Genomic DNA, 56,391 nt, shown 5'->3' with positions numbered 1-56,391 from the left:
GCCCACGCCGCTGGCGGCCACGCCCACGCCGTTGGCGGGGATACCGATCATCTCCGATATCGGCTCGGCGATCGGAGCGGCGTTCTGGTCGTTCGTCGGCCCACTGGTCAACAACTCTGTCGTAGGTCCGTTCTTCCTGGTCGGCGCAATCTTCTTCGGCATCTTCGTGGTGGCGCCGATCATGTACGTCGTCGAGAGCGTGCAGCAGTTCTTCGCGCCGCTGTTCGGCCTCTTCCCTGTGGCGGCGAGCCCGGCCGCCGCGAAAACCGTTGCGCCCGGTGCGGCTGCGCCAGGCCCGACCGCAATTGCGGCAGACGCAGTGCCCACCGGTCCCGACGTCGTGAACGCCCCCATCAAGGCGCCGCGGGGGTTCACGCCGAAGAATCAGAAACCGGCGGCCTCGCCATTGGCCGTCGCCGCAGCCGTTGACGGGGCGGGTGCCGGCGGGACTGACAACGGCAAGGCGAAGGGGCGTCCGACCCCGAATCAGGTGAGCGCTCCCGATATCCGGGTCGGCCGTGGCGGCAAAGCCGGCACTGGAAAGTCCGACCCTGGAAAGTCTGACCCTACAAAGTCGTTGTCGCACAACAAGAATTCTTCGCATGATGACTCGTCGGGCAACACCGGCCGGCCGGGCAATGGAAGTAAGGGCGGCTCCTAGCCGCTGGCTGTCGTTCCCCGCGCACGTGGCATCGGTGGCTCGCGACACCTCACGTCGCGTCCCCAGCGGGTGAGTCGTCGCGGCTCGTGCGGCACTGTCGTCGCGGCTTGGGGTGCCGTGGCGGGGTGCCGGATCAGCTTGCGGGACTGCCATTTTCGCCGTCGTCATCATCTCCGCTCTCCGCGGGATAGAGCGTGGGGTGGTGGTATTGGTTGGTTCGTGGTTGGCCGACGTTCAGTAGTGGTGGTGGGGTCCAGTGGGTGCGGCCGTCGGGGCCCATGGTGGTGGTCCAGCCGCCGGTGTCGGCGAGGCGGTTGTCGCAGCCGCAGGCCAGGGTGAGGTTGGTGATGTCGGTGCGGCCGCCGTGTTTCCAGGGGATCAGGTGGTGGGCCTGGGATCGGGAGGCGGGGGCGGTGCAGTTGGGTCGGGTGCAGCCCAGGTGGGCGGCGAACAACGCGAGGCGTTGGCCCGGTGTGGCGGTGCGGCGGGCCCGGGCCAGGTACAGCGGAATGCTGGAGTGTTGGTCGAACACCGTCAGATAGTGGTGGGCACCCTGGCCGGCCATGCGGATCAGGTCCCGGATCGGCAGTTTGGTGCCGGTGTGGGTGATGGCGAGGCCGGCGCCGCGTTGCAGGTCGGTGACCGTGGCGTTGGCGACCACGGTGACCGGGAGCCCGTTGAGTTCGCCGAGCATGCGCGATTGCAGGATCATGCGGCCCACCATCTTGTAGGCGTCATGGCGGCGCTGCGCGGCAGTCCTGGTGTCGTTCGCGATCTGTTCCTGGGTGGGTGTGCCGGAGATGCAGGGTTGTGGGTCGGCGGGGTTGCACATGCCGGGGGCGGCCCATTTGTCGTTGATGGCGTCCCAGTAGGCGCGGGTCTCGGCGTCGACGGTGCCGTTCACTTCGCTGGTGCCGTCGGCGCGTTGCTTGCCGTGATTGATGGCGCGTTTGGGGTGCGGCTCGTCGTCGTTGGGTTCGGGTCCGTCGGGATCGAGGGCGTCCATAAGCTTTTTCGCGGCGGCGCGTAGTTCCTCAGGCGTCTGGTGCTGCGCCCCGGCCACCAGCGACTGTTCGCACTGGCCGGTGGTGGTCAGGTCGACCCACAACGGCAGTGCGGCCAGCAGGCTGGCGATGACTTCGATGTGCTCGGTGTTGAGTGCCCCGGCGGCCTGGGCGCGGGCCACCTGCTCCCACAAGGGCGGCAAAACTTCTCCGCTCAGTCCGGTGCGCGGGCCCAGGTGTTCGCCGTGGCGGATCCGGCGCCGCGCATCTTGGCTGCTGATGTGCAGCCGGATGCGCAGCACGTCGGCCCAGTTTTTCCCGCCGATGTCTTTCGGGGTGCTTTGGGCTTGCAGGCCGGCCAGCAGGGCATGGTCGGCGACCGGGAACCGGCGCATCAGCTTCTCACGGCGGGAGAGCAGTTCGAGTTGGTCGGCGACCGACAGGCCGCTGTAATCGAAGCCGTTGAGCTCGGTCACTACATCCTTGGCCGCGGCGTAGGCGGCGAAGATGGTGGCCCGGTCCCTTCCCATGCATCGAACATTAGTTCGAACCTCCGACAAGTCGCTGTGACGAATGTGGCTCTAGTCACCTGCTGTGACCAGCGCAAACAAAGTGACCAAAGTTTTTTCGGGCGTGCGTATTGCCCCGCCGTGAGGTCGTGGGCGGCCGCGTGCACAGCCCGCGTCCGCAGCGTGAAACAATTGCAGCCCGTGAAGACCTTCGATGCGCTATTCGCCGAGCTCAGTGAGCGAGCGCAGACCCGGCCGGCCGGCAGCGGAACCGTCGCAGCGTTGGACGCCGGGGTGCATCATCTGGGCAAGAAGATCATCGAAGAGGCCGGCGAGGTGTGGATCGCCGCGGAACACGAGAGCGACGACGAGTTGGCCGGCGAGATCAGCCAGCTCCTGTACTGGACGCAGGTACTGATGATCAAGCGCGGACTGACCCTCGACGACGTGTACGGCAAGCTGTGACCGGCGCATCGTCCAACGGCCTCCTGCGCGTCGCCGTCCCGAACAAGGGCGCGCTCAGCGAGTCGGCCGCTCACATCCTGTCCGAAGCCGGATACCGCCGCCGCACCGATCCCAAGGATCTGACGGTCGTCGACCCGGTGAACAAGGTCGAGTTCTTCTTCCTGCGGCCCAAGGACATTGCCATCTACGTGGGGTCCGGGCAGCTGGACTTCGGTATCACCGGCCGCGACCTGGCCGCCGAATCGATGGCGCCCGTCAGTGAGCGGCTCGCCCTGGGCTTCGGATCGTCGACGTTCCGGTACGCCGCACCCGCGGGCCGGGACTGGACGGTCGCGGACCTCGCCGGCAAGCGGGTCGCCAGTGCCTACCCGAACCTGGTCCGGAAAGACCTGGCCGACAAGGGGATTGAGGCTACCGTGATCCGCCTGGACGGCGCGGTCGAGATCTCGATCCAACTCGGCGTCGCCGATGCGATTGCCGATGTCGTCGGCTCCGGGCGAACCCTGGCGCTGCACAACCTCGTGGCCTTCGGAGAGTCGCTGTGTGATTCGGAGGGAGTGTTGATCGAGCGCGCCGACGCGACGCCCGACCCGGCGCGCGATCAGCTTGCGGCCCGCATTCAAGGTGTGGTGTTCGGACAGCAGTACCTGATGCTCGACTACGACTGCCCGCGTAGCGTTTTGGAGCAGGCGACGGCCATCACGCCGGGCCTCGAATCGCCGACCATCGCGCCGCTGGCGGACGCCGACTGGGTTGCCGTGCGCGCGCTGGTGCCGCGCCGCCAGGTCAACGCCATCATGGACGAGCTGACCGGCATCGGGGCCAAGGCGATCCTGGCGTCCGATATCCGGTTCTGTCGCTTCTGACCGATAGCGGTGTTAGCGTCCCCGTAGGTTCTGCAATCTGCACTTCCTGACTGGAGGGTCACGTGACGCAAGCGCTGGTTCTGCTGTTCGCCTTACTCATCGGTGTGGTTGCGGGCCTGCGGGCGCTCACGCCGCCCGCGGTGGTGGCCTGGGGCGCCAAGCTCGGTTGGCTGCCGCTGGTGGGTACCTGGGCCGAATGGGTCGGCAACTGGATCACGGTGACGGTGCTGACGATCCTGCTGGTGGTCGAGTTGATCACCGATCAGTTGCCGAAGACTCCGGCGCGAACAGTGCCGTCGCAGTTCGGGGCCCGGTTGCTCACCGGTGCGTTCGCCGGCGCGGTCATCGGCGCCGGGTGGCACCACACGTTCATCGGTATGGGCGGCGGCATGATCGGCGCCGTCATCGGGACGCTGGCAGGCTTTCACGCGCGCCGAATCCTGGTGGCGCGCAACGGCGGACACGATCTACCGGTAGCGCTCGCCGAGGACGTCCTTGCGGTCGGCGGTGGCTTCGCGATAGCGGCCGTCGCACTGAGCGCCATCGGTCCGTATGTCGTCGTCTGAGGCCATCGCGTTCGACGCGGTGATCGTCGGCGCGGGACAAGCGGGACCGCCCTTGGCCGGCCGACTCGCCGAAGCCGGCCAGACCGTCGCCGTCATCGAGCGCAAGCTCGTCGGCGGCACCTGCGTGAACTACGGCTGCATCCCGACCAAGACGTTGGTCGCCAGTGCCCACGCCGCACACCTGGCCCGCCGCGGTGCCGAATACGGCATCGGTACCGGCGATGTCACCGTCGACATGGCAAAAGTCAAGGGCCGCAAGGACGGGATCGTCACTGCGGACCGCGAGGGCGTCGAAAGCTGGCTCGAAGGAATGGACGGCTGCACGCTGCTGCGCGGCCACGCACGTTTTCTGGACCCGCACACGCTGCAGGTGGGTGACCAACGGATCACCGGTGAGCAGATCTTCCTCAACACGGGCGGCCGCGCGACGGCCCCGGACATCCCCGGTCTGGCCGACGTCGACTACCTCACGAACGTCGGCATCCTCGAACTCGAGACGGTGCCAGAGCATCTGGTGATCATCGGCGGCAGCTACATCGGGCTGGAGTTCGCGCAGATGTTCCGCCGGTTCGGCGCCGAGGTCACGGTGGTCGAACGGGGACCACGGCTGGCCTCGCGCGAGGACGACGACGTCTGCGCCGCCATCAAGGACATCCTGGAGCGCGAGGGCATCGCAATACATCTGGGCGCCAGCGATATTCGGGTGGCCAAGGACGGCGACGGGGTGGCGGTCAGCACCGGCAGCGCCGTCGTGTCGGGCTCACATCTGCTGGTCGCCGTCGGCCGGGTACCCAACACCGACGATCTCGGCCTCGAAAAGGCCGGCGTGGCAACCGACTCCCGCGGATACATCACCGTCGACGATCAGCTCCGGACCACCGTCGACCACATCTGGGCCATGGGCGACTGTAACGGCAAGGGCGCGTTCACCCATACGTCGTACAACGACTTCGAGATCGTCGCGGCGAACCTGCTCGACAACGAACCGCGCCGGGTCAGTGACCGCATTCCCACCTATGCGCTGTACATCGATCCGCCGCTCGGGCGGGCCGGGATGACCGAGGCCCAGGTCCGGGCATCAGGACGAAAAGCGTTGGTGGGCAAGCGCCCGATGACCCGCGTCGGCCGGGCGGTCGAAAAGGGGGAGACGCAGGGCTTCATGAAGGTCCTGGTCGACGCCGAGACGAATCAGATTCTCGGCGCGTCCATCCTTGGTGTCGGTGGTGACGAGGTGGTCCACTGCATCCTCGATCTGATGGCCGCGAAAGCTCCGTACACCACCATGACGCACACCGTGCACATCCACCCGACCGTGTCCGAGCTGGTGCCCACGATGCTCGAGGGGCTCAAGCCCCTGCAGTAACGGGTTCCGTAACAGCCTGTGCCGCAGCGCGTCCGGCAATCAGCTGACGGGTGACTTCGGCAACACGCCGCCCCAGGTGCTCACACGTCGCGACATCGGACGGGTGCACCTCGTGCGGGTTGGCGTCGACGTCGGTCGCCGCCGCGGCGCCCAGCCAGAAGCCCAGCCGGTTCGGTTCGTCCTCGCTTGCGGTGGAGTGATTCCAGCCCGGGCCGAGGCCCAGGTTGACCCAGTGCATGTGATGCTGGGCGGCGAATACCGCCAGTGAGACAAGTGAATTGAGCTTGTCGCCGCTCTTGCAGCCGGAGTTGGTGAATCCGGCGGCGACCTTGTCGCGCCAGCTGCCCTCCTGGCAGCGGCGACCCGTCTGCTCGGCGAATGTCTGGAACGCCGCCGACACATTGCCCATGTAGGTGGCGGTGCCGAAGATGATCGCGTCGGCGATGTCCAGTGTCTGCCAGTCGTCTTCGGTGACATCACTCAATCGGACCAAGGTGACCGCTGCGCCCGCCGACCTGGCGCCGGCGGCGACGGCCTCGGCGAGGAACGCGGTGTGGCCGAACCCGGACTGGTAGGCGACGACCACGGCAGGGGCTGCGTGAAAGTTGTTGTCCGACATGAGTTCTCCTAGGTATTTGGGCTTGCGGGTGGGGCGTCGAGCGGGCTGTGGCCGGCGATCTCGGCGTATCGCTCCAGCCAGCCGGGCAGGGGAGTGCCGTCGAGCAGCGCTTGCAGCCGGTCGAGGAATGCCTGTGTGCCGGGCCGGAATCCGTTCGCGTTGGGCACGCCGAGGCCGCGATGGGTCATCCGGAGCAGGGTGCCGGTACCGTCGGCGGTGAGTTCGTAGCGGACGACGCCGGGTTCGACGATCTGCTGGTGCCATTCGTGCTCGAACACGTGCGGCGGATCCCAGACCAGGATGCGGCCCGTCATGCGCTTCATGTCCGGTGGCACGGGCGGTCCCGAGGCGACTGTCTCGATCGCGCCGCCCTCGCGGCCGTCGATGACGGTCTTGCCCATCCAGACGTCGCGATGTGCGGGTTCGGTGATCGCGGCCCACACCCGCTCGACGGGATGGCGCAGTCGCCGCTCGAATGTCAGCGTTGCGCGGTCACCGTCGACCGTGACGACGCCCTCGAGTTCATCGGTTGCCATGTTTCTCCTCGAATGTCGAATCCAGATGACGCTCAAGAGCATCCAGATGGTTGGTCCAGTAGCGGCGGTAGCGCTCGATCCACTGATCCATCGCGACCAGACCGTCGGCGCGCAGCGCATAGATGCGTCGTTGGGCGTCGGGCCGAACCTCGACCAGTCCGACCTCGCGCAACACCCGGAGGTGCCGGGACACTGTCGGCTGGGTCAGGCCGGGGAGGGTGGCGACCAGCTCACCCGCGGTGCGTTCGCCCTCGGCGAGTACGTCGAGCAGAGCGCGCCGGTTCGGTTCGGCGACCGCCTCGAAGACGTCCATGAGTACAGTATGTCTCACCATCTATATAGATGCAAGCGAATATAAACAGTACCGCGGTAGTAGCTCCAATCGACGTCGCTTCCCGGCGGAAATTGCTGCCGGATGCGGCCTTTGGGTGCTTGTAGCCTGTACATATTCGGCGCGTTGCGTCATCGAGTACTGCGCCGGCATGGGGGAAGCATGGCGAAACGTTCAACGGTGGAGCAGGCGTGGCAGGATGCGCTGCGACCGGCCTGCCGTGCCCGGGGGATGCGGTTCGTCGGTGGGTCCGGGTTCATCCTCGACGACATCTATCTCACCGAACAGTGCTATCCGCGGGCATTTCGCCCGGGCAAAGACTCAGACACGCTGCGCGTCATCTGGACCGTTGATATCAAGCCGCTGGCCGTCGACGAAATCCTCTGGGACGCTTTCCTTCCCGATGTTGCCATGGGTCCGCAGATGCGGATCAATCGTCGGGTCAACGGGGCGTTCAGGGTCCAGCCGCTGCGCATCGAAAACGGCTCGCTGGACCTCCCGGCCACTGACGAGCCGAATTGGGATCGGGTGTTCGACGCATTCGACTGCGCGCGAACCGAATTCATCACCGCGTACCCCACGGTGCGCGACTACGTGTCGGCACTCGAACAGCGCGCCGACGGCATCGCCCCGAACCGGGTGCTGACCCGCGCGGTTACCGCTCTGATCGCCGCCGGCCGCGCCGATGAGGCGGCACAGTTGGCGGACGACGCCATCGCCGCAGGCGAGGGTGGTGGCATGTCCTCTTCGGTCGATGTACTCAAGTACCTGTCCGCCTGGGCGAAAGGCCCGCAGGCGTACTACGACTTCAGGGTCGGTCTGAAACCCACTCATGATTACTGAGGTTCACGCCGGCAACCGAATCCATCATGCTTACCGCATCGGGCAGTTGTGGACCAGGACTGCCGCGGTGAGGGTGGCGACGTAAAAGGCGTGCGTGTTCGCGATCGTGAGATCCCACATGTCGGCCGAGCCGAAGACCGGTGTGCTGCCTGCGACATGCGCCACGCTGTCACGGAACGGGGTGGCCAATTGATCGCCGGGACGCAGGTCTCTGGCATCAACCCATTCGGCCCCCGGCCGACTCGCTGTGCCGGTGGTGGCCGCCAACTCGGAAACCTCAGACGATGCCGTGTGTGCGCGTGCCGTGCTGTAGAAGGGGTGCTTGGCGGTGGTGTGCACCACCGACGCGACATCGGCAGGGTTGGTGATCGTGACGTCGAGTAGTTCGGTGTCGTGGTCGATCAGGACCGCCTGCACCAGCTGACCGCTGGTGCGCCCGGTTTCCGGGTCAACTGACCACACCCGATCCCCGACCTTGAGCTCCGCGATGGGACGTTTGGTCCCGTCAGCCAGCAGAACCAGTGTCTCCGGGCTGAACGATTGACCGGCGCACGGAACCCGCTGTGCCAGTGGGGCTGCCGGCAGCTCGGTCGCGTTGACCGCTGCCGGAGACACCGCCGCTGTGTCGGCGAAAGGCTGTGCGAGTGACAGACCGGCGTGTTGTTCCGAGCGTGGACGATCGACGCCGGCCAGCCAAAATATCCCGCAGATCGACAGGATGATGGTGACCACCAAAGCCGCCGGCACCCGCCACCAACGGGTACGACTCCACCATGACCGCTCACCCGGTACAAAGTTCACCACGACGATTCCCCTGAATACACCAGTTCTGATATCCGTCGGCAATGTCGGACACGTTCTGCAGGTGTAGTCGGCAGCCGGTCCCGAAACCGAATGTCACCCGACGGTGATCTAGCGCACAGCAAATGACCGCGCCGACGCGGTCGCCGCTCTGAGTCGGGAGTTCTCGAATCTGCCGGCTCGACCGCTCGACGACGATTCGGGTCGCTCTTCGGCGTCCGGGATGTCAATGCGTGCAGGTCGGCCACGGAGAGCCTCTGGTAGTGGTAAGCGTTGCGTATGGCCGACGACCCCCTGCGTGCCAACTTCACGCCGGATGCTCTCGCGACGTTCCATGAGCTGGCGCAGCTGATCTACGAGGGCACGAGCATCGACGAGGTCTATCGCGCCGTTTGTGTGGCAGCCACGCTGATGGTGACAGGCTGCGACCATGCCAGCGTGTTGATGCGTGGCCGAGATGGCAAGTACGCCACGGTCGCGGCGAGCGATCACGTCGCTGCCGACGTGGACACGCTCGAATGTGCGGTTGGTGACGGGCCGTGCCTGGACGCGATCGAAACCGAAGCCGTGCAAATCGATGCCGACCTGGCGTCGCGCAGTCAGTGGCCATCGTTGGCCGCTTGTGTCCTGGCCTCCACGCCCGTGCGCGGTGCGATGGGTTTTCGGATGCTGGTCGACGGCCACAAAGTCGGCGCCCTGAACTTGTTCTCGGACACGCGTGGCGCCTTCGACACCAACTCGGCCGCGCAGGGCGTCGTCCTGGCATCGTTCGCGTCGGTAGCCGTCAGTGCCGCCGCGGGCGGCCAGGAGGTCGCCGGCCTGCGCCGGGCGTTGCAGTCGAATCGCGAAATCGGCAAAGCCATCGGCATGCTGATGGTGCTGTTCGATATCACCGACGCCGAAGCCTTCGACCGGCTCCGGCAAACGTCGCAAGACATGAACATCAAGCTGGCTGACGTCGCCGCTCGCATCGTCGCGCACCCTCGATATTTCCGGCCCGACGGTCCCGCATCGCCGTGATCAGCGGGCTCTGGCCTGTTGAGCCACCGACGCGCGCGCGTCCGCGGCGTGGGCCTCCCCGGTCTCCGTCGTGACCGGCGGCTGAAACCGTCGGCCGGGTAGCGCGAAGACGCCGGCGGCAGCCGCGGCATAGCAGATCGCGGCGATGACCGCGCACGCCGTGGTGATGCCGCTGAGGAATGAATGTTGCACGGCGGCAAGGAGTTCAGGGTTCGTGGTGGCGATCCCGAATGCGGTCGGCACGGAATTGCCGGCCTCTTCGGCTTTTCCGGTGACGGCGAACGCGCTGTCGGCGAGGCGGGCGCTGAAGATCGAAGAAAAGAGTGAACCGACGATGGCCACGCCGAATGTGGCACCCAGCTCACGGGTTGCGTCGTTGACCGCGGAACCGATGCCGGCCCGGGCCGGTGGCAGCACAAGCATGATGGATTCGGTTGCGGGAGTGGAGACGAGGCCGATGCCCAGGCCCATGAGCACCATCTGGGCAACGATAGTGGCCCAGTACGGGGTGTCGGTGCCGATGCTGCCGGCAATCCAGGCCATCGCGGTGCCGAAGGACGCCAGCCCGCTGACCACCACGGCGCGGGTGCCGATACGCGGGGCGAGCAGTCCGCCGGCGATGGAGCCGATCGCGATCGATCCTGCGACGGGCAGGATGCGCGCACCGGTCGCGAACGGGCTGAACGCTCGCAGCACCTGAAAGTACTGGGTGATCAGAAAGATGAAGCCGGACAACGCGAAGAAGGTGACGGCGACCGATGCGCTGGCGGCGCTGAAGCGGCGGTCGGTGAACAACCTGACGTCGAGCATGGGGTGTTCTGCTGCCTGCTCGATCGTCACGAACGCCAGCGTCAGCGCTGCGGCAGCAACAAATCCGAACAGTGTTGCGGGGCTGTGCCAGCCCCGGGCGGGGGCTTCGATGATGGTGTAGACGAGCACCCCGAGCAGTGCGGTCGAGGTGATCAGCCCCCGGATGTCGAGTGGCGGTACGCCCGGATCACGTGATTCCGGGACCAGAAAAGACCCGAGACCTGCTGCCAGCAGTGCCAACGGGATGAGCGCCCAGAACACGCTGCTCCATGAGAAGTGTTCCAGCAGAAGGCCTCCGGTGACGGGTCCGGCGGCGACGCCGACGCCGACCACCGCGCCCCAACCGCCGAGTGCCGCGGCGCGTTGGCGTCGGTCCGAGAACGTGTTGGTGATGATCGACAAGGTGGTGGGGAAGATCAGCGCGGCAAAGACTCCCATCCCGAACCTCGCCGCGACGAGCGTTCCGGTGGTGGTGGCCAGTGCGCCGATCCCACTGGTGACGGCGAAGCCCAGCAGACCGATCAGTAGCGCGGGGCGGCGACCGTAGCGGTCCGACAGGCTGCCTGCCGCCAAGACGAGGGCCGCGAAGGTCAGGGTGTAACCGTCGACGACCCATTGCAGGCCGCGGGTATCGGCGTGCAGTTGGGTCGCGATGCTGGGCAAGGCGACGTTGACGATCGTCACGTCCAGGTTGATGGCCAGGACTGCGACGTAGACGGCAGCCAAGATGCCCGCCTTGCGACGCGGCTCGTCTTGTCGTTCTGCGATTGTCATGGCAACCTCCGCTCGATGGTTGATATAATCAGGCGAACTTTAAAAAAGCAAGTAGGTGATGATGAGTCGAGAATACGGCCAGTACTGCGGACTCGCCCGGGCGTTGGATGTGGTGGGCGACAGGTGGAATCTGCTGATCGTCCGCCAGCTCTTGATCGGTCCGGCGCGCTTCGGTGAGCTGCGCGAGGGGCTGCCGGGGATCGCGACGAACCTCCTGACCGAGCGGCTCCGTGACCTCGAATCCGCTGGTGTGGTGGCGCGGCGTCTGTCCGACGAGGCCAACGCGATCACGTATGCCCTCACCGACTGGGGCGCCCAGTTGCGGGAGCCGATCTACGCCATGATCCGCTGGTCGACGCCGCTGATGATCCGCGGTCCCGAAGGGGACAGCTTCCGCACTGACGGGCTTCTCGTCGCGCTTCCGGCCCTGTTCGCCGGGCGTGCACCCGGCGGGCGGTCGACCGCGGTGGGAGTCGTGGTGGACGGTGTCACCGTCCAACTGAGCGCCACCGAGGCCGGCGTCGACGTCGGCTGGCCCGACGGGCGCAAGCTGGAAGCCGTGCTGACGGCCGAGGCGCAGATCGTTCTCGGGCTCGCAGCAGGCCTGCTTGCCCTTGACGACGTCGCTCCGCTCGTCGACATCGACGGCGACCTTGCGGCGTTGCGCGTCTTCTTCGACGCGCCCACATCCGCCGTCGACGTCGCGAAGTGATCCCGGCTCGTCAGCGCCGCTGCACCAACAGCGTCTGCGCTGACGTCCCGATGAAGCCCCGTTCGTCGAACAGCTCGGCCGTGGTCGACCCGAGGCCGTCGGGCCCGATCGAGCCGCGGGCCCGCAGACAGAACTCCGGGCCGACCGGCGCGCGGTGCAGGTGCACCGTGGTGTCGGTGTTCATGAACATGAACTCGTCCGGATCCAGCGCTGCGCCAACACCATTCGCGGAATCGACGACCATCGCCAGCCGCTGCAGGTCGGTCGGTTCCTCGTCGTCGACCAGTGAGATCAGCGGCCGCATCCACACCACCGAGGCGTTGGCGTCGTCGGGCTGCGGCACCCAGGTGACGGTCTCCAGATAGCCGGGCCGGCCCTGCCAGGAATGCCGGAGGCCGGTATCGGGCACCCGGTTCATCGGCGGGTACCGATCCAGGGCCGCGTCCCGGGTGTCGGTTACCGCCAGAAGCCAGGCCGACATCCGGGCCACCGCGCGTTCGGAACCGTCGCGCTGGGCGGCTGTCATCTCCGCGGTCATCATGCAGATGCGCGAGCCGGGCCGCGACACCCAGGCCCGAACCGCAACGGGCGCAACCGGAATTGCGCCGAGGATGTCGAGGGTCAGCCGGCCCACCTGCATACCGCTGCCGGCGGCCAGCTCTTCGATGGCCTTGGTCAGCAATGCCAGCGGCGGCGACCCGTGCTGGATGCTCTCATCCCAGTTGCTGCCGGTGCCCTCGGTCGATTCGAAGCGCTGCAGATCGCCGTCGGCGTCCAGCCGACGGTAGTAACAGTCGATCATGCGACCCCGAAGTTCTCGGGCCAGCCGGGGTACGGCGGGGGAGTGCCGCCGAAGGCCGGGCACAGGTCCTGGTGCGTGCACCACGAACACAGCTTGGACGGGTTGGGCCGGAAATCACCGGTCTCGCCCGACTTCTGGATGGCATGCCAGATGGCCATCAGCGTCTTCTCGAACCTTTCCAACTCGGCCAGATCAGGGCTGTAGTCCAGCACCTGACTGTCGGCCAGGTACAGCAGCCGCAGCCGCGCGGGCACCACGCCCCGCAGCCGGAGCAGGGCCACCGCGTAGAACTTCATCTGGAACATGGCCTTGAACTCGGCCAGTGCCCGGGCTTCCGGCGGGGCCTTCCCGGTCTTGTAGTCGACCACGCGGAGCTCGCCGGTCGGCGCGACGTCGATCCGGTCGACGAATCCGCGCAGCAGGGTGCCGTCGGACAACTCGACCTCGACGCGTTGTTCGCAGCTCTGCGGGTCGAACCGCGTCGGATCCTCGAGGCGGTAGTAGCCCGACAGCAGGGCGCGTGCTTCTTTGAGCAGCGTCTCCCGCAGCTCGGGCGCGATCTCCTCGGCGAGCTCGGGCTTCTCGGCCACCACGGCGTCCCACGCCGGTGTCACCAGCGACAGCGCCGTCTCGGGCACGCGGTCGGTGGCGGGCAGTGCGTACAGCTGCTCCAACGCGGCGTGCACCACCGAGCCCCGCAACTGCGCGGTCGACGGCGGCTCCGGCAGCCGGTCGATGGCCCGGAACCGGTAGAGCAGCGGGCACTGTTTGAAGTCACCGGCCCGTGACGGCGACAGTGCCGGCCGTCGGACAGGGACGGTGGGTGTCGTCATGCCTGCAGCTTAAGTGGGGGCAACGACAAAGTTGCCGAACCCCGGCCGTCTGCCCGGGTGGGTCGGCTGGCAGGCTGGCCCGGTGAGAATCACCGGACCCTTCACCGTCGGCGACCGCGTCCAACTGACCGACGCCAAAGGCCGCCACTACACCATGGTGCTGGCGACGGGTGGAGAATTCCACACCCACCGCGGCATCATCGCCCACGATTCGGTGATCGACCAGCCCGAGGGCAGCGTCGTGAAATCCACCAACGGCGACCCGTTCCTGGTGCTGCGTCCGCTGCTGATCGACTACGTCCTCTCGATGCCGCGCGGCGCGCAGGTGATCTACCCGAAGGACGCCGCGCAGATCGTGCACGAGGGCGACATCTTCCCGGGCGCAAGGGTTTTGGAAGCCGGCGCCGGCTCCGGAGCGCTGACGTGTTCGCTGGTGCGGGCCGTCGGCCCGGGCGGCTCCGTGACGTCCTACGAAGTGCGTGACGACCATGCGGTGCACGCGGTGCGCAACGTCGAGACGTTCTTCGGCGAGCGCCCGGAGAACTGGAACCTGGTGATCGCCGATCTGAACGACTACGACGGTGGAGAGGTCGACCGCGTCGTGCTCGACATGCTCGCGCCGTGGGACGTGCTGGAGACAGTGTCGAAGGCACTGGTCCCCGGCGGCGTCCTGATCGTCTACGTCGCGACCGTCACGCAGCTGTCGAAGACGGTCGAGGCGCTCCGCGAGCAGCAGTGCTGGACCGAGCCGCGGTCCTGGGAATCGCTGCAGCGCGGCTGGGACGTCGTCGGACTCGCGGTGCGACCACAGCATTCGATGCGGGGCCACACCGCATTCCTCATCAGTGCACGCCGCCTCGCGCCGGGGGCGGTGACGCCGCAGCCGCTGCGGCGCAAGCGCAACATCTAGTCCTCGCTGCTGACGAGGCCGAGCTGCACGGAAAGCAGCTCGATCTCCGGGCGTCCGGCGACCCGACCCACATCGACAGCTCAGCGGCCGGGCGCCGGCGAAGCGCCCGCGGCGCCCGGACCGCCGGGCTGTCCCACCTTGAGCAGCAGGTTCGCGGTTTGCCGGTTGAGCTGCCAGGCGTCCCGGATGGGACTGAATTCCATGGGGAACGTGAACTTGTTGTCCGGCGCGGCGACCGAACTGATGGTGATCGTGGCGATGATGTCGCCCGGCTGTCCGGCCGACCACAACAGGTCCGTCGCCGTCACGTTCATCGGATTGAAGCCGTTGTCGCGCAGCGCCTTGGTGAAGCTGTCCAGCCCGGCCTGATCTTCGGCGGTGCCGTATTGGATCAGCCCGATCTTTTGTGCTGACGGCACCGCGGGGTCCGCGATCCTGTACAGCACCGAGGTGATCGCGTCGGGAGACGGCAGCGGCGCCGCCTCGGGCGCCTTGGCGTCGGTGGTCAGCAGTGAACGGGGCATCGGATCGGCGGGCGGCTCGACGTGCTCACTGCACCCGGCCAACCCGATCGCCGCCGCGACGACGGCGATCAAGGTCCCTCGGGTCGGATTCACCGGGCTGGTCCTGGCGCCTACTTCACCGACGACAGCAGGGCCATGGCCGACCCCTTGGACAGTTGCCAGCCGGTGGGGCTGGGGCCGGCGACGAACGTCAGCGGCTGCGAGGCGGTGGCGCCGGTGGCGGCGGTGGCAGTGACGTTGGCCGTCGCGGTGCCGTCACCGAGGTCATCGATGTCGGCAACGGCGAAGCTCAGGGGAAACACGCCCTGCTTCACGGCGTTGCTGTAGGCCCGGTCGGCGGTGATGGCCTCGAGCCGTCCGACACCGCCCTGGATATAGCTGCCCTTGGACCCGGCGAAGCTCCCGGCGGCCGTCAGCCCGTTGAGGGTGGACACCAGCGACGTCTGCAGGCCCGGCGCGGGCGCCTGGGGCAGCGGCACCTGGCGGACGACCGGCGCGACCGTCGACGTTCCAGTGGTCGGGATGGCCGTCTGCGAAGCCACGGTCGTCCCGGCGGCTGCGGCACCGACGAGGGCGGTGGCTGCGATGCCGGTGACGAGGGATTTGACGATCACTGCGGTCCTTTCGATGAGCCCGACTCGCGTATGAGATTAACAGCGCGGTCAGAGAGACACCCGTGTGTCGCAATTCCTTCGACGCCCACGATCGGCAGATCGCCGGTAGCGTTGAGGTATCCGCCGCACCAACTTCCGGTGTGGGAAAGGAGCGCAAGATGTCTGAAATGGATCGCCCGGACGCCTTCGGCAACCCGGGCATACCTCGTCAGAACCCCATGTCCAGCACCGATGCCGCCGAGTTGGCGCGGCTTCGTAGCGAGACGGCGGCGCTGCGCGAGCAGCTCACCAACGCGGCCGCGACGCATCGCGGACCGCGGGACGTGCAGCAGCTCGAAGCCCGCATCGATTCGCTGACGACCCGTAACGGCAAGTTGATGGACACCCTCAAAGAGGCGCGGCAGCAGTTGCTGGCGCTTCGCGAAGAGGTCGATCGGCTGGGGCAGCCGCCCAGCGGTTACGGCGTCTTGCTGCTGGCCCACGACGACGACACCGTCGACGTCTTCACCTCCGGTCGCAAGATGCGGCTGTCGGTGTCGCCGAACATCGAGGTGTCCGAGCTCAAGCAGGGCCAGACCGTCCGCCTCAACGAGGCGCTGACGGTGGTCGAGGCGGGTTCGTTCGAAGCGGTCGGCGAGATCAGCACGCTGCGCGAAATCCTGAACGACGGCAAGCGCGCCCTCGTCGTCGGCCATGCCGACGAGGAGCGCATCGTGTGGCTCGCGGAACCGTTGGTCGCCCAGGAGTTCATGGCCCCTGAGGTCGCCGAGGTGCTCGAGGACTACGACGACGATCTGCGGCCCCGCAAGCTGCGGCCGGGCGACTCGCTGCTGGTCGACAGCAAGGCCGGGTACGCCTTCGAGCGGATTCCCAAGGCCGAGGTCGAGGATCTGGTCCTCGAAGAGGTGCCCGACGTCGCCTACAGTGACATCGGTGGCCTGACGCGCCAGATCGAGCTGATCCGCGACGCGGTGGAACTGCCGTTCCTGCACAAGGATCTGTACAAGGAGTACTCACTGCGGCCGCCGAAGGGCGTGCTGCTGTACGGCCCTCCGGGTTGCGGCAAGACGCTCATCGCGAAGGCCGTCGCCAACTCGCTGGCCAAGAAGATGGCCGAGATTCGTGGCGATGACGCCCGGGAAGCGAAGAGCTACTTCCTGAACATCAAGGGCCCGGAGCTGCTCAACAAGTTCGTCGGCGAGACCGAGCGGCACATCCGCCTGATCTTCCAGCGGGCGCGTGAGAAGGCCTCCGAAGGCACCCCGGTGATCGTGTTCTTCGACGAGATGGACTCGATCTTCCGTACCCGTGGCACCGGCGTCAGTTCCGACGTCGAAACCACCGTGGTGCCACAGCTTCTCAGTGAGATCGACGGTGTCGAGGGCCTGGAGAACGTCATCGTCATCGGCGCCTCCAACCGCGAGGACATGATCGACCCGGCCATCCTGCGGCCCGGCCGCCTGGACGTGAAGATCAAGATCGAGCGGCCGGACGCCGAAGCCGCGCAGGACATCTTCAGCAAGTACCTCACCGAGGACCTGCCGGTGCACGCCGACGACCTGGCCGAGTTCAACGGCGACCGGGCGCTGACCATCAAGGCCATGATCGAGAAGATCGTGGACCGGATGTACGCCGAGATCGACGACAACCGCTTCCTCGAGGTGACCTACGCCAACGGGGACAAGGAAGTCATGTACTTCAAGGACTTCAACTCCGGCGCCATGATCCAGAACGTCGTGGACCGGGCCAAGAAGTACGCGATCAAGTCGGTGCTGGAAACCGGGCAGCGTGGTCTGCGGGTGCAGCATCTGCTGGACTCCATCGTCGATGAGTTCGCCGAGAACGAGGACCTGCCCAACACCACCAATCCCGATGACTGGGCGCGGATCTCGGGCAAGAAGGGCGAGCGGATCGTCTACATCCGCACGCTGGTCACCGGCAAGTCGTCGAGCGCCAGTCGCGCGATCGACACGGAATCCAACCTGGGGCAGTACCTGTAGTCACGTCGAGGGTGAGGGCCGTGCACGCAAATCTCCGGATTTGCGGACACGGTCCTCACGCTTGTCTGAGGTCGGCGAGGTAGCGGTCCCGAGCGTCCAGCCGGCGGCGCAGGCTGTCGATCTGCGGGTCGACGAACTCGGCGCGGTACTCGGCATCGGTCGTCGTGCGTGCGGTGATGTACATGAAGGTCAGGGCGCCCAGGAAGAGCGTCGTCTGGATCAGCGACTCCGGGATGGGCAGCGTCATGCCGAAGATGGAGCCGTCCGGTGAGCCGTTGTTGCGTGTCCATTCCGCCAGCAGCTTGGGACTGATCAGGATCAGGCCGAGCACCAGAAAGATGAATGCCGTCACCAGCGCGACGATCAGCAGCTGCAACACCTGCGACATGGCCAGGACGAACACCACGTTGACCCGTTCGATGCGGGACAAGGGGATTCGGTGTTCGGGCGTGGGCAGGTGTACGAACGGTGTGTCGGCCAGTACCGCGTTCTGGGTCTCGGGTGCGTCAGGTGCCGACGCGGTCAGCATCGGCCGGACCCGGTCGATGGTGGTCGCGATGACGAACGCCACGGCGATCAGTGCCAGGAAGCCCAGTGCGGACCACAGCCGCGCCCGGCTGACGATCGCCGCCATCAGCCAGACGTAGGTGTTGAAGAACACCAGTACCGTCAACAGCATGATCGGCAGGGCCCGCACGAAGAGGCTGCCCACCAGTGTCAGGCTGTGTGCCGTGGTGTCCAGGGCCCAGCCCACGATCGAGCCGATTCCGGTCGCGGTGCAGACCAGGATGACGGCGACGATCACACCGACGTAGATCAGGTTGGCGCCGATTTTCGGACCGGGACCACCGAGCACCGCGCCGACGGCGCACACGGCGACCGACACCGCGGCCGCTGCGGCGCGACCCCGCCACGACGCGATGCGCGACACCAGCCAGCCGGCCAGCGCGGCCACGGGCGCCACCAGCAGGAGCAACGCCAGGACGAACCACTCGGTCCGGGTGGGCTGGCCCTCGATGTTGATGGTGTGTTTGCCGGTGACTGCGGTGACGAGGATCGAGTTGGCCATGAACACCGCGAACCCGGCCAGCGTCGGCGCAGAGCGTTGCCAGAGCCGTCGCACGAGTGCTCCCGGACGCAGCACCGCGGGCAGTCCCCGGCGTAGAAACCACGTCTCCGCGGCGACTCGGTCGCTCCGCGATGGCTTGTCCCGTCGCTCTACGCGCCCAGATGTGGTCATGCGGCTAATCGTCGCGTATCGACAGCCGTCTAGTCTTGCGGCATGCAACGGATCATCGGAACTGAGGTCGAATACGGCATTTCCTCGCCGTCTGATCCGACCGCGAACCCGATCCTCACGTCCACCCAGGCAGTACTGGCGTACGCGGCGGCCAGCGGCATCCAGCGGGCCAAGCGCACCCGGTGGGACTACGAAGTCGAGTCCCCGCTGCGCGACGCGCGTGGCTTCGACCTGAGCCGCTCCACGGGCCCGGCCCCGATCGTCGACGCCGACGAGATCGGCGCGGCCAACATGATCCTCACCAACGGTGCCCGCCTGTACGTCGACCACGCCCACCCGGAGTACTCGGCTCCCGAGGTCACCGACCCGATGGACGCCGTCATCTGGGACAAGGCCGGCGAACGCGTCATGGAGGCCGCTGCGCGGTACGTGGCCAGCGTCCCGGGCGCGGCGCGGCTGCAGCTGTACAAGAACAACGTAGACGGCAAGGGCGCGTCGTACGGCACGCACGAGAACTACCTGATGAGCCGGCAGACGCCGTTCAACTCGGTGATCGCCGGGCTGACGCCGTTCTTCGTGTCCCGCCAGGTCGTGACGGGTTCCGGCCGGGTCGGTATCGGGCAGTCGGGGGATGAGCCGGGCTTCCAGCTGACCCAGCGTGCCGACTACATCGAGGTCGAGGTCGGGCTCGAGACGACGCTCAAACGCGGCATCATCAACACCCGCGACGAGCCGCACGCCGATGCCGACAAGTACCGCCGGCTGCACGTCATCATCGGTGACGCCAACCTCGCCGAGACGTCGACGTACCTCAAGGTGGGCACCACGTCGCTGGTGCTCGACCTCATCGAGTTCGGCCAGGCCGAGGGCATCGACCTGTCCGACCTGGCGCTGGCGCGGCCGGTGCACGCGGTGCACGTGATCAGCCGCGACCCCTCGCTGCGCGCGACCGTGGCCCTGGCCGACGGCCGCGAGCTGACCGCCCTTGCCCTGCAACGTATCTACCTGGACCGGGTGGCCAAGCTGCAGGAACGTCGCGATCCCGACCCACGCGCGGACCATGTCCTCGAGACCTGGGCGCACGTCCTGGACCTGCTGGAGCGCGATCCGATGGAATGCGCCGAAATCCTGGACTGGCCGGCCAAGTTGCGCCTGCTTGAGGGCTTCCGGCAGCGGGAGAACCTGAGCTGGAACGCGCCGCGTCTGCACCTGGTGGACCTGCAGTACTCAGATGTGCGGCTGGACAAGGGTCTGTACAACCGCCTGGTGGCGCGCGGCTCGATGAAACGGCTGGTCACCGAGCAGCAGGTGCTCGACGCGGTGGACAACCCGCCCACCGACACCCGCGCCTACTTCCGTGGCGAGTGCCTGCGCCGGTTCGGCGCGGACATCGCCGCGGCCAGCTGGGATTCGGTGATTTTCGACCTCGGCGGCGAGTCGCTGGTGCGGATTCCGACGCTGGAACCGCTGCGTGGAAGCAAGGCCCACGTCGGTGCGTTGCTCGATTCAGTGGACAGCGCGGTCGAGTTGGTGGAACAGCTCACCACGTAACTGCTTGTGTTCCCGGGGAACCCGGGCGCGGACCGGTAGTGTGAAGTCAGAGAATCGAGCAATCAGGAGGCGGCGATGGCTCAGGAACAGACCAAGCGCGGTGGCGGCGGCGGCGAGGACGACGATCTCTCCGGCCCGGCTGGCGCAGGTCAGGAACGTCGCGAGAAGCTCGCTGAGGACACCGACGACCTGCTCGATGAGATCGACGACGTGTTGGAGGAGAACGCCGAGGACTTCGTGCGCGCGTACGTCCAGAAGGGCGGCCAGTGACCCCGGCATTCGGGCCTTTCTCTGATCGACTGGATGTCACCTCACCCCACCTGAACCTGTCCTCGTTTTCGGACTTTCTCAGCCGGCAGGCGCCCCACCTGCTGCCGGTGGTGGCGGGGGATGCTGTGACCACCGGTGCCGACCTGCCCCATGGCACGACGATCGTCGCGATCAAGTACCCCGGCGGGGTGCTGATCGCAGGTGACCGGCGCGCCACCCAGGGCAACATGATCGCCAGCCGTGACGTGCAGAAGGTGCACATCGCCGACGACTACACCGCTACCGGCATCGCCGGCACCGCGGCCATCGCGGTGGAGTTCGCGCGGCTGTACGCCGTCGAACTCGAGCACTACGAGAAGGTCGAAGGTGTCCCGCTGACGTTCCGCGGCAAGGTCAACCGGCTGGCCACCATGGTGCGCGGAAATCTGGGCGCGGCCATGCAGGGCTTCGTCGCGCTGCCGCTGCTGGTCGGCTACGACCTGGACGACTCCGACCCGGGCAACGCGGGTCGCATCGTCTCGTTCGACGCCGCGGGCGGCTGGAACTTCGAGGACGAGGGCTACCAGTCGGTGGGCTCGGGCTCGCTGTTCGCGAAGTCGTCGATCAAGAAGCTGTATTCGCATGTGACCGACGCTGATTCGGCGCTGAAGGTCGCCATCGAGTCGCTGTACGACGCTGCCGACGACGATTCGGCCACCGGCGGACCGGATCTGACACGTGGCATCTATCCTACCGCGGTACTGATCGGCGCCGAGGGCGCCGAAGAGGTGACCGAGGAGCGTATCGCCGCGCTGGCCCGGGAAGTCATCGCCAACCGGACGCGCGCGAAAGGTAATGCCTGATGAGCTTTCCGTATTTCATCTCGCCCGAACAGGCGATGCGGGAACGTTCCGAGCTTGCGCGCAAAGGCATTTCGCGGGGTCGCAGCGTTGTCGTGCTGGCCTACGACGGGGGCGTGCTGTTCGTCGCCGAGAACCCGTCGCGGTCGCTCCAGAAGGTCAGCGAGCTGTATGACCGCGTCGGTTTCGCCGCGGTCGGCCGGTTCAACGAGTTCGACAACCTGCGTCGCGGCGGCATCCAGTTCGCCGACACCCGGGGTTACGCCTACGACCGGCGCGATGTCACCGGCCGTCAGCTGGCCAACGTCTACGCCCAGACGCTCGGCACCATCTTCACCGAGCAGGCCAAGCCCTACGAGGTCGAACTGTGTGTCGCCGAGGTCGCGCACCATGGCGAGACGAAAGCCCCTGAGCTGTACCGGATCACCTACGACGGATCGATCGCGGACGAGCCGCATTTCGTCGTCATGGGTGGTACGACCGAGCCGATCATCGCCGCACTCAACGACTCCTACGAGGAGAACGCGAGCCTGGCCGACGCGGCGAAGATCGCCGTCGACGCGCTGCATGCCGGGGCCGGCGACCGGGTGCTGGGGGCATCCACACTCGAGGTCGCGATTCTCGATGCCAAGAGGCCGCGTCGCGCATTCCGCCGGATCACCGGTGCGGCGCTGGACGCGATCCTGCCGAAGACCGAGGCTGACGGCACCGCCGAGGGTGAGGCCAAGGACGGCGCCGAGCCCGAGGGCGACGCCACCGAGTAATCACTCGGCCGACGGCACCGTCGCCAGTCCGCGGAGTAGCACCGTGATGCCGAATTCGAAAGCGTCGTCGGCGCGTTCGGGTTTGGTGCTGCCGGTGGCCAGTGCGGCCGCGAACTCCGGACCGACATCGGCGCCGGCCCGCCAGGGCTCGTCGGGCGCGGCGACATCGAGCGCCGAACCGAGCACGAACGAGTCGATCAGCGTAATGGCCCGCAGCGTGTCCGCCGGATCGAACCCGGCCCGGTCGAACGCGACGGCCAGCACGTTGTACATCGTGAGGGCGTGGTCGCTGTTCACCGCGTGCGAGGTCAGCAGGGGGATGAGCCGCGGGTAGCGGGCGTAGCTCTGCCGGTACGACCGCATGATGTCGGCGACGACTTCGGTCCACGGGCGGTGCGGGTCGTCGGCGGGCAGCGCGACGTCCGACATCGCCCGTTCGCGGAGGAGTTCGACGATCTGTTCACGTCCGGCGACGTGGTTGTACAGCGATGACGGGCTGACCTTGAGCGCCCGGGCCAGTTCTGGGACGGTGAAGCCACCGGTCTTGTTGACCAAATCCATTGCTGCGCCGGCGATGCGATCCGTGGAAAGCAGCGGTTTGGAGGGGCGGCCCATGGCATATGTCTACTACCTCTTTACAAGCGCGGGTAGTTGGGGTCACAATAAAACGAATCACATTCGTTTTAGGAGTTCGCCTGATGATCACCCTGACCGCAACCGCACCCGAGTCGCTGTCCCGCAGCACCGAGTCGACGCGACCGCCGGTGCGGGTCGGCCTGGTGCAGCACCGCTGGCGTCCCGACGCCGACGAGCTCACCAAGGCGCTGCGCGACGGAATCGACCGGGCCGCGGGTGAGGGCGCTGCGCTGGTGTGTCTGCCGGAGATCACCCTGCTGCGGTACCCCGCAGACACCCCGGCCGGGCCGAACCCGGGTGACACCGCCGAAGATCTCATCGACGGACCGACGTTCGCGCTGGCCGCCGAGGCGGCCCGGGCCAACGGCATCTTCGTGCACGCGTCGCTCTACGAAAAGTCCCAGGCGGCAGACGGTTTGGGCTTCAACACCGCGATCCTGGTGACGCCGTCGGGCGAGCTGGCCGGCCGGACCCGCAAGATGCACATCCCGATCTCAGCCGGATACTACGAGGACACCTATTTTCGTGCCGGCCCGGCCGAGGGCAACCCGTACCCGGTGTACGAGCCCGCGGGGCTCGGCGCCAAGCTCGGCATGCCGACGTGCTGGGACGAGTGGTTCCCCGAGGTGGCGCGCAACTACTCGCTCGGCGGCGCCGAGATCGTCGTATACCCGACGGCCATCGGCTCCGAGCCGGTCTTTCCCGCCTTCGACACCCAGCCGCTGTGGCAGCAGGTCATCGTCGCCAACGGCATCAACAGCGGCCTGTTCATGGTGGTGCCCAACCGAATCGGCGACGAGGGCACCGTGACGTTCTACGGCTCGTCGTTCATCTCCGACCCGTACGGCCGGGTGCTGGTACAGGCGCCGCGCGACGAGGAGGCGGTGTTGGTTGCCGATCTGGACCTCGATCAGCGCCGCGACTGGCTGGAGCTGTTCCCGTTCCTGCTGACCCGGCGACCGGAGAGCTACGGCGCGCTGACCGCACCCGTTGACGTGCAGCGCCCGTACGGTGCCGGTCACGAGGCCACCGCGGTGGTGAAATGACGAACTACGTGATGCCTGCTGAGAGTGCGCCGCAGGACCGGGTATGGATGGCGTTCCCTTCGGAAGGTTATTCGTTGGGGGACACCGAAACCGAGCATCACGAAGCCCGCTCGACGTGGGCGGCGGTGGCACACGCGGTGCTCGAGTTCGAACCGGTGACCGTGGTGGTGGACCCGGCGGAAACGGCCGCCGCGCAGCGGTACCTGTCCGCCGAGGTCGAGATCGTCGAGGCGCCGCTGAACGACGCCTGGATGCGCGACATCGGCCCGACGTTCGTGCATGCCGACGACGGTTCGGTTGCCGCGGTCGATTGGGTGTTCAACGGCTGGGGTGCCCAGGACTGGGCGCGCTGGGATCGGGACGCGAAAATCGGTGCCGCGGTTGCCGGTTGGGCCGGCGCCCCGGTGGTGAGTTCGGCGCTGGTCAACGAAGGCGGCGGTATCCAGGTCGACGGGCAGGGCACTGTGCTGGTCACCGAGACCGTCCAGCTGGACCCCGGCCGCAATCCGGGCGCGACGAAGGCCGACATCGAGGCCGAGCTGGCCCGCACCATCGGTGCCACGCATGCGGTGTGGTTGCCGCGTGGTCTGACCCGTGATTCGGAGCGCTTCGGCACCCGCGGACACGTCGACATCGTCGCGGCCATCACCTCACCGGGGCGCCTACTGCTGCATGCGCAGCGCTCTGACGCGCATCCGGATCACCTGGTGTGCAAGGAGATTCGCGCGGCCCTCGCCGAGACCTGTGACGCCACGGGCCGGCCGTGGGAGATCGTCGAACTCCCGGCACCGGATCTGCTGACCGACGCCGAGGGCTACGTCGACTACAGCTACATCAACCACCTGGTGGTCAACGACGGCGTCATCGCGTGTGCGTTCGGTGATCCGCGAGATGCCGACGCGGCGGCAATCCTGGCCGAGCAGTACCCGGGCCGCCGCGTGGTCAGTGTCGACGCGCGGCCGCTGTTCGAGCGCGGTGGCGGCATCCACTGCATCACGCAGCAGCAGCCGTCGGCCGTGCACATCGCGCCCGAATCTCCGAATTAGCAGGGCCCAGGGTTATTCGATACTTTCGGCAATGGCGCGGAGAAACTCGACGTTCTCGAGATCGCGGTTGGTCTCCTCGGAACTGGATGTCCCGTAGCGGCGATTGGCCGACAGCTTGACGATGGTGGTTGCCCGGGCGGGGTTGACGTACACGAGCTGGTTGAGTACGCCGATGGCGCTGAAATCGCCTTTGTCGCCGGCGGGTATCCACCACTGGTAGCCGTAGCCCAGGTCGATGCCGTGGTCGCCGACGATCGGTCGGCCGGGTTCGCGGATGGGTGAGTTGATGGTCGTCGAGACGCGGACCCACTCGGCGGAAACGATCTGCCGGCCCTGCCACATTCCGTTGTTGCGGTACAGCTCGCCGAGCCTGGCAAAGTCGCGGGCGGTGAGATTGAGTCCGGCATAGGACATTTCGGTGCCGAGCAGATCGGTGACCCAGAAGCTCGGCGACTCGAATCCGAGTGGTTCGACGAGTTTGTCGGTCATGTATTCCGACACACTCCGGCCGACGGCATGCGCGATCAGCGCACCCAGTATCTGCGTCTCGCCGGAGTTGTAGCGGCACACCGTGCCCGGTGCGCTTTCCGTGGCCATCCGGGCAACGAAACCGTCGAGTCCGCCGCGGCGGCCCATCATTGCCTGCGTGAGCCGGTGGACGTCCGAGGCGGGATCGTGGTAATCCTCGTTCCACCGGGCACCCGAGGACATCTGCAAAACATTCCGGATCGAGACACCGTCGTAGGCCGACCCCGGCTCGACGGGCACGTAATCACTTATCGCGCGGTCGATGTCGGCGATGTGTCCGTCGTCCATCGCGATTCCGACGAGGGCCGAAATGAAGCTCTTGGCCACCGACATCGACAGCCAGTTGACCGCCGGTCCGCCGGTGAGGAGATAGCGCTCGAAGCGGAGCTGTCCGTCCACGAGCACAAGTAGGGCCGCGGTATCGGTGTCGGCCAGAAATTGCTCGGTGGATTTCGTGCTCCCCTCGAACGCATATGACGCCGGTAGCGAGATGGGCGGGCCGGCCGGCCAGGGGGCCGGGCTGGTGGATGCCGGCATCCGGCGGACGGGCGCGAGTTCGTCGATCCGCATGAGGTTTTCATGCTGCGGCGCGCCGGTGAACAGGCCGATCTCGGCCAACGATGCGGGACGGCGGGGAGCGATCATCTTGCGTGCCAAATAGCGCACGGTGAATGCCGCGGCAGCGGCGGGACGACGTGTCACCGTAGTAACCTCCTATAGACGCACCAAGTGGTATGCGTACCAGATGGTACGCATAAAAATGGTGGGCTGTACAGATGTGGCAGGAGGAGCGATCGATGGACGGCGAAACACCACGTATCGACGGGCGAACGGCGCGATTTCAGCACCGCCGTCCGGAATTGCTCGGCGCCGCGGCCGAGTACGTCCTCGACAACGGGCTGGCCGAGTTGTCCTTGCGGCGGCTTGCGGAGGCACTCGGTGTCACGCATGCGACGTTGCTGCGGCACTTCGTGTCGAAAGACGAGTTGGTGCTCGAAGTGACGGAGTACATTCGCGCAGACTTCGAGACGCGCCTGGCCGCGGATGTGGACCTGTTGCCCGGCCACTCCGTCGCCGACCTGGCAAGGGCCTTGTGGTCTCGCCTGTGCGAGCCACGCGAGCAACGTCAATTCCGGTTACTGTTCGAGCTCTTCGCCAGCCGGGGTCTGGGTGACGAGCGGCTCACCGAGTCGATGATCCACGGTTGGGTCGCGTTGATCTCCGATCGCATCGTCGCCGCAGGTGGCTGGAACCGGCAGGACGCGCGGGCACTGGCCACTGTGCTGCTGGCTCAGTTTCGTGGCTTGCAACTCGACTTGATGCTGACCGGTGAACGAGCACGGGTCGATGCGGCACTTGAGATTTCGCTGCGACCATTCGAACAACCGCACCGATAGCGGGTGCTCGGTAGCATGCCCGGCATGCCCATCAAACTCGAGAACGTCGGCATCGCCGTGCGCGATCTCGACGCGACCATCGCGTTCTTCACCGACCTCGGCCTCACAGTCGTCGGACGCGCCACGGTCAGCGGCGAGTGGACCGACACCGCCGTCGGCCTCGACGGCAACCACGCCAACATCGCGATGCTCGAGACGCCGGACGGTCACGGCCGGATCGAGCTGTTCGAGTACATCCATCCCGAAGCCATCGAATCCGAACCCACCCGCCCCAACGACATCGGTATGCACCGCGTCGCGTTCTCGGTCGACGACATCGACGAGGCCCTCGCGATCGCCGCCAGGCACGGCTGTCATCCACTGCGTGGCGTGGCGACTTATGAGGACATCTACAAGCTCACGTACGTCCGCGGCCCCAGCGGCATCATCGTGATGTTCGCCGAAGAGCTCAAGAAGAGCTGAGGGCCATCAGCCGGCTGATGGCGGCTCCGACCTGGTCACGTTTGTTCGCGCCGTTGCGTACCACCCACGACGTCAGGTGTTCGAGCAGCTCCCGGATCTCCAGGAGCGCCTGAATGCGCTGCCCCTCATCGGTTTTCCCGTTCAGCACGTCGGACCACAGGGTGTCGAGATCGAGGATGTCGCGCACCGTCGCATAGGCCATCGCCACGTCGGACGTGCTGACCGACAGCCGTTCCTGCATGCGGTAGATGGTGCCGGGACCGACCCGGTTGATGAGCTCACCGGCGACCGACGTCGCGACGATCTCGCGGCGCAGCGGGTGGTTCGCGATCGCTGCGCGGACGTGCTCGGCAATGGCGGCCGGGAAGTACTGCTCCAGGCGGCCGACGAACAACTCGTGATCCGGCACGTCGGAGGCCAACAGCTCCTGGGACACCAGGTTCTTGGATTGCGCCAGCAGCACGGCGATTTCGGGCCGGGTGAGTCCGAGCCCGACAAGACGGCGGCGGTCCAGTTCCTGCTTCGACGGCAGTCCCTCGACATCGGGATCGACGCCGGCCACGTCCTGCAGGTTGCCGATCAGCCGGACGTGCCGCTCGAGGAGTGAGCCGGCTTCCGCGGCAGCCATGCTGATCGCGAGAATCTGGTCGGCGTTGTCGGCCAGCACCCGCGCGGCGACGTCGTCGGTGGCGCCGGCCAGCAGTGCATTGCGTTGTGCGGTGGCGATATTGCCGGAGTCCAGCGCGATCTTGAGGTTGACTTCGAGGTCGGATGTGGCGACACCGGCGGCGTTGTCGATGAAGTCGGCGTTGACCCGGCCGCCGTTCAGCGCGAACGCGATCCGGGCCTGCTGCGTCAGGCCGAGGTTGCCGCCCTCACCGATCACCTTGCACCGCAACTGCGATGCGGTGACCCGCACCCGGTCGTTGGCCTTGTCCTGGGCGTCGGCGTCGGTCTCGTCGTCGGCGCGGACATAGGTGCCGACGCCGCCGTTCCACAGCAGGTCGACCGGTGCGCGCAGCACCGCGCTGATCAGCTCGTCGGGCGTGCATTCGGCGGCCGTGATGCCCAGGCGGGTCCGGGTCTGCTCCGACAGCGGAATCGACTTGGCGGTGCGTGACCACACCCCGCCGCCCGACGAGATCAGTGCCGGGTTGTAGTCCTGCCAGCTGGAGCGGGGGAGTGCGAAGAGACGTTCGCGCTCGCCGTACGAAGTCTCCGGATCCGGATTCGGATCGAGGAAGATATGCCGGTGGTCGAACGCCGCGACGAGCTTGATGTTGCGCGACAGCAGCATTCCGTTGCCGAACACGTCGCCCGACATGTCGCCGATGCCGGCGACGGTGAACGGGTCGACATCGATGTCATGACCGGCCTCGGCGAAATGCCGGCGTACCGACAGCCACGCACCGCGGGCGGTGATCCCCATGGCCTTGTGGTCGTATCCGGCCGACCCGCCGGAGGCGAAGGCGTCGCCCAGCCAGAAATCGTATTCGGCGGCAATGGAATTGGCCAGGTCCGAGAAGGTGGCGGTGCCCTTGTCGGCGGCCACGACGAGGTAGGCGTCGTCGCCGTCGGGGCACACGGTGCGGTCGGGGTGGCGGATGGCGCCGTCGACGATGTTGTCGGTGACGTCGAGCAGGCCGCGGATGAAGGTGCGGTACCCGTCGGCGGGATCGACAGTGGCAGAACGCAAGACGAAGGCACCCTTGGCGCCGGTCGGCACGATCGGGGCGTTCTTCACGGCCTGCGTCTTCATCAGGCCCAGGACCTCGGTCCGGAAGTCCTCGGCGCGGTTGGACCAGCGCAGTCCGCCGCGGGCGATCGCGCCGCTGCGCAGGTGTACGCCCTCGACGGTGTCGGAGTGCACGAAGATCTCGCGGTACGGCACAACGGGTCCGGTGATGGAGAGCCTCGACGAGTCGATCTTGAACGAGACGTAATCCTTGGGCCGGCCGTCGGCGCCGACCTGGAACCAGTTGGTGCGCAACGTCGCAGTGACGAACGCATGTAGCGCCCGCCGGATCCGGTCGTCGTCCAGTGAGGTGGCGGCTTCAACGAGGGCCGCGACCTCGCGGTCCGCCTGCTCGATGTCGGCGGCGGCGTCCGGGTTGAACCGGGCATCGAACAGGGCCAGCAGCGCGTTCACGAATTCGGGAGCGGCAACGAGGGATTCGATGATGTAGTCCTCGGAGAATCCCAGCCCCGTCTGCCGGAGGAACCGGCATGCGGCGCGGATCAGCACCGCCCGGCGCCAATCGATGCCGGCTGCGGCGATGAGCATCGCGAACCGGTCGACGTTCCAGCGCCCCGCGATGGCGGCCTCGCAGGCCTGGGCGACCAGGTCGCGTGTCGCGTCCGGGAGCGAGAGGTCGCCGAACTCGTAGTAGTGGCCGGCGTCATCGGAGTGGTGGTAGGAGGCGACGCGCAGGCCGAATGACTCGAACATCGCGCAGACGTCGGCCAGCAGCGGCGGGTGCCCGGGCCACTGGATTTGGGCGTGGTTGTTCAGCCCGTCGGCGTCGAAGGACACCCGGGCAGCGGAATTCTGCATGGAGAGGATTACTCCGGTCTATTTACTTGGATGTCTGTGTGTGGAGGGAGAGGCGGAAAGCTGTTGCCGTGCAATTACTGAAGGGCGATGTACTTGGTCTCCAGGTATTCCTCGATACCTTCACTGCCGGCTTCACGGCCGATGCCGGATTCCTTGATGCCGCCGAACGGCGCGGCCACATCGGAGATGACGCCGCGGTTGACGCCCACCATCCCGGCCTCGACTGCCTCGGCGACCCGCAAGGCACGGTCCAGGCCCTGCGTGTAGACGTAGGCGGCCAAGCCGTACTCGGTGTCGTTGGCGGCATCGATGCCGGCCTGTTCACCGTCGAACCCGATGATCGCGGCGACCGGTCCGAAGATCTCCTCACGCAGGAGGCGGGCATCGGCCGACACGTCGGCGAGCACCGTCGGCGGGTAGAAGAAGCCTTCGCCTTCAACGGGTTTGCCGCCGGTGGCCACCGTGGCGCCCTTGCCGACGGCGTCCTGCACCAGCTCGTCGACCGTGGCCCGTTGCTTGGCGGTGATCAGCGGACCGACCTGGCTGCCGGCCTGGTCGCCCGGGCCGGTGGCCAGTGCCGCCATGCGAGCGGCGAGCTTTTCGGTGAACTCGGCGCGGACCGCGTTGTCGACGTGGATGCGGTTGGCGGCGGTACAGGCCTCACCCATGTTGCGCATCTTCGCCGCCATCGCACCGTCGACCGCGGCGTCCAGATCGGCGTCATCGAACACCACGAACGGGGCGTTGCCGCCGAGTTCCATCGAGGTGCGCAGCACCCGATCGGCCGACTGCGCCAGCAGCTTTCGTCCGACGCCGGTGGAACCGGTGAACGTCAGCTTGCGCAGCCGCGGGTCCGCCAGCAGCGGGCCGGTCAAACCGGCGGCATCGGTGGTCGGCAGGATCGACAGCACGCCGGCGGGCAGGCCGGCATCTGCGAACACCTGACCCAGCAGCAGCATGGTCAGCGGGGTCTCCGCCGCGGGCTTGACGATCATGGTGCAACCCGCCGCCAGCGCCGGGCCGATCTTGCGGGTACCCATGGCGAGCGGGAAGTTCCACGGTGTGATCGCCAGGGTCGGGCCGACGGGCTGCTTGGTCACGAGGATCCGGCCGGTGCCGGTGGGCGACTGCGTATAGCGGCCGTTGATCCGGACCGCTTCTTCGGCGAACCAGCGCAGGAACTCGCCGCCGTAGTTCACCTCACCCTGGCTCTCGGCCAACGGCTTTCCCATTTCCAGGGTCATGGTCAGGGCGAAGTCGTCACGGCGCTCCATGACGAGCTCCCAAGCGCGTCGCAGGATTTCGGCGCGTTCGCGGGACGGGGTGGCAGCCCATGACGACTGCGCGGCGACTGCCTCATCGAGGGCGCGGGCACCGTCGGCGGGCGACGCGTCGGCGACCTCGATGAGCACGGCATCGGTGGCCGGGTCGTGCACGGCGAACCGGGCGCCCGTGGACGCCGGGACCTGCAGGCCGCCCAGCCACAGCTCGGTGGGCATGGACTCCAGCAGCGTGGTGCGGTCGATCATCGGGCAGCCGCCATTTCGCGCACGATGTCGGCCAGGACGGCGATGCCCTCGTCGAGCAGTTCGTCGCTGATCACCAGCGGCGGGAGCAGTCGGATGATGTTGCCGTACGAGCCGCACGTCAGGAGGATGACGCCGCGCTTGAAGGCCTCTGCCGCAATGGCTTTCGTCAGTACCGGATCGGGTTCGTCGGTACCCGGTTTGACGATCTCGATGGCCAGCATGGCGCCGCGCCCACGGACGTCGCCGATGATTCCGGTGTCGGTGAGGGCCTGCAGCTTGGGCACCACCGCGGTTTCGATAGCGCGTGCCCGGGCGGGCAGGTCCATCTCGGCCATGGCGTCGAGCGTGGCGAGCGCCGCGGCACAGGCCACGGGGTTGCCGCCGTAGGTGCCGCCCAGGCCGCCGGGGTGGACGGCGTCGAGCAGGTCGGCGCGACCGGTGATGGCGGCCAGCGGCATGCCGCCGGCGATGCCCTTGGCCATGGTGATGATGTCGGGGACGATGCCGTCGTGCTCGGAGGCGAACCACGCCCCGGTACGGGCGAAGCCCGTCTGCACCTCATCGGCGATGAAGACGACGCCGTTGGCCTTGCACCAATCGACAAGGGTGGCAAGGAATCCCGGCGCGGGCACGATGAATCCGCCCTCGCCCTGCACGGGCTCGATGATCACCGCGGCAAGGGAGGCGGCGCCGATCTGGGTCTCGATGCGGCTGATGGCGGCCTTCGCCGCGGCCTCGCCGGTCAGGCCGTCACGGTAGGGGTACGACGCCGGCATCCGGTAGACCTCCGGCGCGAACGGGCCGAACTGCGACTTGTAGGGCATGGCCTTGGCGGTCAGGGCCATCGTCATGTTGGTGCGGCCGTGGTAGGCGTGGTCGAAGGCGACCACGGCTTGCCGGCCCGTCGCCAACCGCGCGACCTTGACGGCGTTCTCGACGGCCTCGGAGCCGGAGTTGAAGAATGCAGTGCGCTTCTCGTGATCACCGGGGGTCATGGCGTTGAGCCGCTCGGCGAGTTCCACGTAGCCCTCGTACGGGGTGATCATGAAACAGGTGTGGGTGAAGCGCGATGCCTGCTGGGCCACCGCCGCCGCGACCGCGGGATGCGAGGCGCCGACGCTGGTGACGGCGATACCCGAGCCCAGGTCGATGAGCGAGTTGCCGTCGATGTCGACGATGACGCCGCCGTCGGCGTCCGCGGCGTAGATCGGGGCCGAGGAGCTGACGCCGGCCGCCACGGCGGCCTGCCGGCGCACCGACATCTCGGCCGATCGCGGACCGGGCAGCGCGGTGACGATGTTGCGCTTCTGCGCCAGTCGATAGGTGATGTCGGTCATCGGTTGCTCCTGGTGATCGAACGGCTTGTGTACTTGCGATTCTGTGCTGTTCGGGCGCCGATGACCATGTCCATGTTGTCGATTTGCTGGACGGTCTGCACGCCATTTTGTCGTGTGTGCAGCGATTGCGCCGAAACCACACTGTGAACACCGCCAAACCAACATTGACCAGGGGTGAACCGTGACCGAACCAACTCGCCGCACAGCCCGCGGCAGCCGCGCCGCCAAGGCCACGACACCGGCGAAGGCGCCGGCGAAAACCCCGGCCAAGACGCCGGCCAAGGCGCCGGCAAAAGCTCCGGCGAAGCGGGTGTCCAGTCGGGCTGTGAAGGCGGTTCCCGTCGTGCCCGCACCGGCGCCCGAGGTGAGCGTGGGAACCGATGCCGCGTTCGCGTCTTCGCCGGTCTCGACGCTGCACCTGCGGAACATGCGCAACATGTCAGAAGTCCGGCACTTCTTCCGCACCAATGACGTGCCCATCTACTTCGTCGGCGCGACCCCGTTCAACCTGCTGGGTCTGGACCGGTGGGTGCGCAGGTTCTCGTTCGTCACCTACTACGACGGCTGGGACGGCTCCCACCCGCACGTGTTCAGCCCGGCGCACAAGCCGTACCGCGAGTTCGAGAGCGGCGAGGAAATCAACAACTGGCTGCTGCGCAATCCCGAGGTGCGGGCCCACATGCAGCGTGGCCTGGCGCCGGGTGTCCGGCCGAAGGTGGCCATGGTGTTCTTCGATGCCGAGACCGAGGCCATCTGCGCCGAACTCGGCTACGACCTGATCCTGCCGCCGGCCGCACTGCGCGAGCACCTGGACTCCAAGCTGGTCACCACCCGCCTGGGCAACGAGGCGGGGGCGCCGAGCGTCCCCAACGTCCTGACCAACGTCGACAGCTACGAGCAGCTCACCGCGGCCGCCGAAAAGGCCCGACTGGGTAATGAACTCGTGGTGCAGACGCCGTACGGCGACTCGGGCAAGACCACGTTCTTCATCTCGTCGGAAGCCGACTGGCGCAAGTACGCCCCGCACATCGTCGGGCAGGACATCAAGGTGATGCGCCGGATCAACAACCGGCCGGTTGCCGTCGAAGCGGTGCTGACACGGTGCGGCACCGTCGTCGGCCCGTTCATGAGTGAGCTGACGGGCTACGCCGAGCTGACGCCGTACCGCGGCGGTTGGTGTGGCAACGAGATGTACGCCGATGTACTCACACCCGAACGGCGTGCCACCGCAACGCAATTGGTGCGACGGCTCGGCGACCGGCTGGCCGCCGAGGGCTACCGCGGGTACTTTGAGGTCGACGTCCTGGTCGACACCGACGACGGCGAGGTCTACCTGGGTGAGCTCAATCCGCGCATCAGCGGCGCAACCTCGATCACCAATGTGACGGCCGGTGCCTACGCCGACGTGCCGCTGTTCCTGTTCCACCTGCTGGAGTACATGGACGTCGAATTCGACCTCGATGTCGACGAGATCAACGAGCGCTGGGAGCAATTGGCGTCCGCTGATGTCTGGAGCCAGATGGTGATCAAGGAAACCAGCGACACCGTCGAGCAGCTGGTCGGAACGCCCGCGACGGGGCACTACGCACTGGATACCAACGGCGCGTTGGTGTTCCGCCGGGCCGCGCTGGACTGGCACCAGTTGCAGGACGAGTCCGAGGCTTTCTTCCTGCGGATCTACCCTGCCGGTGACTACCGGTGGAAGGGCGCTGACCTGGGGGTGCTGGTGACAAAGGGCCGGCTGCAGTGGGATGCCGCGCAGGGTGGAACCGCGCTGACCATCCGGGCCCGCCATCTGATCGATTCGATTCGTGCGCTGTACCGCGGCGTGCCGTTGGCGCAGTCCGCGTCGTCGCCGGCCGTCGTGGGCGGGAGCGTGAAGTCCCTATGATGAGGTCATCGCGCCGGCTCCCTCGGCGTCGTGCGACAGGAGCGGCCGTGCTTGGTTCAGACCCGGGCCGCACGCCGTCCGCGATTTCCCTGGCGAATTGGCAGTCCGCGCCGCACCTGCACTGGTCGTTCCAGCACGTCGCTGAATTCCTGCCCACCGCAACCATTTCCCGCGGTGCGGGTCCGGTGGCGCCACTACCGTCGGCCTATTCCGACATCTCGGCTGTTGCGGTGACACTGCCTGACGGCACGCCCTCGACGGTCGGGCAGGTGATGGCGGCGACCGCCACCGACGGCTGGATCGTGACGCATCGCGGCCGAGTGCTCGCCGACCAGTACTACGGCGGCATGCAGCCCGACACGGCGCACCTGCTGATGTCGGTGAGCAAGACCCTGATCGCGGCGGTGGCCGGCGCACTGGCCGGTTCCGGAGCGCTCAACGTCGACGCCCTGGCGTCCGATTACGTTCCGGCCCTGGCCAGCTCCGGCTACTACGGCGCGACGGTCCGGCACCTGCTGGACATGCGCTCGGGTATCGCGTTCTCCGAGGACTACCTCGACCCGGCCGCCGAGGTGCGGGTGCTGGAACAGGCCATCGGCTGGTCGCCGCGTACCCGTCCCGATGTGCCGGCCACGATGTACGACTTCCTGCTCACGCTGCGGCAGAAGGGGCCGCACGGCGGGCCGTTCGAATACCGTTCTTGCGAAACCGATGTGCTCGGCTGGGTGTGCGAGGCCGCGGCCGGCGTGCGGATGCCGGAGTTGCTGTCTCAGCTGGTATGGAGCCGGCTGGGCGCCGCCTACGATGCGAACATCGGCATCGACTCGATGGGCAGCGGCATGTTCGACGGCGGCATCAGCGCAAGCCTGAGCGACCTGGTGCGCTTCGGCTCGCTATTCCTGAATGACGGAGTGTCGCTGCTGGGCGAGCAGGTGCTGCCTGCCGCGTGGGTCGCCGATACCGTTGTGGGAGGCCTGGATTCGCGAGAGGCGTTCGCCTACAGCCCGGGCGACAACCGGATGCCCGGCGGCATGTACCGCAACCAGGTCTGGTTCCCGTACCCGGGCAACGACGTGCTGCTGTGCCTGGGCATCCACGGCCAGATGATCTACGTCAACCGGCCGGCTGGGGTGGTGGCCGCCAAGCTGTCGAGCTGGCCGCTTCCGCAACACGCGCACATGCTGTTCTCCACGCTGCGCGCGTTCGACGCGGTGTCGGCCGCGCTGCAGTGACCGGCGCCGCGCTACGACCGCGGCCTGCGGAAGTAGCTCGGCGCGGTGCCTTCCCAGCGCTTGAAAGCATGGGTGAAGTTGGCTGTTTCGGCGTACCCCAGGTGCCGGGAAATCTCGTCCACGGAAAGGTCCTGCTGGAGGAGCTCGACGGCGAGGTGGCGGCGGACCTCGTCGAGCAGTGCGCGGTAGGACGTGCCTTCGGCGGCGAGTCGACGGCGCAGGGTGCGCTGATCGATGTGCAATTCGTCGGCGATGGTCGGCATCGATGGCAGTTCACCGGGGTTGTGTAGCAGCCGGCTGCGGACCTGACCCGCGACGCCGACGCGAGACAGCCTGCGTTCGAGCAATTCCCGGCATTGCTGCTCGATCTTGCGCGCCGTGTTCGCGTCGGCGAGCGGTGACGGCATCTCCAGCACGTCATGTGTGGCGGCGATGCGGTTGGTGCGCCGGTCGGCACGTACGTCGGACGCGGGAAGCCCCCACAGTTCGGCGAGTTTCGCGGCGCGATCGGCGTCGAGCGTCGTGTCTGCCCACGTCGGTGTCAGGGCCAGGTTCGCGCCCTGGGTCGCGGCGACGAATCCGGCCAGGTCCCGCTCGACGATGAATGACCTGACATCGGTGGGTAATTCACTGTCGTCGGCGACGAGGTACCCGTATTCGTCGTCGGTCTCCACCGAGAAGCGCAGGTGAGTGGGGGAGAGCGCGAGGTAGGGCAGGATCAGCTCCAAACCCTGCCTCAGGGTGGGACTGGCCAGGATCAGGAAGCCGAGCAAGCCGGCCCGGCCCAGGGTGGAGTGCACCCCTACCTCGATGCCGACGCCCGGCCTGTCGCCAAGTCTCGCAATGAGATTGCGGATGACGTCGAATTCCTGGTGGGCCCAGATCTCGGCGTTCTCGTCGTCCAGGTCGGCTTCGGTCAGCCCGCTGCCCGCGAGACATTCGGCGGCCGTCATCCCATGCGCGATGCCGCCCTGCACCATGATGCGGACGCCTTCGGTGCCCCGCGGCACCGCCCAGACCGGGGCCACTCCCACTGTCCGAAAATACCAAATCGACGTCCCGTCGGAACATTCAGTCTCGTCGGCCCCGGCCGTAGCGTTTTCGGCAGATGCAACCAACGAGGGTTGCCGGACAAGACGGAGTGCCGAATGTCGTCAGTCGAAGTGGCCGATCGGGCGGACAGCCAACCCGCCGCGCGAACGGCGTTGCCCGATCCGGGCGAGCAGGTGCCGAAGTTGGCATGGCCGACCGTCGCGCTGTTTCTCGCCGGAGCCGCAGCTTTCGTCGCGTCTACCGTCGCCTACCTGGGTGGCGCCGCTCCGACATGGGTGCCCATCGTGGTCAACGCGGTGGTGACCTTCACGATGTTCACCGTCGTCCACGACGCGGTGCACTACGCCATCAGTTCGACGCGCTGGGTCAACGGGTTGATCGGGCGGTTGGCGGTGCCGTTCGTCCAGCCGTTCATCTCGTTTCCCTCGTTCGGCTTCATCCACATTGAGCACCATCGGCATTCGAACGATGACGAGAACGATCCGGACACCTTCGCCTCCCACGGGCCGGCGTGGCAGCTGCCGTTCCGGTGGGCTGTGCTCGATATGTGGTACGGCAACTACCTGATTCGTCGGCTACGCAGCCGCCCGAAGGCGGAGGTCGTCGAAACCCTGGCGTGCGTGACCATTTCGGTGACCGGATTGATCGTCGCGATCATGACGGGCCATTTCTGGACGCTGGCCGTCGTCTTCATCATCCCGCAACGGATCGGGGTTGTGGTCTTGGCGTGGTGGTTCGACTGGATGCCGCACCACGGCTTGGCGGACACCCAACGCAGCGACCGCTACCGGGCGACCCGGAACCGCGTCGGCATGGAGTGGCTCTACACCCCGTTGATGTTGTCGCAGAACTATCACCTGGTGCACCACCTGCACCCGTCGGTGCCGTTCTACCGGTACACCAAGACCTGGCGTCGCAACGAAGAGGCGTACCTGGACCGGGGCGCCGCGATTTCCACGGTGTTCGGACAGGAGCTCAACTCCGAGGAGTTCCGGCAGTGGAAGCGGTTGAACGGCAACCTCGGACGAGCGTTGCCGGTGCGGATGCCGGCCCGCTCCAGCTCTCCGCATGCGGTGTTCCACCGGATTCCGGTGGCCGCCGTCGACCCGATCACCGCCGACAGCACCCTTGTGACGTTTGCCGTTCCCGAGGCCCTGCAGGATCAGTTCCGCTTCGAACCGGGTCAGCACATCTCGGTGCGCACCGACCTGGGCGGTGCAGGGGTGCGTCGCAGCTACTCGATCTGCGCGCCGGCCACCCGCGCGCAGCTGCGGATCGCGGTGAAACACATTCCGGGAGGCACGTTCTCGGGCTTTGTCGCCAATCAGCTCAAGGCCGGTGACGTCCTCGAGGTGATGACCCCGGCCGGCAGCTTCAGTTCGGCGTTGCATCCGTTGCACCGCAAGCATTACGTGGGCCTGGTGGCCGGTAGCGGCATCACGCCGGTGCTGTCGATCCTGGCGACCGTCATGGAGCTCGAAACCGAGAGCCGCTTCACCCTCATCTACGGCAACCGCACCAAGGAATCGACGATGTTCCGCACGGAACTCGAACGTCTCGAATCCCGCTACGCCGACCGCCTCGAAATCCGCCACGTGTTGTCGACCGAGCCCCGGCACACCGCGGAGCTGTCCGGCCGCATCGATACGGAACGACTGAGCCGATGGCTCACGACGGACCTCCACCCCGACACCGTGGACGAGTGGTTCCTGTGCGGCCCTGCCGCGATGTCCATCGGTGCACGCGAGACACTGATCGCGGGTGGCGTCGACCCGGAGCGGATCCATCTGGAGTTGTTCACCGGCTTCGACCGTGCCGACGCGCCGGCCCGCGACTACCAGGCGGCAGCGGTCACCTTCCGGCTGTCCGGACAGCAGCAGACCGTCGACCTCGCCGCCGGCGACACGATTCTGGAAGGTGCGCTGCAGAACGGCAACAGCGCGCCCTACTCCTGCATGGGCGGCGCGTGCGGCACCTGCCGGGCCAAATTGCTCAGCGGCACAGTCGAAATGGACCAGAACTTCGCCCTCGGGCGCAGTGACCTCGACGCCGGCTACATCCTCACCTGCCAGTCCCACCCGACCAGCCCGACAGTGTCGGTCGACTACGACGCTTGACGGCGTTGCCAAGGGCAAGCGCTTCGCAAGTAGTCGGGCTGGACGTCCCTGAGTTCAATCGCGGCGGCGATCTGCCGGTGGTTATTGAAGCCAGGGACGGCCAGCCGCCGAGAAAGATACCTCCCGTCAATCATGATGGCTTGCAGCGCATCGTGATTGAAGGGAGGTAGTCGTCTGGGTGGTGTCACCGGGAGTGAGTGCACCGACGCACGCTTCCCCTCGACTTTTGTGCCCAGGTTGCAGGGTGAACAGGGAAATCCGGGCCGGGCGCGTTGACTGTGTATCCACGTACACCGTTACTCGACCTTTTACGCCCAGAATGCAGAGTCAACGGGTCCACGACAATCCCCCACACAGGACGACGCGCCCCGCCATGCCGAAGCATGACGGGGCGCGTCCAACCCGCTCAGGGCAGCGGGGGTGTGTCCATCGTCAGGGTCTCGCCCCGGAAGAACGCCGGCTGGGTGGCGCGCATGCCGAGCATGAGCACCGCGCCGAAGATCAGGATGCCGAAGCCCAGATAGAACACCAGCCCGATGCCGCCGATCTCCGCGCCGCTGCCGCTGGCCGTCGGATCCATGCTGACGAGCACCGATTTCACGAACACCGACAGCAGCATGATGCCACCGAGTAGCGGGAACACCAGCTTGTAGATGACATTGTGCGCGTTGAGGAACAGTTCCTTGCGGAAGAACCACACACAGGCGAATGCCGTGATGCCGTAGTACCAGCAGATCATGATGCCAAGGGCGGCAATGGTATCCAGCAATGTGCGCTCGGACAGCAGCGTCACGATGGTGTAGAACGCGGCGGTCACCACGCCGGCGACCACGGTGCTGTACACCGGCGACAGGGTTCGCGGGCTGACGCTGGCGAACCGCTTGGGGAAGGCGCCGTAGGTGCCCATCGCCAGCATGGTGCGGGCGGCCGGCAGCACGGTGGTCTGCAGGCTGGCGATCGATGAGGCGAACACGGCCAGCAGCAGCAACGGGCCGCCCCAGTCGCCGAGGACCGGATAGGCCAGCGCGCCGAAGACGTTGGCCGCGTTGTCCTTGTTGCCCAGACCCAGGCCGGTGTCACCGATCCCGGCGTACATCATGACGGCGACCGCGACCAGGAGGTACGTCAGCAGAATCGACAGGACGCAGAGCAATCCGGCGCGGCCGGGCACCTTGGTGGGGTCCTTGCATTCCTCGCCGAGGGTCAGACAGGTGTCCCAGCCCCAGAACGCGAAGATGGAGCCGATGAGCCCGATCACGAAGGCACTCATGGTCAATCCGGTGAACGGGTCGAACCAGTCGATGTCGAAGCTCAGGTGTCCTTCGACGCCGCCCGACCGGACGATCGCGATGATCGAAAACGTGATGAGCACGATCATCTGGAAGCCGACCAGCACGTACTGCACCTTCTCGCTGGTCGTGATGCCGCGGCACGAGATGTAGGTGGCGATGGCCAGCAGCGCGACGGTGGACCCGATGTTGACCCAGACGTGGTCGGCCGAGAGTGTCGCGAGCTTTTCGTTGTGCAGCACCTTGCCCAGGAACTCATAGCCGAACTGGACACCGATCGAGGCGAGATTGGACAGCACGATGATCGTGGCGATCACCATGCCCCAGCCGCACATCCAGCCGACGTACGGGCCGAAAGCCTTGGTGGACCAGGTGAATGACGCGCCGCAGTCGGGTGCCCGCGAGTTCAGTTCGCGGTACGCGTAGGCGGTCAGGAACATGGGGATGAAGCCGGCGATCAGGATGGCCGGCATCTTCAGCCCGACCGCCGCGACGATCAAACCGATGCTGGCGGTGAGCGTGTAGCCCGGCGCCACAGTGGAAATACCGAGGATGGCTCCGGTGATGGTGCCGATTCTGCCTGCGGCGAGGCCCTTGGCGACGAGGCCTTCTTCCCGCTCTACGCGAGCGAGGTCGGAATCGGCCAGTTGTTCAGTCATTATCAGCCCCTTCATCTTTCGGAACCACGATCATGGGGACCTGCAGCACGCGCAGCATCTTGGCCGCGGTCGATCCCAGGAAGAGCCGGCGGGGTTGTGCGAGCCGGCTGGACCCGACCATGATCACGTCGCCGTCATGCCAGCCGAGTTTGTTGACGGCGTCCTCGACGCCCGCGCCGGTGGCGACGCGCGAAGTGACCGGAATATCTGCCGGCAGAAATGCTTTCGCTTGGTCGAGGGCCTTCTGCGCGTGCTGCTGTGCCAGTTCCAGGTCGTCGGCGTCGTCGACGGCGACCAGCGACGCCAGGCGCAGCGGTGTCCCGGTGTCCCGGCAGAGCCGTAGCGCGGCGTCCAGCAGCAGCTTGGCGCCCGGACGGGTTCCGACGGCACAGGTGACTTCGCGGATCCGTTCGTTGTGCTTCAGGCGAGCGCCGCGGGGTGCGATGACCACCGGAATCGGGGACGCGTGAACCAGGTCGTTGACCACCGATCCCAGGGACAGCGAGCCGGCGATGCCGCCGCCGGCGCCGCCGACCACCAGGGCCTCGGCCCCGGCTGCTTCTGCCGCCGCGATCAGGCCCGCGGTGCTGGACTCGTCGAAGCTCAGGTGGGTCGTCACCTTGAGGTCGCTGGGGACCCCGGCCGAGGCTGCGGCGAGCCAACTTTCGGCTTCGCGCTGCAGGATGCCGCCGGGCGTGGTGGCCAGGGCCGACCGGTCGCTGGGCAGCACCATGCACAGATCGATCTCGGCACCGAGGGTGCGGGCGATCTGTGCGCCGACGGCGACGGCGTCGTCACCACCGGGTGTCGCGAGATACGCGACGGCGATTCGTGGATTGCTCACGGCTCAGCCTTCTTCACAGTTGGAGGACATGTGGCACGCCTTCGGCGGTGTCGGCGCCACGTCGATCGAGGGGTTGCGGTCGAAGAAGCCGACCGGCTTGAGCCAGAAGCTGACGGTGTCCGCCGGCATGATCGGCCAGTCTTCCGGGCGGGTGATGTGGTGGATGCCGAACACGTACCACAGCACCACGTCGGTGTTCTCGATCGAGCGGTTCGCCGCAGTCCACATCGGCAGGCCGGTGTCTTCCTTGCTCTGCGTGACGAATTCGCCTGCGGGCCAGCGCTCGTCGGCGGAGTTGGGGGTGACCCACACGGTGTGCTCGATGGCGCGGCAGCGTGCCAGGACCGGGGAGTTCGGATCGAACATGGCCGGGAAGGCGCCGCCGGGCACCAGCTTGTAGGCCGGCGGGGTGCCGATGCCGTTGCGGACGTTGTCGTTGACGACCTTCCATGCCCGCTGGGTCTGGAAGTTCATGTCCTGCTTGCCCTCGGCCTCGGTGCGCAGCGGGGTGTTGCGCTGGCGCAGCGACAGCCCGTAGGGATTGTCCGGTCCCATCGGCTCGATCTCGGTCTCGGTGGCGTACACCGTGTTCTCGGTGCCGTCGACGTCGAGGTCGAGTCGGGCGACGAGGAAGTGCTGGTGGTACGGCGCGTAGGTGCGGTGGTCGACCAGCGTGCCGTGCGGGTGGGCCTGCCCCTCCGGGAAGTTGCTCACCACCATGATTCCCGTTGCGCGGACCTCACATTCGATGTTGCCGTCCTGGTAGAAGCGCCAGTACGTGAGGTACTCGTAGTTGGCGACGGTGACGTGGAACGACACCGTGAGGCGGCGCATCCGACGCACCTCGGCGCCGTGGTGGTGGTCGACGTGCTTCCACAGCACAGCGTTGTCTTCTTCGTGGATGCAGATCGCGTTCTTGATGGTGTACGGCTCGCCCTTGCTGTTGTGCAGCACGGCGTCCAGGTACCGGATCTCGCCGAGACAGTCACAACCCAACTCGAGCGAGGTGGTCATGAAGCCGATGCCCCACTCGCCGATGTCGAAAGCCGTTCGGCGGTAATGATCGGTGCAGTGGTCGCGGTAGGGGACCATCATCTCGGCGAACGACATCCGGTTGGCCACCGACCGCACATTGCCGTTGTCGTTGTAGCTCACGGCGTGCAGCGTCATGCCCTCGCGGTAGTTGAACCCGACGCGCAGCGACCAGTTCTGCCACTTCAGCAGGTTGCCCTCGAGGCTGAACGAAACTCCTTCGGGCTGAGTGATGTTCAGCGGCTGCAGGGGTTCCCGGGTGCTCGCTTTGCGGATGCGCTCGGGAATGTGTTGCGGGACATATTCTCCCATCATCTCCGGACGATCGACGGTGAAGGTGTCCTCGATCTCCAGCAGCTCCATGGTGTTCATGTCGATGACACAGTGGAAGCCGTTGACCGGGCCGGCGTAGGGGTTGGCGCCGTCAGCGGCCCGCACCCACGTGTCGGTCCAGCCCAGGCGGCGGTCCTTGTACTTCTCGGGCATCACGACGTCGCCGTAGGTCCAGGTGTCCATGAACACCAGGTCCATGTCGGTGATGCCGCGTTTCGCCAGGGCTGCAATGACTTCAGGGTTCTTGCGCAGGACCTCGTCGGCCTCTTCCCACTCGTCGACGGTGAAGTTGGGCTGCACGCCGGGGATGTGGTCCCACGACAGCACCGATCCGTCCGTCAACGACAACACGCTCTTGTAGGTGCGGTTGTTCGACGTGTCGAGCAGCGTCGCCAGCGCCCGCCGGTCCGGCACCGCGCCGGTCGCGTCGAACGCGGCCACCTCGGCTTTGGCGGGTTCCACCATCTCGACAGAGGTGTAGCGCCAGCCGTCGCCGACGCCGTGCGCGGCCGCGAGAATCTCGGCGACCTTGGTGAATTCCGCTGCGGTCAGCGGGTCGAGAGGGTGGAAGGTGTCGGGCATCGTGCGGCTCCTGTCGGCAGGGTGGGGTTCGAGGTGGAGGGGAAACGAGAGGTGGGACGGTGGATCAGTCGTGGGCACTCATGACGTGCTTGATCCGGGTGTAGTCCTCGACGCCGTAGATCGACAGGTCCTTGCCGTACCCGGAGTACTTGAATCCGCCGTGCGGCATCTCCGCTACCAGCGGAATGTGGCAGTTCACCCACACGGCACCGAAATCGAGTGCACGGCTGAACTTTTCGGCGGTCGCGTGGTCTTTGGTCCACACGCTCGAGGCGAGGGCGTACCGGACGCCGTTGGCGAGTTCGATGGCTTGGTCGTCGGAGCTGAACGGCTGCACCGTCAGGATGGGGCCGAAAGTCTCGTCCTGCACGATGGCGTCGTCCTGTCGTACCCCGGTGACGATCGTCGGCTCGAAGTAGAAGCCTTTGTCGCCCAGTTGTTTTCCGCCGGTGACGATGGTGGCGTGCGCCGGCAGTGCGGCGATCTTCTCGCTGACCGCGGTGAAGTGGTTGACGTTGTTGAGCGGTCCGTAGAACGCGTCGGCATCGTCGGGGAGTCCGGGCCGCAAGGTCTGCGCAGCCTCGACGAGTGCGTCGACGAACTGGTCATGGATCGACTCGTGGACGATCACGCGCGTGGCCGCGGTACAGTCCTGGCCCGCGTTGAAGAACGCGGCCTGGGCGATGCCGGTTGCGGCCTTGGTGATGTCGACGTCGCCGAACACCACAGCGGGGGCCTTGCCGCCCAGTTCCAGGTGGCTGCGCTTGAGCTGCTGGGCGGCGGCGGACGCCACGGCAATACCGGCGCGCACCGACCCCGTGATGGACACCAGGCCGAGCGCCGGATGGTCGACCAATTCGGCGCCGGTGGCGCCGGTGCCGAGCACGACGTTGAACACGCCGTCGGGCAGGATGCCCTTGCTGATCCGGGCCAGCACCAGCGTGCTTTCGGGGGTGGTGTCGCTGGGCTTGAGGACGATGGTGTTGCCGGTGGCCAGGGCCGGGCAGATCTTCCAGATCGCCATCATGAACGGGTAGTTCCACGGGGTCACCTGACCGACGACGCCGATGGGTTCGCGCCGCACGTAGGAGGTGAAGCCCTCCAGGTACTCACCGGCGGACAAGCCTTCGACCATGCGGGCCGCCCCGGCGAAGAAGCGCACCTGGTCGGCGCTCACCGCGACTTCCTCGGCGGCGATCATTGCCTTGAGCTGACCGGTGTTGCGGCACTGCGCCTCGACGATCTCGTCGCTGTGTGCCTCGATGGCGTCGGCGAGCTTCAGGAGTGCCTGTTGCCGCACGCTGGGTGTGGTCTTGCCCCAGGTCAGGAATGCCCGTTCGGCGGCGGCGACCGCGGCGTCCACATCGGCGCGGTTGGATACCGGTGCCTGGCCGACCACGGTGCCGTCCACCGGGCTGGTCAGGTCGATGGTTTCCGACGACGACGAATCGACGAACTGTCCGTCGATGTAGTTCTGTAGAAGTCCGTCGGGCATCTCGTACCGTCGCTCTCTTGCTGGGAAGGTCGTACGTCTCTGGCGGCCTTAGTGTGCGCCAGGACACACCCCTCAGCATCGGACAATCTGGGGATTTTCGGCGGACTTTTTCGACATTCTGTACATTCATGCCGGTGACGGTTCCGGTGCGATGGGTGCTGGACCAAGCTGATCTGCGGATCCGGCTGCGCGGCGGTGCCCGCGGCGTCGGTAGCGAGATCAATCTGGTCCTGACCACCGAGTTGGCTGACCCGGCCAAATGGCTGTCCGGGGGTGAGCTGGTGCTGACCACCGGGATCGGTCTGCCCCCGGGTTCCGCGGACCGGCGGAACTACCTCCGACGCCTCCACGAAAGTGGCGTCGCCGGAGTTGGATTCGGTAGCGGGCTCACCTTCGATGAAGTGCCCGAAGAACTGGTGTCTGCCGCCGAGGAACTGGGGCTCCCGCTGCTGGAGATTCCGTTGCGGACGCCGTTCGCGGCGGTCGTGCAGCGGGTCAGTTCGCGCATCGCGGCGCTTCAGTACGACGCGGTGCTGCGGGCGTCCCGGGCACAGCCACGGATCACCCGGGCTGTCGTCAGCGGTGGCCCGCAAGAGGTCGCCGCCGAACTGGGCCGGGCGCTGCGGGCGAGTGTGGTGGTGCTGGACCCCGCCGGCACCGTGATCGCGTCGCACCCGCGCAATCTCAACGTCACCACCGTCAACCTCGTGCGCGACGCCATCGAGCCCGGCGCCGCGTCGGCCGTCGCTGTACTGGCCGAAGGCGTCACCGTCGCGCAGCAGTCCATCCGCGTCGGCGGCCGCTCGCACGGCGTGCTCGGCGTGGTCAGCGAAACGGCACTGAGCCCGGTCGACCAGGTGCTATTGGGCCACGCAAACTCGCTGCTCGCGCTGGATTTCGAGAAACCGGTGCGCTTGAAGGAGGCGCAGCAGCGCCTCAACGAGCAGGCGCTGGGCCTCATCCTGACCGGCGAGGTCAACTTGGAGCCGGCCTGGGCGCAACTGTCTCAGGCCGCCGACCACCGGGGCCGGATCCGGGTACTGGTCGTCCAGGCGGATTCGGACACGAACGCCGAGGCCGACACCGCGAACCTGCTCAAGAAGGTGAGCGCGGCGATCCACGATCAGCTCGACCAGGCAGGCCAGCCCGCTTTCGTCCACGGCGCCGACAACTGGCTGGCCGTGCTGTTGCCGGGAGCGGAGGCCGACGAGGTTGCCGCCGCGCTGGTGGCCCGCATCGATGCGTCGTTGCGCCGGACCATCCGCTTGGGCCTCAGCGGAATTCAGCCACTGACCAAACTGGCCGAGGCCGTCGACAACGCCCGGCTTGCGGCCTCCGTCGCGGAATGCGGGCGGCCACCGCTCGAATTCTCCGCGCTGGCGGGCAGCGCGCTGCTGGCGTTCGGCGAGAGCCGGGACGTGCTGGTGGCGCTCGGCGCGGCCGTCCTGACTCCGGTCCTCGACCACGACGCCGAGTTCGGCACGGGATTGCTCACGTCGCTGCGCGCATACCTGGAAGCCAACGGCCACTGGGAATCCGCCGCCGCGGCCGTCGGCGTGCACCGGCACACCATGCGCAAGCGCATCGAGACCGCCGAGGCGCTGCTGGGTTGCGATCTGGCGATCGCCCGAGTCCGCGCCGAGCTGCTGCTGGCGATCTTGGCGCGGACGCCGGGCAACTGATCAGCCCACCAAACCACCGGCCGAGGAGCGCCGCGACCGACGGCTTCATTACCTTACCCCCTACCGTATAAACGGTGGTTGTGAGATGCCGGGCAAGTTCGTTGGCACATACCCCAGGGGGCATGCTATGAAGGAAGGGTATGGGCCGGGCGGAGAGCCTGATCGGATCGAATGGCCAAGGATTGCAACATGGCTCGCCGGATCGACTTTCGCCGCGGCCACTGAAGGGAGTGAATCATGTGCCAGGCCAAGCGTTGTTCGCAGTGCGGCAAGACCACCTGGTCGGGCTGCGGAATGCACGTGGACGCCGTCAAGGCCACGGTGCCCGCCGGCCAGTGGTGTGACGGGCACGCCAAATCCGATCGACCGTCTCGCATGAAGTTCTGGAGGTAGGAACGTGAAAGACAAGAAACTCGTCATCCTCGGCGCCGGTATCGGCGGACTGTCCGTCGTCAAGGAACTCGCCGAATCCGGTGTGGCCCTCGATGATCTCGAGCTGACCATCGTCGACGAGGACTTTTCACACTTCCTCGGCTTCACCCTGCCCTGGGTGCTGCGCGGTTGGCGCGAGGAGGGCAGCGTACCCATCGAGCCCACGGTTTCCGCCCTGCGTGGCGTCAACACCGTCACCGGGACAGTCGCCGGCATCGACCATGCGGCGCGCGTCGTCACACTGGCCGACGGCGACGAGATCGAGTTCGACGCGCTCATCATCGCCACCGGTGCCCGCAACGTCATCGACAAGGTGCCCGGCCTGCGTGCTGCCGTCGATGCCGGGTCTGCTGTGCATTACTACAGCGCCGAGGCGGCCGCCGCCGCGCATGCCGCGTTGCAGCAGTTCTCCGGTGGCAAGCTCGTCTTCCTGGTCACCTCGCTGCCGTACCGCTGTCCCGTCGCGCCTTACGAGGGCGCACTGCTGGCCGCGGATCTGTTGCGGGACAACGGTCATCGGGAATCAACCGATATCGCGGTGTACACCCCGGAAAAGCAGCCGATGCCGGCGGCGGGGCCGTACGCCGGGCCGGAACTGGTGGACATGCTGGGTGTCAACGACATTGGTTTCCATGGCGAGCACGCCGTCGAGCGCATCGACGCCGAGCGGAAGGTGATCCACTTCGCCGATGGCGCCGTCGCCGAGTTCGATCTCCTGGTGTTCGTCCCGCCGCACGAGCCGGCCGTGACGATCGACGGCGCGGGTTGGATCGCCGTCGACACCGATATGGGCACCGGGTACCCGGGCATCTTCGCCATCGGTGACGCGGCCGCGCTCAACGCGGAGTCCGGGCGGACGGTGCCCAAGGCGGCGATCTTCGCCAAGAACGGGGCGAAGGCCGCGGCCCGCAACGCATTGCACTACCTCGGGCGGGTCGGCGACGGTGTCGAGCTGTCGGGCGAGGGCTACTGCTACATCGACGTCGGCGGCCGCGTCTCGGCCCAGGGCAAGGGGGACTTCTTTGCGCTGCCGCATCCGGCGATCCATCTGACCGAGCCGTCCGAACTGCTCCACCGCGACAAGCAGGCGGAAGAGAACGAGTGGCGGGCGCTGTGGGAGCGTGCTGCCGTCCCGGCCGGCCGCTGATACCCTGAGGGGTATAGCGGACCGGGCCGCGAACCAACGAAAGGTAGGTGCGACATGGTCGGTGATGAAGAGGCCGTAGCCGCTGTCCTGGCCCGGTTGCGTCGAGCTCAGGGCCAGCTGGCTGGCGTCATCTCGATGATCGAGCAGGGCCGGGAGTGCAAGGACGTCGTCACGCAGCTCGCTGCGGTGTCCAAAGCGCTCGATCGGGCCGGGTTCAAGATCGTCGCCACCGGGCTGCGGGAATGCCTGGCCGGGAACGCCGAGGAGGGCCGCGCCCCGATGACGGAAGCCGAGTTGGAGAAGCTGTTCCTGTCACTGGCCTGAGCCTGGCCCGGTTCAGCGCCGTTTGATGATTGTCAGCGACTGGTCGATCTTCTTGAACTTGGTGAAAGTCTCTGCGGGAACACCGAACACGACGCTGAGCACGTCGGGCGGCAGCTTGCTGATGGATGCGCCGATACCGATGTCGTCCTCGCCCTCCTGCGTGCTGGCGTTGAACACGATCAGCAGGCTCAGATTCTGGGTGCCCTTGTTCTCGAAGTAGTGCAGTGAGCCCTGCGGCGCGAACACCACGTCGCCGACGTTGGCCTCGAACTGCTCGGCGTGCCCCAACGGGTCGAGCAGGGTCCAGGTCGCCACGCCGCCGGTGATGACGTTGATCTCCCAGGCGCTCGGGTGCCAGTGCGGTTCGCGGATGCCTCCGGGCTCCAGGGTGACCATCACCACGCTGGCCTCCTGCCCGGTCAGGATCGGCCAATTGCCTTCGTAGGCCTGGCGCAGCGTGCCGCCGTCGAACTGCGTGGGCGCCAGGGCGCCGAGGTGGAACATGTGCGGCTGCGCCGTGTTCAGTTCGGCCGGGATGCGGGGGTTGCCGAACCGGGCGGCGTTGTCGGTCATGGTTGCGTCCTGAGTGTTGTTGCGGGGCAAGGGGGATGAGAATGCGCGGTCGGCACCGGCGCCGGCAATCGCCGCAACCCCGACTGCGCCCGCTCCGCCGAGCATCGTCCGTCGATTGATCATCATGCGGACAGATTCGTCGGCGCCCGGCGCGTTGTCGTCGTCGCTGGCACCCAACTGCGTCTTCCGGCTAGCTGCAATACGGAACGGGTGCCTGCGGTAGCGACTTTCAGCTGCCCGCGTCCCACGATGAATGCAGTCCGGAAAGCGGACGAGCCCTTCGACAGAAAGCCGCCGATCATGAAGAACCCGATCAAGTTCATCGCCCCCGCAATGGCCGCCGCCGGCATCGCCGGCGCCCTTCTGCTGGCGCCGATCGCCAGTGCCGACACCGACCCGCTGATCCCCAGTGGAACGGATCCGCATTCGTCGTACGTGTTGGGCGAGCACTTCTCCAACCACGACGAGGCCAATCAGAGTGCGGGCGGACTGGACACGTCGTTCTGATCGAGCTGCTGCTTCCCCGCGCATACGCTCCGTCCGCCGCACACCTGGTGTGCGGCGGACGGAGCGCGTTGGGGTGGAATCAGAACCGGCGGACGAAATCGAGGGCGGTGTCGGCGACCTCCTTCCAGCCGCCGTCGATGACCAGCGAGTGGCCGCGACCGGGGATTTCGACGATCTCTGTGATGTTCGGGTTCTTCTTGTACTGCTTGTAGGACGCGTTGGCGATCGCCGGGGGAACGGTGTTGTCCTTCTCGCCGGAGATGATCAGCAGCGGTCCGCGGTCGGGGTTCTTGGTGTCGACCTTGGCCTCGGTGCGCGGATTGAAGTTGGCCAGCGCGGCCTGGAACAGCGGCACACCCGCGCCGGCGACGGAGTACGCGTCATACAGCCGGTTCGCCTCGTCCTCGGAGACCGCGTTGGCGAAGCCGAAGCGGAATTGCTTGGGGGTCAACGCGATCGCGCGTCCGCGGTTGAGCGGGTTGCCGAGCACCGGGAAAGCGGCGCGCAGGGCCGACACCGGCAGCGGCAGCACGCCGCGGAACGGCGCGGGATCGATCGCGACCGCCACTTCGGCCAGACCGAGGCCTGCCAATTTCTGCGTGATCAGCCCGCCGAAGGAGTGCCCGATGACGATGGGCTTGCGATCGAGTGCGCGGATCACGTCGGCGTAGTGCGCGGTGATTTGGCCGACGCTCTTGTGTGCAAAGACCGACGGGTCGCGGCGGGCCTCGGCGGTGGTCGCCGGATCATCCGGCCATCCCGGTGCCAGCGTGACGAAGCCCTGTTCCTCGAAATATGTGCGCCAGTCGTTCCAGCTGTTCGGCAGCAACCACAGGCCGTGCACGAACACGACGGGCTGCGCGGTGGCGGCGTTCGCGCGGTCGATTTCGGCCTGTTCGCGGGCGGTGATGGTGGACATTGCGGTCTCCTAAAGTAGAAAGAACGGTCGTTCTGCTTGCTGTAACCGACGGCTGCGCCGATCTGTTCCCGCAACCAGAAAGAACGTTCTGCCCCGCGGAGTACCGTGGCGACATGACCCCTGCCGCGGTGTCCGGACCCCGCGAACGCCTGCTCCGCGCCGCCGCGGAGCTGTTCTATCGCGAAGGAATCCATGCCGTGGGCGTCGACCGGATACTCGCCGAAGCGGGCGTCACGCGCGCCACGATGTACCGCCACTTCAAGGGCAAGGAAGGCCTCGTCGAGGCGTACCTCGGGCTCGAGGACGAGACCATCCGCGGCTACTTCCGCGACGCCGCTGCGGCCGCCGGCCCGGACACCGACATGCTGGAGCTGGTGATCGACGGCATCGCCGAAGACATCGCGAGGTACCACACCCGCGGTTGCCCGTTCATCAACGCCGCCGCCGAGTACCCTGCGCCGGACAGCCCGGTACGGCAACTCATCGCCGGGCACCGCAAGTGGTTTCGCGGTGCATTGCAGGCAGCGGCCGGCGGACGCGACAACCCTGAGCAGGTCGCGGCATCGCTCGTGCTGCTGCGGGACGCCGCGCTGGTCGGCGGATATCTCGACGGAATCGACTCGACCAAGACCGCCTTCGTCCGCGCCGCCCGGCAGGCCGCCGGTATCTGTCGGTGATGCCCGGCCTGTTGCCCACCTAATACCCATTCCCAACCCGTAAGCTCGATTATGTGCAGCGACGGATCATGGGAATCGAGACCGAGTTTGGCGTGACCTGCACTTTTCACGGTCACCGCCGGCTCAGCCCTGACGAGGTAGCGCGGTATCTGTTCCGGCGAGTGGTGTCGTGGGGCCGCAGTTCCAACGTCTTCTTGCGAAACGGCGCACGTCTGTACCTCGATGTGGGCAGCCACCCCGAGTACGCCACCGCCGAATGCGACAACCTCGCACAGCTGGTCACCCACGATCGCGCCGGTGAGCGCGTCCTCGAAGACCTGCTGGTCGATGCCGAACAGCGGCTCGCCGACGAGGGCATCGGCGGCGACATCTATCTGTTCAAGAACAACACCGACTCGGCGGGCAACTCCTACGGCTGCCACGAGAACTACCTGATCGTGCGCGCCGGCGAGTTCTCCCGGATCTCCGACGTGCTGCTGCCGTTCCTGGTGACCCGCCAGTTGATCTGCGGTGCGGGCAAGGTGCTGCAGACCCCGAAGGCCGCGACGTTCTGTCTGAGCCAGCGCGCCGAGCACATCTGGGAAGGCGTCTCCAGCGCGACCACGCGATCCCGCCCCATCATCAACACCCGCGACGAGCCGCACGCCGACGCAGAGAAGTACCGCCGGCTGCACGTCATCGTCGGCGACTCCAACATGTGCGAGTCCACCACCATGCTCAAGGTGGGCAGCGCTTCGCTGGTGCTGGAGATGATCGAGGCCGGTGTCCCGTTCCGGGACTTCTCGCTGGACAACCCGATTCGGGCGATCCGCGAGGTCAGCCACGACCTGACCGGACGGCGCGCCGTGCGGCTGGCCGGCGGACGGCAGGCCTCGGCTCTGGACATTCAGCGTGAATACCATTCGCGTGCCGTGGATTACCTGCAGACGCGTGAGCCCAGCGTGCAGCTCGAGCAGGTCGTCGACCTGTGGGGCCGCCAGCTCGACGCCGTCGAGAGCCAGGACTTCGCCAAGGTCGACACCGAGATCGACTGGGTGATCAAGCGGAAGTTGTTCCAGCGCTACCAGGATCGCTACAGCATGGAGCTGTCCGACCCCAAGATCGCGCAGCTGGATCTGGCGTACCACGACATCAAGCGCGGCCGCGGCGTGTTCGATCTGCTGCAGCGCAAGGGTTTGGCCGCCCGGATCACCACCGACGAGGAGATCGATGCGGCGGTCAACACCCCGCCGCAGACCACCCGGGCCAAGCTGCGCGGCGAGTTCATCACCGCCGCACAGGAAGCCGGGCGTGACTTCACCGTCGACTGGGTGCACCTCAAGCTCAATGACCAGGCGCAGCGCACGGTGCTCTGCAAGGACCCGTTCCGGTCGGTCGACGAGCGGGTGAACCGGCTGATCGCCAGTATGTGAGCGGTACCGCCGCGCATGTAGGCGCGGCGGTCAGCTCGCAGTCCACAGCAACCACTTAGTCTGTTGGGCGTGACGACGTCCAAGGTTGAGCGGTTGATGAACCTCGTCATTGCGCTCCTGTCCACCCGTAGCTACCTGTCGGCGGAGCAGATCCGGGCCAACGTCACCGGCTACCAGGACCCGCCGACCGACGAGGCGTTCTCCCGGATGTTCGAGCGCGACAAGAACGAGCTGCGTGACCTCGGCATCCCGCTGGAGACCGGACGCGCCTCGATGATGGACGTCAACGACGGGTACCGCATCAATCGCACCGCCTACGAGCTGCCACCGGTCGAGCTGACCGGCGACGAACGGGCCGTCGTCGCGATCGCCACCCAGCTGTGGGAGTCGCAGGAGATGGTCACCGCCACGCAGAGCGCACTGCTCAAGCTGCGGGCGGCGGGCGTGGATGTCGACGCGCCCGACACGGGCGTCGCGATCACCACCGGCACCACGCAGGGGCTGCGCGGTTCCGAGGAGGCTCTCGGAATCCTGTTGTCCGCCATCGACTCCGGCCGCGCTGTGCAGTTCGCGCACCGCCCCAACCGGAGCTCGCCCTACGTCGACCGGACCCTGGAGCCCTGGGGTGTGGTCACCTACCGCGGCCGGTGGTACGTCGTCGGTCACGACCGGGACCGCAACGACGCGCGCACGTTCCGGGTGTCACGCATCGCCGGCGGCGTGCGCGCCGTGGGGCCCGACCATGCGGTCACCCGGCCCGAAGGCGTCAACCTGCGGGACATCGTGCACCGCGCGGTCGCAGAGTGGCCGGCCGGCGAACAGGCGCACGTCTGGGTGGCCGAGGGGCGGGCGACGGCGCTGCGCCGGCAGGCCGTCAGCACCTCACCCAGCGCGCGCGGTGGACGCGCCGGCGACGAGATCGTCATCGACATCGGTATGGTCGACCGGCTGGCCCGGGAGATCGCCGGCTACGGCGCCGACGCCGTGGTTCTGGAGCCGAAATCTCTGCGGGACAACGTGATCGGTCGGTTGCGGGCGCAGGCGGGGGAGAGGCTTCACAAGTGAGCAACGAGCGAGTAGCGCAGGCGGATCGCGCATGAGCAACGAGCGAGTAGCGCAGGCGGATCGCGCATGAGCAACGTGTCCACCCGCCTCGTGCGCCTGTTGAACATGGTCCCGTATTTCCAGGCCAATCCGAGGGTCAGCCACACCAAGGCCGCCGCCGATCTCGGCGTGACGCGAAAGCAGTTGGAAGCCGACCTCTGGCAGCTGTTCGTCTGCGGACTGCCGGGCGGCGGTCCCGGGGAGCTGATCGACCTCGACTTCGAGGGCGACACCATCGAGGTGATCTTCTCGGCGGGGATGGACCGCGCGCTGCGACTCACCTCACCGGAGGCCACCGGGGTGCTGATGGCTCTGCGCGCGCTGGTCGACGTACCCGGCGTGGTGGATCCCGACGTGGCGCGCAGCGTGATCGCCAAGATCGAGGAGGCTGCCGGCACGGCCGGTGCGACCGCGGCATCGGTGCCGGCCCCGGATGTCACCGGCGACGTCGAGAACAAGGCGACCGCGACGGTGCGGGCCGCGGTCCGGGACAAGCGGGCGTTGTCCCTCGAGTACTACTCCGCGTCACATGACACTGTCTCGCAGCGCGTCGTCGACCCGATCCGGGTGGCCCTGATCGGGGACCACAGCTACCTGGAGGCGTGGTGCCGCACCGCCGAGGGGGTGCGGTTGTTCCGCTTCGACCGCGTCGTCGACGCCACCGCCCTGGACGAACCGGCCGCACCGCCGGCGCCCGCGGTGCAGGCCGGACCGGACACGTCGCTGTTCTCCGCGGAGACCGCGGACCCGACGCTTCCGGTGGCGACGCTGCTGATCGACGCGTCCGCGGCGTGGATGTTCGACTACTACCCACTGGCGGTGCAGCGGGAGATTCCCGACGGCAGCTGGGAAGCCACCATGACCTACGCGTCGGACGCCTGGATGGCGCGCTTCGTCCTCGGTTTCGGATCGGCGGTCCGGGTCCTGGACCCGCCGGCGCTCGCCGACCGGGTGCGGGAGTCCGCGGTAGCGGCGCTGGCGGCGTATGAACCCGAACGTGGCGAGTAGACTCGGCCTCAACTTCTGGAGGTGACCCAAATTGGGCGGTTTGCAACCGTGGCACTGGTTGATCGTCATCGCGGTGTTCGTGCTGCTCTTCGGCGCGAAGAAGCTGCCGGACGCCGCGCGTTCGCTCGGTAAGTCGATGCGCATCTTCAAGTCCGAGTTGAAGGAAATGCAGTCGGACGGTTCCGAGCAGTCGGCCGCGCCGCGTCCGATCACTGCTGAGCGCGTCGAGAACCCGGCACCCGCACCGCAGCCGGCGCCGGACGCCGCGGACAAGCACCCGGCCTGACCTTTGCCGTGATCCCGCCGCGGGCCCAGCGCACGCGGCGGTCGGCCTATTTCACACTCACGTGCCAGTAACTGGAATCTTCCGAAAGCTAGACCCGCGCCGCCGACGGTCGCGGGTCAACCCTGACGGCACCATGTCGCTCGTCGATCACCTCGAGGAGCTCCGGACACGGTTGCTGATCGCGGTCGCCGCGATCCTGTTGACCACGGTCGTCGGTTTCTTCTGGTACGAGCACAGTTTCTTCGGATTCCCGAGCCTCGGTGACTGGCTGCGCGGCCCGTACTGTTCGCTGCCCGCCTCGTCACGTGCGTCGATCGCGCCGGACGGCGCCTGCCGGCTGCTCGCGACGGCGCCGTTCGACCAGTTCATGCTGCGGTTGAAGGTCGGCATGGCGGCGGGCGTCATCCTGGCCTGCCCGGTGTGGCTCTACCAGATCTGGGCGTTCATCACCCCTGGCCTCTACAAGAAGGAACGCCGGTTCGCGTCGCTGTTCGTCGGCGTCGGCGCGCTGCTGTTCGTCTCGGGTGCGGTCATGGCGTACGTCGTGCTGTCGACGGCCCTGTCGTTCCTGCTGACCGTCGGCAGCGATGTGCAGATCACCGCACTATCCGGTGAGCAGTACTTCGGCTTCCTGATCAACCTGCTGATCGTGTTCGGCATCAGCTTCGAGTTCCCGCTGCTGATCATCATGCTGAACCTGGTCGGGGTGCTCACCTACGAGAAGCTCAAGGCCTGGCGCCGCGGGCTGATCTTCGGCCTGTTCGTGTTCGCCGCGTTCGTGACGCCCGGCTCGGACCCGTTCTCGATGCTGGCGCTGTCACTGGCGCTGACCGTGCTGCTGGAGATGTCGATCCAGGTGGCGCGGATCCACGACCGGCGCAAGGCCCGGCGCGAGGCCGAGGCCATTCCCGACGACGAGGCCGCCCCGATCGGGCCGGTCGAACCCATCGATGCGCCATCTGCCGTGCCGACGCCGACCCGGCTGACCATCGATGACGACGCCACCTGAGCCGCAGGATGTGACCCCGGTC

General features: G+C 66.9%; 56 protein-coding genes (2 of these 56 running past the window's edge). 33 read left to right on the top strand and 23 right to left on the bottom strand.

Annotated elements, in window-relative coordinates:
* Positions 1-661: the 3' portion of a hypothetical protein gene (locus tag QRN63_RS12825; RefSeq protein WP_285031078.1), read on the top strand. 305 nt of this gene lie to the left of the window's left edge; 661 of the gene's 966 nt are visible here — the last part of the coding sequence; the start codon falls outside the window, past its left edge; its stop codon occupies positions 659-661.
* A 133-nt stretch (positions 662-794) separates the two neighbouring features.
* Here QRN63_RS12825 and QRN63_RS12820 read toward each other — a convergent pair whose 3' ends face one another.
* Positions 795-2,195: an HNH endonuclease signature motif containing protein gene (locus QRN63_RS12820; protein ID WP_285031077.1), complete on the bottom strand. Its 1,401-nt coding sequence runs from the start codon at positions 2,193-2,195 to the stop codon at positions 795-797.
* A gap of 162 nt (positions 2,196-2,357) precedes the next feature.
* On the opposite strand from QRN63_RS12820, the gene QRN63_RS12815 reads away from it, so the two are divergent.
* From QRN63_RS12815 to QRN63_RS12800, 4 genes are all read left to right on the top strand, one after another.
* Positions 2,358-2,639 carry a phosphoribosyl-ATP diphosphatase gene (locus tag QRN63_RS12815; protein ID WP_029118502.1) on the top strand — a complete coding sequence of 94 codons (282 nt, stop codon included), beginning with the start codon at positions 2,358-2,360 and terminating at the stop codon, positions 2,637-2,639.
* On the top strand, positions 2,636-3,505 hold the full coding sequence (gene hisG / locus QRN63_RS12810) for an ATP phosphoribosyltransferase (RefSeq protein WP_267316797.1): 870 nt from the start codon (positions 2,636-2,638) through the stop codon (positions 3,503-3,505). Before QRN63_RS12815 ends, hisG begins: the two co-directional genes overlap by 4 nt.
* A gap of 62 nt (positions 3,506-3,567) precedes the next feature.
* Entirely contained in the window at positions 3,568-4,071 is a 504-nt protein-coding gene (locus tag QRN63_RS12805; RefSeq protein WP_267316798.1) for a DUF4126 family protein, read from the top strand.
* Entirely contained in the window at positions 4,058-5,434 is a 1,377-nt protein-coding gene (locus tag QRN63_RS12800; RefSeq protein ID WP_285031076.1) for an FAD-containing oxidoreductase, read from the top strand. Before QRN63_RS12805 ends, QRN63_RS12800 begins: the two co-directional genes overlap by 14 nt.
* Here QRN63_RS12800 and QRN63_RS12795 read toward each other — a convergent pair.
* From QRN63_RS12795 to QRN63_RS12785, 3 genes are read right to left on the bottom strand one after another with little or no spacing between them, the layout of a single operon-like run.
* Positions 5,418-6,053 (bottom strand): flavodoxin family protein, encoded by a 636-nt coding sequence (locus tag QRN63_RS12795; protein ID WP_285031075.1) that lies wholly within the window; start codon positions 6,051-6,053, stop codon positions 5,418-5,420. The two genes, QRN63_RS12800 and QRN63_RS12795, sit on opposite strands and share 17 nt — an antisense overlap.
* A gap of 8 nt (positions 6,054-6,061) precedes the next feature.
* A complete protein-coding gene (locus QRN63_RS12790; RefSeq protein ID WP_285031074.1) occupies positions 6,062-6,589 on the bottom strand; it encodes an SRPBCC family protein in 528 nt (175 codons plus the stop codon).
* On the bottom strand, positions 6,576-6,902 hold the full coding sequence (locus tag QRN63_RS12785) for an ArsR/SmtB family transcription factor (RefSeq protein ID WP_267316802.1): 327 nt from the start codon (positions 6,900-6,902) through the stop codon (positions 6,576-6,578). The genes QRN63_RS12790 and QRN63_RS12785 overlap by 14 nt, the downstream gene beginning before the upstream one ends.
* Positions 6,903-7,082: 180 nt before the next feature.
* Between QRN63_RS12785 and QRN63_RS12780 the strand changes: the two genes are divergently transcribed.
* Positions 7,083-7,763 carry a hypothetical protein gene (locus tag QRN63_RS12780; protein ID WP_285031071.1) on the top strand — a complete coding sequence of 227 codons (681 nt, stop codon included), beginning with the start codon at positions 7,083-7,085 and terminating at the stop codon, positions 7,761-7,763.
* A gap of 30 nt (positions 7,764-7,793) precedes the next feature.
* On the opposite strand, the gene QRN63_RS12775 is transcribed toward QRN63_RS12780, so the two are convergent.
* Positions 7,794-8,567, bottom strand: coding sequence for a Hint domain-containing protein (locus QRN63_RS12775; RefSeq protein WP_285031070.1), 774 nt, complete (start codon positions 8,565-8,567; stop codon positions 7,794-7,796).
* 276 nt (positions 8,568-8,843) lie between these two features.
* Between QRN63_RS12775 and QRN63_RS12770 the strand changes: the two genes are divergently transcribed.
* Entirely contained in the window at positions 8,844-9,584 is a 741-nt protein-coding gene (locus tag QRN63_RS12770) for a GAF and ANTAR domain-containing protein (protein WP_267316806.1), read from the top strand.
* Here the strand turns inward: QRN63_RS12770 and QRN63_RS12765 are convergent, their stop codons facing one another.
* Complete coding sequence (locus QRN63_RS12765) at positions 9,585-11,168, bottom strand: MFS transporter (RefSeq protein WP_285031069.1); 1,584 nt, start codon at positions 11,166-11,168, stop codon at positions 9,585-9,587. It lies immediately after the preceding gene.
* 61 nt (positions 11,169-11,229) lie between these two features.
* On the opposite strand from QRN63_RS12765, the gene QRN63_RS12760 reads away from it, so the two are divergent.
* Positions 11,230-11,880, top strand: coding sequence for a winged helix-turn-helix transcriptional regulator (locus tag QRN63_RS12760; protein WP_285031068.1), 651 nt, complete (start codon positions 11,230-11,232; stop codon positions 11,878-11,880).
* 10 nt (positions 11,881-11,890) lie between these two features.
* On the opposite strand, the gene QRN63_RS12755 is transcribed toward QRN63_RS12760, so the two are convergent.
* Together QRN63_RS12755 and QRN63_RS12750 are read right to left on the bottom strand one after the other, a co-directional pair.
* Complete coding sequence (locus tag QRN63_RS12755; RefSeq protein WP_267316809.1) at positions 11,891-12,682, bottom strand: thioesterase family protein; 792 nt, start codon at positions 12,680-12,682, stop codon at positions 11,891-11,893.
* Positions 12,679-13,515 carry a RecB family exonuclease gene (locus QRN63_RS12750; RefSeq protein WP_267316810.1) on the bottom strand — a complete coding sequence of 279 codons (837 nt, stop codon included), beginning with the start codon at positions 13,513-13,515 and terminating at the stop codon, positions 12,679-12,681. The genes QRN63_RS12755 and QRN63_RS12750 overlap by 4 nt, the downstream gene beginning before the upstream one ends.
* An 82-nt stretch (positions 13,516-13,597) precedes the next feature.
* On the opposite strand from QRN63_RS12750, the gene QRN63_RS12745 reads away from it, so the two are divergent.
* Positions 13,598-14,425 carry a tRNA (adenine-N1)-methyltransferase gene (locus QRN63_RS12745; RefSeq protein WP_064861072.1) on the top strand — a complete coding sequence of 276 codons (828 nt, stop codon included), beginning with the start codon at positions 13,598-13,600 and terminating at the stop codon, positions 14,423-14,425.
* An 80-nt stretch (positions 14,426-14,505) separates the two neighbouring features.
* Here the strand turns inward: QRN63_RS12745 and lppK are convergent, their stop codons facing one another.
* Positions 14,506-15,042 carry a lipoprotein LppK gene (lppK, locus tag QRN63_RS12740; protein WP_285031066.1) on the bottom strand — a complete coding sequence of 179 codons (537 nt, stop codon included), beginning with the start codon at positions 15,040-15,042 and terminating at the stop codon, positions 14,506-14,508.
* Positions 15,043-15,059: 17 nt separating this feature from the next.
* On the bottom strand, positions 15,060-15,563 hold the full coding sequence (locus QRN63_RS12735) for an MTB12 family secreted protein (protein ID WP_267316812.1): 504 nt from the start codon (positions 15,561-15,563) through the stop codon (positions 15,060-15,062).
* A 167-nt stretch (positions 15,564-15,730) separates the two neighbouring features.
* On the opposite strand from QRN63_RS12735, the gene arc reads away from it, so the two are divergent.
* A complete protein-coding gene (gene arc, locus QRN63_RS12730; RefSeq protein ID WP_410506068.1) occupies positions 15,731-17,563 on the top strand; it encodes a proteasome ATPase in 1,833 nt (610 codons plus the stop codon).
* Between the two features lie 55 nt (positions 17,564-17,618).
* On the opposite strand, the gene QRN63_RS12725 is transcribed toward arc, so the two are convergent.
* Complete coding sequence (locus QRN63_RS12725) at positions 17,619-18,803, bottom strand: hypothetical protein (RefSeq protein WP_267316814.1); 1,185 nt, start codon at positions 18,801-18,803, stop codon at positions 17,619-17,621.
* Positions 18,804-18,845: 42 nt separating this feature from the next.
* Between QRN63_RS12725 and dop the strand changes: the two genes are divergently transcribed.
* The 4 genes from dop (at position 18,846) to prcA (ending at position 22,227) form a co-directional block, all read left to right on the top strand.
* Positions 18,846-20,354 carry a depupylase/deamidase Dop gene (gene dop / locus QRN63_RS12720; protein ID WP_285031065.1) on the top strand — a complete coding sequence of 503 codons (1,509 nt, stop codon included), beginning with the start codon at positions 18,846-18,848 and terminating at the stop codon, positions 20,352-20,354.
* Between the two features lie 75 nt (positions 20,355-20,429).
* Positions 20,430-20,624 carry a ubiquitin-like protein Pup gene (locus QRN63_RS12715; RefSeq protein ID WP_267316816.1) on the top strand — a complete coding sequence of 65 codons (195 nt, stop codon included), beginning with the start codon at positions 20,430-20,432 and terminating at the stop codon, positions 20,622-20,624.
* A complete protein-coding gene (gene prcB / locus QRN63_RS12710) occupies positions 20,621-21,466 on the top strand; it encodes a proteasome subunit beta (protein WP_267316817.1) in 846 nt (281 codons plus the stop codon). Before QRN63_RS12715 ends, prcB begins: the two co-directional genes overlap by 4 nt.
* Entirely contained in the window at positions 21,466-22,227 is a 762-nt protein-coding gene (gene prcA / locus QRN63_RS12705) for a proteasome subunit alpha (RefSeq protein WP_267316818.1), read from the top strand. The genes prcB and prcA overlap by 1 nt, the downstream gene beginning before the upstream one ends.
* Here the strand turns inward: prcA and QRN63_RS12700 are convergent, their stop codons facing one another.
* Positions 22,228-22,842: a TetR/AcrR family transcriptional regulator C-terminal domain-containing protein gene (locus QRN63_RS12700; protein ID WP_285031064.1), complete on the bottom strand. Its 615-nt coding sequence runs from the start codon at positions 22,840-22,842 to the stop codon at positions 22,228-22,230.
* 83 nt (positions 22,843-22,925) lie between these two features.
* Between QRN63_RS12700 and QRN63_RS12695 the strand changes: the two genes are divergently transcribed.
* Positions 22,926-23,909: a nitrilase-related carbon-nitrogen hydrolase gene (locus QRN63_RS12695; protein WP_285031063.1), complete on the top strand. Its 984-nt coding sequence runs from the start codon at positions 22,926-22,928 to the stop codon at positions 23,907-23,909.
* Complete coding sequence (locus tag QRN63_RS12690) at positions 23,906-24,955, top strand: agmatine deiminase family protein (protein ID WP_285031062.1); 1,050 nt, start codon at positions 23,906-23,908, stop codon at positions 24,953-24,955. The genes QRN63_RS12695 and QRN63_RS12690 overlap by 4 nt, the downstream gene beginning before the upstream one ends.
* 12 nt (positions 24,956-24,967) lie before the next feature.
* On the opposite strand, the gene QRN63_RS12685 is transcribed toward QRN63_RS12690, so the two are convergent.
* On the bottom strand, positions 24,968-26,185 hold the full coding sequence (locus QRN63_RS12685; protein WP_285031061.1) for a serine hydrolase domain-containing protein: 1,218 nt from the start codon (positions 26,183-26,185) through the stop codon (positions 24,968-24,970).
* A 95-nt stretch (positions 26,186-26,280) separates the two neighbouring features.
* On the opposite strand from QRN63_RS12685, the gene QRN63_RS12680 reads away from it, so the two are divergent.
* A complete protein-coding gene (locus QRN63_RS12680; protein WP_285031060.1) occupies positions 26,281-26,880 on the top strand; it encodes a TetR/AcrR family transcriptional regulator in 600 nt (199 codons plus the stop codon).
* Between the two features lie 24 nt (positions 26,881-26,904).
* Entirely contained in the window at positions 26,905-27,342 is a 438-nt protein-coding gene (locus tag QRN63_RS12675) for a VOC family protein (RefSeq protein ID WP_267316824.1), read from the top strand.
* Here the strand turns inward: QRN63_RS12675 and QRN63_RS12670 are convergent.
* From QRN63_RS12670 to gabT, 3 genes are all read right to left on the bottom strand, one after another.
* Positions 27,329-29,896, bottom strand: a complete 2,568-nt coding sequence (locus QRN63_RS12670; protein WP_285031059.1) for an NAD-glutamate dehydrogenase domain-containing protein — start codon at positions 29,894-29,896, stop codon at positions 27,329-27,331. The genes QRN63_RS12675 and QRN63_RS12670 overlap by 14 nt on opposite strands.
* A gap of 74 nt (positions 29,897-29,970) precedes the next feature.
* A complete protein-coding gene (locus QRN63_RS12665) occupies positions 29,971-31,425 on the bottom strand; it encodes an NAD-dependent succinate-semialdehyde dehydrogenase (protein ID WP_285031056.1) in 1,455 nt (484 codons plus the stop codon).
* Entirely contained in the window at positions 31,422-32,762 is a 1,341-nt protein-coding gene (gene gabT, locus QRN63_RS12660; protein ID WP_267316827.1) for a 4-aminobutyrate--2-oxoglutarate transaminase, read from the bottom strand. Before gabT ends, QRN63_RS12665 begins: the two co-directional genes overlap by 4 nt.
* A gap of 181 nt (positions 32,763-32,943) precedes the next feature.
* Here gabT and QRN63_RS12655 point away from each other — a divergent pair, with 181 nt between their 5' ends.
* Together QRN63_RS12655 and QRN63_RS12650 are read left to right on the top strand one after the other, a co-directional pair.
* A complete protein-coding gene (locus tag QRN63_RS12655) occupies positions 32,944-34,653 on the top strand; it encodes a biotin carboxylase (protein WP_502888124.1) in 1,710 nt (569 codons plus the stop codon).
* Between the two features lie 47 nt (positions 34,654-34,700).
* Complete coding sequence (locus QRN63_RS12650; RefSeq protein WP_285031055.1) at positions 34,701-35,885, top strand: serine hydrolase domain-containing protein; 1,185 nt, start codon at positions 34,701-34,703, stop codon at positions 35,883-35,885.
* An 11-nt stretch (positions 35,886-35,896) separates the two neighbouring features.
* Here QRN63_RS12650 and QRN63_RS12645 read toward each other — a convergent pair whose 3' ends face one another.
* A complete protein-coding gene (locus QRN63_RS12645; protein ID WP_285031054.1) occupies positions 35,897-36,919 on the bottom strand; it encodes an AraC family transcriptional regulator in 1,023 nt (340 codons plus the stop codon).
* A gap of 114 nt (positions 36,920-37,033) precedes the next feature.
* On the opposite strand from QRN63_RS12645, the gene QRN63_RS12640 reads away from it, so the two are divergent.
* Complete coding sequence (locus QRN63_RS12640) at positions 37,034-39,055, top strand: fatty acid desaturase (RefSeq protein ID WP_285031053.1); 2,022 nt, start codon at positions 37,034-37,036, stop codon at positions 39,053-39,055.
* A 406-nt stretch (positions 39,056-39,461) separates the two neighbouring features.
* On the opposite strand, the gene QRN63_RS12635 is transcribed toward QRN63_RS12640, so the two are convergent.
* The 4 genes from QRN63_RS12635 to QRN63_RS12620 form a co-directional block, all read right to left on the bottom strand.
* Positions 39,462-41,003 carry an APC family permease gene (locus QRN63_RS12635; RefSeq protein ID WP_285031052.1) on the bottom strand — a complete coding sequence of 514 codons (1,542 nt, stop codon included), beginning with the start codon at positions 41,001-41,003 and terminating at the stop codon, positions 39,462-39,464.
* The gene (locus tag QRN63_RS12630; protein WP_285031051.1) at positions 40,996-41,847 is read right to left on the bottom strand and encodes a universal stress protein; all 852 of its coding nucleotides are present in this window, start codon (positions 41,845-41,847) and stop codon (positions 40,996-40,998) included. The genes QRN63_RS12635 and QRN63_RS12630 overlap by 8 nt, the downstream gene beginning before the upstream one ends.
* Before the next feature lie 3 nt (positions 41,848-41,850).
* A complete protein-coding gene (locus QRN63_RS12625; protein WP_285031049.1) occupies positions 41,851-43,794 on the bottom strand; it encodes a primary-amine oxidase in 1,944 nt (647 codons plus the stop codon).
* Positions 43,795-43,858: 64 nt separating this feature from the next.
* The gene (locus QRN63_RS12620) at positions 43,859-45,289 is read right to left on the bottom strand and encodes a gamma-aminobutyraldehyde dehydrogenase (protein WP_285031048.1); all 1,431 of its coding nucleotides are present in this window, start codon (positions 45,287-45,289) and stop codon (positions 43,859-43,861) included.
* A gap of 146 nt (positions 45,290-45,435) precedes the next feature.
* On the opposite strand from QRN63_RS12620, the gene QRN63_RS12615 reads away from it, so the two are divergent.
* From QRN63_RS12615 to QRN63_RS12605, 4 genes are all read left to right on the top strand, one after another.
* Positions 45,436-46,971 carry a PucR family transcriptional regulator gene (locus QRN63_RS12615; protein ID WP_285031363.1) on the top strand — a complete coding sequence of 512 codons (1,536 nt, stop codon included), beginning with the start codon at positions 45,436-45,438 and terminating at the stop codon, positions 46,969-46,971.
* A 237-nt stretch (positions 46,972-47,208) separates the two neighbouring features.
* Positions 47,209-47,364: a DUF8730 family Cys-rich protein gene (locus tag QRN63_RS29725; RefSeq protein WP_502888123.1), complete on the top strand. Its 156-nt coding sequence runs from the start codon at positions 47,209-47,211 to the stop codon at positions 47,362-47,364.
* Between the two features lie 4 nt (positions 47,365-47,368).
* Positions 47,369-48,550, top strand: a complete 1,182-nt coding sequence (locus QRN63_RS12610; RefSeq protein WP_285031047.1) for an NAD(P)/FAD-dependent oxidoreductase — start codon at positions 47,369-47,371, stop codon at positions 48,548-48,550.
* Between the two features lie 54 nt (positions 48,551-48,604).
* Complete coding sequence (locus tag QRN63_RS12605) at positions 48,605-48,874, top strand: metal-sensitive transcriptional regulator (protein WP_267316836.1); 270 nt, start codon at positions 48,605-48,607, stop codon at positions 48,872-48,874.
* Positions 48,875-48,886: 12 nt separating this feature from the next.
* On the opposite strand, the gene QRN63_RS12600 is transcribed toward QRN63_RS12605, so the two are convergent.
* Positions 48,887-49,573 (bottom strand): cupin domain-containing protein, encoded by a 687-nt coding sequence (locus tag QRN63_RS12600; protein ID WP_267317960.1) that lies wholly within the window; start codon positions 49,571-49,573, stop codon positions 48,887-48,889.
* A gap of 174 nt (positions 49,574-49,747) precedes the next feature.
* Here QRN63_RS12600 and QRN63_RS12595 point away from each other — a divergent pair, with 174 nt between their 5' ends.
* The gene (locus tag QRN63_RS12595; RefSeq protein WP_285031046.1) at positions 49,748-49,954 is read left to right on the top strand and encodes a hypothetical protein; all 207 of its coding nucleotides are present in this window, start codon (positions 49,748-49,750) and stop codon (positions 49,952-49,954) included.
* A gap of 79 nt (positions 49,955-50,033) precedes the next feature.
* Here QRN63_RS12595 and QRN63_RS12590 read toward each other — a convergent pair whose 3' ends face one another.
* Positions 50,034-50,873, bottom strand: coding sequence for an alpha/beta hydrolase (locus QRN63_RS12590; RefSeq protein WP_285031045.1), 840 nt, complete (start codon positions 50,871-50,873; stop codon positions 50,034-50,036).
* Between the two features lie 113 nt (positions 50,874-50,986).
* Between QRN63_RS12590 and QRN63_RS12585 the strand changes: the two genes are divergently transcribed.
* The 7 genes from QRN63_RS12585 to QRN63_RS12555 all read left to right on the top strand — a co-directional run.
* Positions 50,987-51,550 (top strand): TetR/AcrR family transcriptional regulator, encoded by a 564-nt coding sequence (locus tag QRN63_RS12585; RefSeq protein ID WP_267316839.1) that lies wholly within the window; start codon positions 50,987-50,989, stop codon positions 51,548-51,550.
* A gap of 53 nt (positions 51,551-51,603) precedes the next feature.
* Positions 51,604-52,962 carry a Pup--protein ligase gene (gene pafA, locus QRN63_RS12580; protein ID WP_267316840.1) on the top strand — a complete coding sequence of 453 codons (1,359 nt, stop codon included), beginning with the start codon at positions 51,604-51,606 and terminating at the stop codon, positions 52,960-52,962.
* 69 nt (positions 52,963-53,031) lie between these two features.
* A complete protein-coding gene (locus QRN63_RS12575) occupies positions 53,032-54,027 on the top strand; it encodes a helix-turn-helix transcriptional regulator (RefSeq protein ID WP_267316841.1) in 996 nt (331 codons plus the stop codon).
* Between the two features lie 66 nt (positions 54,028-54,093).
* A complete protein-coding gene (locus QRN63_RS12570; RefSeq protein WP_285031044.1) occupies positions 54,094-55,074 on the top strand; it encodes a helix-turn-helix transcriptional regulator in 981 nt (326 codons plus the stop codon).
* Positions 55,075-55,105: 31 nt separating this feature from the next.
* Positions 55,106-55,360 carry a Sec-independent protein translocase subunit TatA gene (gene tatA / locus QRN63_RS12565; protein ID WP_267316843.1) on the top strand — a complete coding sequence of 85 codons (255 nt, stop codon included), beginning with the start codon at positions 55,106-55,108 and terminating at the stop codon, positions 55,358-55,360.
* A 61-nt stretch (positions 55,361-55,421) separates the two neighbouring features.
* Positions 55,422-56,369, top strand: coding sequence for a twin-arginine translocase subunit TatC (gene tatC, locus QRN63_RS12560; protein WP_267316844.1), 948 nt, complete (start codon positions 55,422-55,424; stop codon positions 56,367-56,369).
* Positions 56,353-56,391: the start of a DEAD/DEAH box helicase gene (locus tag QRN63_RS12555; RefSeq protein WP_285031043.1), read on the top strand. It continues 2,805 nt past the right edge of the window; only the first 39 of its 2,844 coding nucleotides appear in the window; its start codon is at positions 56,353-56,355; its stop codon lies beyond the right edge, outside the window. The genes tatC and QRN63_RS12555 overlap by 17 nt, the downstream gene beginning before the upstream one ends.

Origin of the sequence: Mycolicibacterium sp. lyk4-40-TYG-92, assembly GCF_030209435.1 — a bacterium.
Lineage (GTDB): Bacteria > Actinomycetota > Actinomycetes > Mycobacteriales > Mycobacteriaceae > Mycobacterium.
The sequence above is the reverse complement of the archived record's forward strand: the minus strand, read 5'-3'. Positions and strand labels throughout refer to the sequence as shown.

What these genes read in the sequence shown, in the direction of transcription:
- QRN63_RS12700 (WP_285031064.1), bottom strand. Translation starts at nt 22,842, where the DNA reads ATGGGCCGCCCCTCCAAACCGCTGCTTTCCACGGATCGCATCGCCGGC.
- QRN63_RS12590 (WP_285031045.1), bottom strand. Translation starts at nt 50,873, where the DNA reads ATGTCCACCATCACCGCCCGCGAACAGGCCGAAATCGACCGCGCGAAC.
- QRN63_RS12595 (WP_285031046.1), top strand. Translation starts at nt 49,748, where the DNA reads ATGAAGAACCCGATCAAGTTCATCGCCCCCGCAATGGCCGCCGCCGGC.
- QRN63_RS12785 (WP_267316802.1), bottom strand. Translation starts at nt 6,902, where the DNA reads ATGGACGTCTTCGAGGCGGTCGCCGAACCGAACCGGCGCGCTCTGCTC.
- QRN63_RS12625 (WP_285031049.1), bottom strand. Translation starts at nt 43,794, where the DNA reads ATGCCCGACACCTTCCACCCTCTCGACCCGCTGACCGCAGCGGAATTC.
- QRN63_RS12795 (WP_285031075.1), bottom strand. Translation starts at nt 6,053, where the DNA reads ATGTCGGACAACAACTTTCACGCAGCCCCTGCCGTGGTCGTCGCCTAC.
- QRN63_RS12760 (WP_285031068.1), top strand. Translation starts at nt 11,230, where the DNA reads ATGAGTCGAGAATACGGCCAGTACTGCGGACTCGCCCGGGCGTTGGAT.
- QRN63_RS12790 (WP_285031074.1), bottom strand. Translation starts at nt 6,589, where the DNA reads ATGGCAACCGATGAACTCGAGGGCGTCGTCACGGTCGACGGTGACCGC.
- QRN63_RS12780 (WP_285031071.1), top strand. Translation starts at nt 7,083, where the DNA reads ATGGCGAAACGTTCAACGGTGGAGCAGGCGTGGCAGGATGCGCTGCGA.
- QRN63_RS12725 (WP_267316814.1), bottom strand. Translation starts at nt 18,803, where the DNA reads ATGACCACATCTGGGCGCGTAGAGCGACGGGACAAGCCATCGCGGAGC.
- dop (WP_285031065.1), top strand. Translation starts at nt 18,846, where the DNA reads ATGCAACGGATCATCGGAACTGAGGTCGAATACGGCATTTCCTCGCCG.
- QRN63_RS12800 (WP_285031076.1), top strand. Translation starts at nt 4,058, where the DNA reads ATGTCGTCGTCTGAGGCCATCGCGTTCGACGCGGTGATCGTCGGCGCG.
- QRN63_RS12620 (WP_285031048.1), bottom strand. Translation starts at nt 45,289, where the DNA reads ATGCCCGACGGACTTCTACAGAACTACATCGACGGACAGTTCGTCGAT.
- QRN63_RS12680 (WP_285031060.1), top strand. Translation starts at nt 26,281, where the DNA reads ATGGACGGCGAAACACCACGTATCGACGGGCGAACGGCGCGATTTCAG.
- QRN63_RS12770 (WP_267316806.1), top strand. Translation starts at nt 8,844, where the DNA reads ATGGCCGACGACCCCCTGCGTGCCAACTTCACGCCGGATGCTCTCGCG.
- QRN63_RS12570 (WP_285031044.1), top strand. Translation starts at nt 54,094, where the DNA reads ATGAGCAACGTGTCCACCCGCCTCGTGCGCCTGTTGAACATGGTCCCG.
- QRN63_RS29725 (WP_502888123.1), top strand. Translation starts at nt 47,209, where the DNA reads ATGTGCCAGGCCAAGCGTTGTTCGCAGTGCGGCAAGACCACCTGGTCG.
- QRN63_RS12635 (WP_285031052.1), bottom strand. Translation starts at nt 41,003, where the DNA reads ATGACTGAACAACTGGCCGATTCCGACCTCGCTCGCGTAGAGCGGGAA.
- QRN63_RS12585 (WP_267316839.1), top strand. Translation starts at nt 50,987, where the DNA reads ATGACCCCTGCCGCGGTGTCCGGACCCCGCGAACGCCTGCTCCGCGCC.
- QRN63_RS12600 (WP_267317960.1), bottom strand. Translation starts at nt 49,573, where the DNA reads ATGATGATCAATCGACGGACGATGCTCGGCGGAGCGGGCGCAGTCGGG.
- QRN63_RS12670 (WP_285031059.1), bottom strand. Translation starts at nt 29,896, where the DNA reads ATGCAGAATTCCGCTGCCCGGGTGTCCTTCGACGCCGACGGGCTGAAC.
- QRN63_RS12665 (WP_285031056.1), bottom strand. Translation starts at nt 31,425, where the DNA reads ATGATCGACCGCACCACGCTGCTGGAGTCCATGCCCACCGAGCTGTGG.
- prcA (WP_267316818.1), top strand. Translation starts at nt 21,466, where the DNA reads ATGAGCTTTCCGTATTTCATCTCGCCCGAACAGGCGATGCGGGAACGT.
- QRN63_RS12750 (WP_267316810.1), bottom strand. Translation starts at nt 13,515, where the DNA reads ATGACGACACCCACCGTCCCTGTCCGACGGCCGGCACTGTCGCCGTCA.
- QRN63_RS12820 (WP_285031077.1), bottom strand. Translation starts at nt 2,195, where the DNA reads ATGGGAAGGGACCGGGCCACCATCTTCGCCGCCTACGCCGCGGCCAAG.
- QRN63_RS12690 (WP_285031062.1), top strand. Translation starts at nt 23,906, where the DNA reads ATGACGAACTACGTGATGCCTGCTGAGAGTGCGCCGCAGGACCGGGTA.
- QRN63_RS12695 (WP_285031063.1), top strand. Translation starts at nt 22,926, where the DNA reads ATGATCACCCTGACCGCAACCGCACCCGAGTCGCTGTCCCGCAGCACC.
- arc (WP_410506068.1), top strand. Translation starts at nt 15,731, where the DNA reads ATGGATCGCCCGGACGCCTTCGGCAACCCGGGCATACCTCGTCAGAAC.
- gabT (WP_267316827.1), bottom strand. Translation starts at nt 32,762, where the DNA reads ATGACCGACATCACCTATCGACTGGCGCAGAAGCGCAACATCGTCACC.
- QRN63_RS12765 (WP_285031069.1), bottom strand. Translation starts at nt 11,168, where the DNA reads ATGACAATCGCAGAACGACAAGACGAGCCGCGTCGCAAGGCGGGCATC.
- QRN63_RS12755 (WP_267316809.1), bottom strand. Translation starts at nt 12,682, where the DNA reads ATGATCGACTGTTACTACCGTCGGCTGGACGCCGACGGCGATCTGCAG.
- QRN63_RS12715 (WP_267316816.1), top strand. Translation starts at nt 20,430, where the DNA reads ATGGCTCAGGAACAGACCAAGCGCGGTGGCGGCGGCGGCGAGGACGAC.
- QRN63_RS12640 (WP_285031053.1), top strand. Translation starts at nt 37,034, where the DNA reads ATGTCGTCAGTCGAAGTGGCCGATCGGGCGGACAGCCAACCCGCCGCG.
- QRN63_RS12675 (WP_267316824.1), top strand. Translation starts at nt 26,905, where the DNA reads ATGCCCATCAAACTCGAGAACGTCGGCATCGCCGTGCGCGATCTCGAC.
- QRN63_RS12605 (WP_267316836.1), top strand. Translation starts at nt 48,605, where the DNA reads ATGGTCGGTGATGAAGAGGCCGTAGCCGCTGTCCTGGCCCGGTTGCGT.